The organism is Neptunomonas qingdaonensis (assembly GCF_900113275.1).
GTDB classification, from domain to species: domain Bacteria; phylum Pseudomonadota; class Gammaproteobacteria; order Pseudomonadales; family Balneatricaceae; genus Neptunomonas; species Neptunomonas qingdaonensis.
Genome location: NZ_FOOU01000001.1, coordinates 115,343 through 173,013, shown reverse-complemented (window position 1 = coordinate 173,013; position 57,671 = coordinate 115,343). Strand labels below are relative to the sequence as shown.

Sequence of the window (57,671 nt, the reverse complement as noted above, 5' to 3'; positions counted from 1 at the left end):
CAACAACATATAAGCAGTAATATTGAAGAGCTGCAGCGTACCAAAGATCAACTGCACTTTGTTGCTCACCATGACGCCCTGACAAAACTACCTAACCGCTTATTGCTCGAAGAACGTATTACACAAGCCATTGAGCTATCAAAAGGTAACAATAAAAAGTGTGCCTTGATGTTTGTTGACTTCGACGACTTTAAAAAAATAAATGACCTCTATGGTCATTCTGTCGGTGATGATTTATTGCAAGCCGTCAGCCATAAATTTGAAAGTGTTTTGCAAGCAGGCGACAGCATCACCCGATTTGGCGGAGATGAATTCATTTTTTGTTTCCCCGGGCTTAAAGACTTACGGGCAGCAGAGGAAAAAGTTAAGCGTATCCAAGACGTTTTCAAAGATCCATTTTCCATCGCCGGTAAAGCCATCCATTCCAGCTGCAGCATTGGCGTCACTATTTTTCCGAATGACGGTGATGACCCCGAAGAGCTGATCAGCAAAGCCGATATTGTACTGTACAAATCGAAAGCCCAGCAAAAAGGAAGCTTTCTGTTCTTCAACAAACTGATAAACCAACAAGTACACAAAGATTTACAGCTAGAATCAGCGCTGCGCCTGGCATTGAAAAATAATGAATTCAGTGTCGTCTATCAACCGCAGATTTGTATCCAAAGCGGCCATATTAACGGTGTTGAAGCACTGCTGCGTTGGCACAATGAACAACTCGGCCATGTGTCACCGGTAGATTTTATTCCCATTGCAGAAGATACCGGCCTGATTCATGAAATAGGCATGTTCGTACTTGAACAGTCACTAGCAGATATTAGCGACTTCAACCATCATCGGGAACACCCCATAACGCTCTCGGTAAATCTATCACCGAGACAGTTGAACGCGCCAAAATTTATCGACAAGTTAGTCGCGGCTGCGGGTAAGCATACTATCGATAGCCAACTGATTACTTTCGAGATTACTGAAAGCTTACTCATAGAAGATCTGGCCCATGTCTCCCCCATATTACAGACACTGCGGGATAATGGTTTCAATCTGTCACTGGATGATTTCGGCACGGGGTATTCATCATTAAGCTATTTGAGTATCTTACCGATCAATGAAATAAAAATAGACCGATCATTTGTTGATAAACTGTTAACCAGTAGTGAAACAGAAAACCTGATACGAGCTATCGTAGCTATTGGTGAGTCATACCAACTAACGATCGTTGCTGAAGGCGTTGAAACAGCCGAACAGCTGGCAAAACTCAACAGTTTCCAGTGCCACATAGCGCAAGGCTATTATTTTGACCGGCCGCTGTCGTTAACTGACCTGAACAACAAATACCTCACGACTGTTTGCTGTTAATATAGCACCCGCTTAATTCACACATTCTTTATCATCAACCTATACGATTGGAAACAGTCCCCATGACGCACCCTGTTAAATTACTGAGTGTCTTTGTTGCTTGTGCCTGCATTCTGCTGGCCATTAACTTCGGATTACGCTCCTCTATGGGATTTTTCATGGCCCCCATATCCACTGAGTTTGGTTATGGACGTGAGGTATTTGCGTTTTCACTTGCGCTGCAAAATCTATGCTGGGGTCTTTTTCAACCAATCGCCGGCGCGGTTGCTGATCGTTTTGGTACCGCTAAAGCCATTCTCGCAGGAGCACTGCTATATGCGCTGGGTTTGTATGTAACTTCAACAGCGGACAGTATTTTTGCATTACATAGCGGTGCCGGTATTTTAATCGGGATGGGTATCGCAGGTACCGGATTTGGTGTTGTATTACCCGCACTGGCCCGCATGGTAGCGCCGGAAAAGAGGGCATTTGCACTGGGATTAGGTACGGCGGCAGGCTCTGCAGGTCAGCTACTGCTGATACCGGTTGCCCAGGAATTTATCAGCAGCTATGGCTGGCAAACAGCGCTGTTATTACTGGCTGGCGGTGCTTTATGCATGATGTTTCTGGCAGTGCCGTTTAGAGGAGATGCCGCAGCCAACTCTTCGACCACTTCAGAGGAAAATATCCAGCAAACGCTTCCTGATGCGCTCAAAGAAGCCAGTGGACACATTCACTATTGGTTATTGATTGCTGGTTTTTTTGTATGTGGATTTCAGCTGGCTTTTATTACGGTGCATATGCCCGCATTTTTGTCCGATGAAGGTTTTGATGCAAAAGTCGCGGTTATCAGTCTTTCATTAATAGGACTGTTTAATATTTTTGGCTGTTTACTCTTCGGCTCCTGGTCTGGAAAATATTCGAAAAAGAATTTACTGGGGATCATTTACGCTTCACGCGCGGTCACTATTGCCCTATTTATGCTGATTCCTATTTCAACCACCACGGTATATGTATTCTCTATCCTGACAGGTTTTTTATGGCTGGCAACCGTGCCACCCACGTCTGGGCTGGTCGCTCAGATGTTTGGTCTGCGCCATATGGGCACCCTCTACGGCATTGTATTTTTAAACCATCAACTCGGCTCTTTTCTCGGTGTTTGGCTTGGGGGGTATTTGTATGATGAAACAGGAGCGTACGATGTTGTCTGGTGGTCAGCTGCCGCTATTGCACTCCTTACGGCATTAATTCACATCGTTATTGATGAGCGTCCGGTCGCGCGTTTGCGTACAGTAACGGCTTAGCGCTTCACAATCACCTTACTATTTTTTGCTGAGTTACCACGCAACAGTGAGTTCAATACTACACTACCTTTCAGGTATGAATTTTTTATCTGAATTCAGCATTTGAATAAGGACGAGATTGGATAATGGCTAGCATTGAACGCAAGTTCTCTAATGATATACGGTTAATTTCTACCACAGATTTACGTGGAAACATCATTTATGCCAACCCGGCATTCTGTGAAGTGGCCGGCTACTCTGCCGAAGAGCTGATTGGCCAACCGCATAATATGGTCAGACATCCTGATATGCCTCCCGCTGCTTTTACCGACCTGTGGACACATCTGAAAAATGATAAGCCCTGGATGGGTATGGTAAAAAATCTTTGTAAAAACAAAGAATATTATTGGGTGCAAGCTTATGTGATGCCGTTATTTGATCAGGCAGGTACTAAAATCGGATATCAATCTGTGCGCACATGCCCAACCGATCAACAGATTGCTCGTGCAGAACAGGTATACGCGAAGATCAAGAGCAAACCTGATCTTAAAATAACCACGTCAAGCATAGCGACAAAACTCACCTTAGTATCCGTGCTTTTTTCACTATCAATGCTCACAACACACTTTGCTCCGCTCCCGGTAATGCTACAAAATGCTCTGATGGTTGGATTCGCATGTGCCTTGGTAGCGAGTATTGCCTGGCTGGCTGCGCCGATTAAAAAGATCACCCAACTGACAAACAATGTCTACAACAACCCATTAGCGCAACGCGTCATGACCGACAGCATCAATGAAACCGGAGCCGTCGAGTTGTCGACGCGCATGATGAATGCTCGCATGCGCACAGTGGTCGGACGCGTAGAAGACAGTATCAATACCCTCATTGATGTAATGCGTCATACCAACGAGTCTATCGCGCAGACAACCGCAGGAATCGAACAACAGAATCAGGAAAGCGATATGCTCGCTACCGCCGCCCATCAAATGTCTTCTACCGCACATGATGTTGCCAGTAACACCGCCCAGACATCTGAGGCCACACTGAAAACAGCAGCACTCGCTAAAGCCGGTAAAGGTAAAGTCGATGAGATGATTGCAGGAATTCAAATGCTGGTAAACGATGTTGAGAATGCCAGTAGCGCCTCTTTGGAACTAAAGAAAGAAGCCATCTCAATCGAAAAGGTTGTCGATATTATTAATGGAATTGCCGGCCAAACGAACCTGCTGGCACTCAATGCCGCCATAGAAGCAGCCCGCGCAGGGGAGCAAGGAAGAGGTTTCTCTGTAGTCGCAGATGAAGTACGAGTCCTTGCACAACGCACAACGCAATCAACCAGCGAAATAAGGCGGACTGTTGAATCTATTCAAAACCAGGTCGATCTGACGGCACAAGCAATGGAGCGGTGTCATAACCACGCCGCATACAACATACAATGCGCACAAGAAGCCGGTGATGCTTTTCAGGAAGCAAACCTGGCTATGACCGAAATTTCAGACCGCAGCACACAAGTTGCAGCGGCTTCAGAAGAGCAAAGCGCGGTTTCCGAAGAAGTAAGCCGCAATATTCACAACATCAGAGATATTTCTGAAGCCAATAAATCCGCTGCAGAAAGAACGTCGGCGGCCTCTACTGATCTGAGTAAACTGATTCTGGATCTGAAAGCAACCGTTAAAGCCTTCTGACAGCACTGACAAGCGGGTTAGACCTGAGAGTCGCCTAAAGCATGGGTAATTTTGATTTAGATTGAAAGTTCGCATCTGCGCCTGCATAAACCGACTATCTTTGTTATATTCAATATTTTTCATATTCGATATAAGATTTTTTTTAATAGACACGGACGATCTGAAAATGAATAACACCTTATTAATTGTTGATGATAGCCGCGTATCCAGAATGATTCTCTCAAAGGTGTTTAGCAGCCTTGCGAGTGACTGGACGGTTATTGAAGCTGAAAATGGAGAAGGTGCCATTCAACAAGCAGAAAAGCATCAGCCGTCGTTGATAATCATGGATCTTAATATGCCGCTTCTTAATGGGTTAGATGCGGCACTCATTTTAAAACCCAAGATGCCAAATACCACCTTTGTGATTCTGACCGCGGACATTCAGGAGTCAAGTAAAGCCAAAGTGAACAGTCTCGGCATTCATTTTATTGAAAAACCCATTACCGAGTCCGTCGTGCAACAAGCGCTTGAGTTCTGGAGCACAGAACATGTCTGATATGAATGCTCTGGAACTGGACGCACTACAGGAGATATTCAACGTCGGTGTCGGCCGTGCAGCGTCTAGCCTCAGCCAATTAACGAATGAACCGATCAGCATGTCGGTACCTGTGATCCATATGTTATCGCCGCAAGGTGCCAGCGAATTTTTAGACCCACATCACGACCGTATCCTTACCTGCATATCACAAACGTTTAGCGGCAGTTTTTCCGGAAATGCTTTACTGATTTTCCCCAGCGTTAATTCTCTTGAGATTGTTCGCCTGATGCTCGGATCAGAGATGCCGTTGGAGCAGTTATCTGAAGTAGAACAGGATGCCATGTGTGAGATTGGTAACATTATCCTGAATGCTTGCTTTTCTACGATTGGCGGCATGTTGTCTGAACACTTCTGTTGCCAATTACCCGTACTGAAAGCCGGATATATAACCGATATCCTGAATCAAACCTCACCTAACAAACAAGTGCTGATCGTCCAGATCCAAATGGGCCTGGAGAAACATAACATTGAAGGTTTTCTGGCTTTTTTGCTCGAAAATCAATCAGAAGAGTGTTTACACCAAGCCATTAAACAGTTCTTAACTAAGGTTGAGGCCTGAGGATGCAGCTGTTTGAAAAAGTGTTACAGAACCTGCATTCCGGGATACTGATTCTAGACAGTAATCTGACTATTTCGTTTACCAATCATTGGCTGGAAGCCGCGCTACAAGACAAAAATCCGGCCATAAAGGGATACTCTTTTTTAGACTGTTTTCCTCACCTTAAAGACAGCCGTTTGCATGCAGCCATAAATGACTCTCTTAAAAACAACCTGCCATCATTTCTTTCTCCCGGACTTAACCGTTACCCTTTACCCCTGTATCAAGGCGGCAACAGCAGAAAACCGATGGATCAGTTGATACGTGTGTCACCGATCATTAATGCTGATCAGACCTACTGCATGATCGAAGTTTCTGACGTCAGCACCATGGTTCAGCGCGAGCTGGTGCTCAATGCCATGACAAAAAAATTCAGCGGTTTAGCCTTAACCGATGAGCTGACCAATGTGGCAAACCGCCGCCAGTTTAATATCATGCTGGACCAAGAGATTCATTATGCTTCACGGGATGGCAAACCACTTTCTCTGATCTTCCTCGACATCGATTCGTTTAAGCCCTATAACGACACCCTCGGCCACCAATCCGGAGATCTCTGCTTAATTCAGGTCATCAACGCCCTGCGCAAAAGACTCCGCCGTGGCGGAGATCAACTGGCTCGCTATGGAGGTGATGAATTTTGCATCATCCTGCCGAATACCTCGATTCAGAGTGCTGTCGATACCGCAGAAAGCTTGCGCATATTAATTCAAGAGCTTGCCATTCCTCATCCGGATAGTGATGCCGCAGAGTGTGTCACTATCAGCATTGGCGTTGCCTGCTGGAACAGGGCGAATGTTGAAAGCTCCTCAAGCCTTGTGTTACGCGCAGACAGTGCCTTGTATCGCGCAAAACAAGCAGGCCGAAACCGCGTAGTAGGCCATGATTCGGACAAGTGGATAAAACCATCGCCAGCGCAAGAATAATCTGTAAACTAACCGCATTTATCAGCAGACTTCGAATCTAGTATTGGTAGCTATAAACTACGAAATACGAGCACCCAGCGGAATAACGACCTTATGCAACTTCAGGATATTAATAAAACCCGTTACAACAAGCATATTAAAATCACCTTTATCGCTATCTGTATCTTTATGCTGGCGGTGTCTTTAACTGTCTCGACACTACTGATTCACTTCTGGGGTGGGCCTGAAGGCGAAAATCTCCTCTGGAATATCACCGGTGTCGTTGTTGCTGCAGTCTTACTAGCGAGAATACTGATCACTTATAAACATCACCCTTTTCTCTATGAAGTGGTATATATGCGCCAGGTGAAAGCCGAACTTAATCGCATCTATCGTAAACAACGTAAGATTAAAGCGGCGGCTGCAGAAGGCGACCCCCGAGCGATGGCCATTTTGGATTTTAGCTATCGAGCTTCCCGTCACATCTTCGAGTTGGACAATAATACGATCACGCTGGATGATTTAGCCAAGAGCCAGAAAGAGCTGAGCGACCTGCAACAACAATACAATATTACAGAGCTGGCACCCTATCAGTCAGAATGGGTTGCCGAATACTAACCATCAACGATAACGCTGCAATGAAGGCCGATCTGAAAGGAAGCGTAAATGGATACGAAAAGCGCACTGATACAAGAATGGACGATTTTACAAACGCAGGCCGATACCTATGAAAAACACGCTTTATATATAAAGTTAATGAGTATCGGCCTTGTCTCTGCTGCATTACTCCTCAACCAAACAGGGTTCGGCATCATAGCTCTGCTGTCTGTGCTCTGGTTGCTGGAAGCTATCTGGAAAACATTCCAGTCCCGCATCACTGAGCGTCTTCTGACAGTAGAGGGTGCGCTGAAGGTAAAACCAGACCCCAACGATACACAGCTTGTCTCTCCTTGCCAGCTCAATGCGGAGTGGTTAGCCCATCGCCAGGGTTTCGCCGGTTTAATCGGTGAATACCTATCTCAGGCGATCCGTCCTACGGTCGCATTTCCGCATGTGCTACTTATTGCCGGAGTATGCGTGGTTTACGTGAGTTAAACCGCTGGGATTGATACTATTCACTTAACAGAACGCACTGACGTTAATTTTCAGGATGAGAAACATGGGGCTGGGCTCAAGGTTAAAAAGTCTGATTGGTGAAGATCTGCTGGATGATATTCAACATCAGCTCAAAGAGGTGGCAACCCAAGGGCTGGACCGCCATTTAAAGATCGCAGTAACCGGCCTCAGCCGTAGTGGTAAGACCGTTTTTATCACGTCATTGGTGCATCACCTGCTGGAAGCGAATCAAAGCCGTTCACTGCCTTTTTTTGAAGTCGCCAGTGATCAACGTATTATCAGTGTAAAAGACCTCAGCTCGTCATCAGACAGCCCTTTTCCTTTGCGTCAATCCGTTCAGGCTTTAGGCCAGGAACCCCCTCTCTGGCCAGAATCCACAACGGGTTTATCCGAAGTCAAACTTGCGATTCGCTACAAGCCGTCCGGGCGCCTGCAACGTTTAATCAATGACAGTGCCACCCTCTATCTCGACATTATCGATTACCCGGGCGAGTGGTTACTGGATCTGCCGTTGCTCCATCTGGACTTTGCACAATGGTGCCGCAAACAGCAGCAGCTATTCAGCGTCGAGCCTCGCGCCTCCCTTGCGGCAAACTGGAGCAAAGCACAAAGCGACATCGACTGGCTCGCACCTGCCGATGACGACACGCTCGCCATACTCAGCAGCGAGTATACAAAACTACTGCACCTGCTGCGCAATCAGGAAAATGCCTTAAGCATGATTCAGCCAGGGCGTTGCGTGTTACCGGGTGAACTGGCGTCCAGTACCTTATTACAACTGTTCCCTATCCTCAATCCACCGCCAGACCTATCCCAGATAACGGCGGGTTCAATGTATCAGCGGTTACAGCAACGCTATGATGACTACCGGGAACAGATTGTTAAACGCTTTTATCGGGAACATTTTTCCCGCTTTGACCGCCAGGTAGTTCTGGTCGACTGCCTGAAAGCACTGAATCATGGCAAACCCTGCTTTGATGATATGAAATTGGCATTAACTGAAATATTACAAAGCTTCAATTACGGGTCGTCTGGGTTTTTGCGTCGGCTGTTTAGCCCACAAATAGACAAAGTCTTGTTTGCATCCTCCAAAGCCGATCACGTGACAGCAAACCAGCATCACAATCTTGATAAATTTCTTGAACTGATTATTCAGGATGCACAACGCGAAATGCGTTTTGAAGGCATTGATACCCGCTGTATGGCGCTGGCGTCGATCCGCTCAACCGAATCCGCCGAAGCCGTGCTCGATGGCCAGACTATCTCTTGTCTCAAGGGAATCAATAAAGAAACGGGAGAGACCATGGCACTCTTTCCCGGTGAAGTGCCTGTGGAACTGCCTACCGGGAAAGACTGGAACAGCAGCCGCTTTCGCTTTCTCGACTTTGCGCCGTGTAAACTGCCCCAAACAGACCTGAAACCGACGCATCATATCCGTCTGGATCAGGCACTCGAATACCTCACAGGAGATATGTTCTGATGAGCGACCAACCAAATTGGAAACAGCCGGTATTCATTAACCCTGACAACCTGAAGGAAAAAACAGCGGCAGAGGACGCAGCGCCACTTGCGCAAGAGTTCCCGCTGGCATCCGTTTCGGTCACCCAGGAGCAGGATGAGAGTACCCGGCTTGACAGACTGACACGCCCGAAGAAAAAAAACAGTCGTTGGACCACGCTGTTTAGTACCTCGATTGTGGCGCTGCTAAGTGTCGGCGTCATCAGTGAGATTTACCGACTGGTGCGCTGGGGGTTTGATACACATCCGGTACTAGGTGTGACTTTTGTAGCCGTTACCAGTATCGCAGCGATTAGCGGCCTCATCTGGACATGGCAGGGATTTAAAGGATTACGACAACTAAAACAAACCGAAGCACTGCATGCAGAGGCAGACGCTTTACGCCATCAAAAAACCCATGGACAAGCCGTCCCTCTGCTTAAAAAACTGGATAGCTATTATGAAAATACAGCGGTTAATAAATCCTTCAAAGAAGCCCTGCAACAGATAGACTCGGCCTACAATGACGGCGAGATTATCCGCTACATATCACAACATGCCTTAAAAGATCAGGATGAAGCCGCCCGTCGTTGTGTACACCGCTATAGCGTGCAATCCGGTATTATGGTGGCACTTAGCCCTTATGCCACCTTCGATATGTGGCTTGTCGGTTGGCGTAATCTTAAAATGTTGCGCGAAATCACCGATATTTACGGCATTTCACCCGGTGCAGCCACGCAATGGAATCTGCTCAAAAAAGTGTTACACAATATCGCCTTTGCAGGACTGAGCGAGATGACGATCCACGCAAGCTCCCATGTGCTCGGCAGCTCTCTCACCTCAACGGTTTCTGCCAGAGCAGGTCAGGGAATCGGCGCCGGTTTATTTACAGCGCGCTCAGGCTTACAAGCTATCCGGCTGTGTCGTCCTCTGCCCCAGGAACAAAGTGACCAGCTACAACTATCAACGGTCACCCAATCAATTCTCAGCGATTTGAAACCCTGATATACCGATCCGTTAATAACCATCTACTGATCTGCTAATAAGCATCTGACACAAAGTGGCGGACATCAAAAACAGGGTTAAAAACAACACGGGCGAAAAAACATAATCCACAAAAAAATGAAAAAAAAAGAGAGCCGAAGCTCTCTTTCATAATCCTGATGATGGCGACTTAGAAGAAGCCCATCGGATTGATATCGTAGCTCACCAGCATGTTTTTAGTCTGCTGATAATGTTCCAGCATCATCTTATGTGTTTCACGGCCAACACCCGATTTTTTATAGCCACCGAATGCCGCATGTGCTGGATAATGGTGATAGCAGTTAGTCCATACACGGCCCGACTGAATACCACGACCCATACGATAAGACAGGTTCATATCACGCGTCCAGACACCCGCACCTAAACCAAACTCGGAATCGTTGGCAATCGACAGCGCTTCTGCTTCATCTTTAAAGGTTGTCACTGAAACAACAGGACCAAAAATTTCTTCCTGGAAAACACGCATGTCGTTTGTACCTTTCAGCAAGGTAGGCTGAATGTAGTAACCCTTACCGAAACTACCTTCGAGGCTTTCTGCTTCGCCACCGATCAGTACTTCAGCGCCTTCATTACGACCAATTTCCATATAGCTCAGAATCTTATCAAACTGCTCCTGAGACGCCTGCGCACCCACCATTACATCTGTATCGAGAGGGTTACCACGTTTGATCAGTTTAATACGTTCAATTATCTTAGCTATGAAATCATCGTAAATTGATTCTTGAACCAGTAGACGTGATGGGCAAGTACATACCTCACCCTGGTTAAAGAACGCCAATACTGCGCCTTCAACACACTTGCTGAGAAACTCTTCTTCGTGATCCATAACATCAGCAAAATAGATGTTAGGGGATTTACCACCTAATTCTACTGTTGAAGGAATGATATTTTCTGCCGCACACTTCAGAATATGTGAGCCGACCGGAGTCGAGCCTGTAAAGGCAATTTTAGCAATGCGCTTGCTGGTTGCTAATGCCTGACCTGCTTCTGCACCGTAACCGTTTACAATGTTGATAACACCTGGTGGCAATAAATCACCAATCACTTCCATCATGACCAGAATAGAAGCCGGAGTCTGCTCGGCAGGCTTCATAACCACACAGTTACCTGCAACGATAGCAGGAGCAAGCTTCCATACCGCCATCAATAACGGGAAGTTCCACGGAATAATCTGACCAACAACACCCAGTGGCTCATGGAAATGATAAGCAACGGTATTGCCATCAATCTCACCAATAGTACCTTCCTGCGCACGGATACAACCTGCATAGTAACGGAAGTGGTCAACAGCCAAAGGAACATCAGCATTCAGAGTTTCACGAACCGCTTTACCATTATCCCAGGTTTCAGCTACAGCGAGCTTTTCAAGGTTAGCTTCAAGTCTGTCAGCAATTTTTAACAAGAGATTCGAACGAGCGGTAACCGATGTAGCGCCCCATGCATCTTTAGCTGCATGTGCAGCATCGAGTGCTAAATTAATATCTGCTTCTGTTGAACGAGGAATTTCACAAAAGATCTCGCCATCCACAGGTGAGGTGTTTTTAAAATACTCTCCGTTTACCGGCGCAACCCACTCACCACCAATATAGTTACCATAGCGCTTTTTAAATGTAACAACTGAGCCTTCAGTTCCTGGCTGTGCATAAATCATGTTCTTGGCCTCTTTCTTGTTATTCAAGCCCTGCCCAACCAGCAGGTACTATTCAATTAATCACAGTTCGATATTAGCGACTCATAAGCCAGCTCAGATATCGCCCATAGGATGCGAAAAACTACTACTTTAGTGCCTGCCACCTAATTCGCTCCTAAAGAGAGGCCGCACATATGACCGTCTGGTAGTAGATCTTTGCTCCGATTGATTTCCTGTTTTCTCTTCAATGAATAACGCAGGCTAATACGTAAAAAATAATTTAAACTAAAAAAAACAGAGTAATTTTTATTACTTTTTCAAAAAAATGTTGATTACAAAGTAACTGATTAATCTGATGAGCTATTTATGAAACTAGAAGATCTCGATCTTTTTGTTCGCACTGCCGATAGCGGTAACATTACAGCAGCGGCTCGTGAGCTGGATATTTCGCCAGCCGCGGCCAGCGCCGCCATTAAGCGTCTTGAGCAACAGATAGATAACAGCCTGTTTATTCGCTCTACCCGCAAATTACGTTTAACCGCTGCGGGTGAGCGATTTTTACCTCACTGCCGGCGTGTGCTGGCCGAGTTGATAGAAGCAACACAAGCGCTCGCTCAAGATAAGACCCAGTTAAGCGGTGCACTTAAGATTTCCGTATCCTCTGATTTTGGCCGCAATCTGTTACTCCCCTGGCTGGACGACTTTATGCAACAGCATCCGTTGATTTCCATCAGCCTGAATGCCAGTGACAGCCTCTCTGATTTCTACCGTGACCGTGTGGATATCGCCTTACGCTATGGCAAGCCCGAAGACTCATCTCTGGTCGCTTTTCCTATCTGCGAGACACAACGGGTGCTGTGTGCCGCTCCAGAGTACCTGGCGCGTTACGGGACGCCTGAACATCCCAAAGCACTGGCAGAACATAACTGCCTGCTCTACCTGGTGGGTGAGCGTACCTATGATGTGTGGAGTTTTTCACATCAACAGGAATCGATGAAAGTACGCGTACAGGGAAACAGAATCTGCAATGATGCGGACCTGGTACACCGCTGGGCCGTTTCAGGGCAAGGGATCGCGTTTAAGTCCCGGTTGGATATGGTGCTGGACCTGCAAGCAGGCAATGTTATCGAGTTATTAGCGGAGTATTCGACTGAGCCCGCCAATTTATGGCTTATCTGCCCTAACCGTAAACAGGTAACGCCCGCCGTTCTGATGTTCCGTGATATGTTACGCCAGCGCTGCAAAGCGCTGTTAGACAGTTAAAAAAAAGCCTGAATCCTTAAGGATTCAGGCTTTGAGAGGCTCCTGTTTCAATACACTTGTTTCAAAGGCTTTTTCTTGAAGATTCCTTTTTCAAGGGGTTGCCCTGAACCCTTTAATTAGTTGCCAGGTTGGCGTTCTGCTTTGGTAACTTAAACGTCCAAACCGTACCGCCCTGGTTTAAGTCTTTGATACGTTTAGCCACTTCACCGCCCCACAATGGAACCGCACCACCCCAGCCGGACACAACGGAAAGATACTGTTCGCCATCCATATCCCAGGTGATCGGCGTACCAACGATGCCGGAACCGGTATTAAACTTGTACATCTCTTCGCCGGTTGTAGCATTAAAGGCTTTCAGATAGCCTTCAGGCGTACCCATAAACACTAAGTTACCCTTGGTAACCATAGTGCCACCCCACAGTGGTGAGTAGTTCTTGTAATCCCAAACCACTTTTCCGGTCTTAGGATCAACCGCACGCAATACACCAATGTACTCTTCATTTATCGCTTTGATCGTAAAGCCTGCACCTAAGTATGCCGCGCCTTTTTTGTATGATACCGGCTCATTCCAGATATCCATTTCCCACTCATTAGAAGGCACGTAGAACAGACCCGTATCTTGACTGTACGACATCGGCATCCAGTTTTTACCGCCGAGGAATGCCGGTGCTGCTGCAACCGAACTACCCTGCTTACCATCAGCAGATGCTGTTGGGCTACCCGGACGGAAGTCGTCGTTATAAATTGGACGGCCATTCTCATCCAGACCTGTAGCCCACGTCATTTTATCAACAAACGGGAAACCACGGATAAAACCACCGTTTTCACGATTCAAAACATAGAAGAAACCATTACGGTCAGCGGTTCCAGCCGCTTTAACGGTTTTCCCATCCGCCTGGTAATCAAAAGGTATCAATTCGTTTACACCGTCGTAATCCCAACCATCATGTGGCGTAGTCTGGAAGTGCCAAACGATTTTTCCGTCATCAGGATCGATACCCAGACGTGAAGAGGAGAACAGGTTGTCGCCAGGGCGCAGGTGTGAGTTCCATGGTGCCGGGTTACCTGTACCGAAGAACAACAGATCAACATCCGCATCGTAGGTGCCGCCTAACCATGTGGCTGCGCCACCGGTTTTCCATAAGTCACCAGGCCAGGTTTTACCGGCTTCGCCACCTGAAATACCGTTTTCAACTTTTTTGCCATCTTTCCATACATAACCCATGTGTCCTTCAACCGTAGGACGGGTCCACACCAACTGACCTGTTAGCGCATCATAGGCTTCAACTTTACCGACAACACCAAACTCACCACCGGACACACCGGTGATCACTTTGCCTTTGACGACGATAGGTGCCGCCGTTAATGAGTAACCGGCTTTATAATCTTCAACTTTCTTTTTCCAAACCACTTTACCGGTGTCTTTGTTCAGCGCGACCAATTTAGCGTCCAGCGTCCCGAAGATAACCAGGTCACCATACAGAGCAACACCGCGATTGATTACATCACAGCAAGGCATAATGGCATCGGGTAAGCGGGCATCATACTGCCACAGCTCATCACCCGTTTTTACATCGATGGCAAAAACACGCGAGTAAGAACCCGTAACAAACATCACACCATCTTTAACGACAGGCTGAGATTCTTGTCCACGCTGTTTTTCACCACCAAACGAGAATGCCCACACCGGGCGAAGGTCTTTGACTGTATCTGGGTTAACTGCCGTCAATGAGCTATAGCGCTGTCCGCGTAAGCCCATACCATTGGAGACAACATCCTCAGTTGTTGCCTGATCATTCATAATATCTTTGTCAGTTACACCGGCCGAGACAACAGCAGAGAACGAGATGGCTGCGGCGAGCGTGCTGACCGCGAAGCCTTTGCCTAAAGTCGTTTTGTTCATCACTAGCTCCTTTACGGAATCGTTTTTTATTGTGAGGCATTCTGGGATGAGCTGAGAAAGCCTCCCCGAATCTTCTCTCTTATTCTGAAGTTTTGCAGGATTCCGACAATTACTCCCGAGAACAACTTTTCTCGTCACTTAGTACTACTCCCTGCTTCGAACAGGCAAAAAAAGACGCCACCAGGGCGCCAAAAACTTGCAGATGCTCTTTGCTAAACCGCTAAATATCAGCGCTTAAAAGGCAGCCTCTTCATAACGGCTATACAGATGAAATACCGTGCGGATAAATTCTGAGCGGCCCAATGCTATCTCTTCAAAGCGACTATCCAGAGGCAACCCCATGGCCTCATTCATACTCAAACCTTGCTCAGCAGCATGCGTTAATGTCTGATCCAGCCATTGCAGATAAGCCTGCATTTGTTGTAAAGACTTGCCAGTTTTATCCACCGGCCCGTGACCTGGAATGATCAGCTTGAAAGACAAGGTTTCCAGTTCTGCCAAATCATTCTGCCAGACGTCCAGGCCCGGTGTATGTGGCGTGGTCAACGCACGCTGAAAAAACACGATATCAGAAGCAAAGAGAACGCCCGTCGCTTCGTCCAGCATCGCCAGATCGGCACCGGCATGCCCACTCATCGCGATAAAACGCAAGCGATGTTTACCTACCTGCATCAGCGGCATTTGATCGATGTCGAGTGGCTGAGTCGGTAGCTGCACTTCAGTTGATCGCATCCAGTCACCTACCAATCGATACATATTCTCAGCAAAGGCATTACCATGCTGCGCAATCAGCTTGCCCGTTTCAGGAAGCGCCCAGATTTTTGCCTCGGTAAACGCCTGATTTCCCAGAAAGTGATCCGGGTGATGATGGCTGTTAAACACATGAATAACCGCTTTATCTGTCACTGAACGGATCGCTTCGCGCAATGCTTCGCCATAGCGTTTCGATGGCCCTGTATCAAAAACAACCACCCCCTCTTCTGTAACGATAAAGGCGGTATTGACGATGTTACCGCCATTTTCACGCGTAAAGTCTTGCAACTCTCCTTGTAGCAACCAGGTATCTTCTGCAATCTTTTCAGGGATAAGTTGATATTCCAGTTTTGCCGCTAAAGCACTATAGGATGTACTTATCAGGAGAGTGAAAAAAACGAATCGCATTATGTACATCATCTGCTCCTACAGCGCTTTTTCAAACTCGTTACCGTTGTTATCCCTTAGCCATAAATGATACAACTCATTGGAAGTAAGCTCAGAAGCCAGATCAAAAGAGAACACAGGGTTCTCGCTGACCGGTTGTGATAATTCCATCCTGAGTAATGCCTGACCCGTTTCATCACGCAACTCAAGCTGCTGTAGATAAAACTCCGGAATAGCATCGACTAAGCCGGTATCCATCGGATGAATCACCTTAAACTTGTAGCGGCCAAGATCCTCTCGGAGTATTTTTTTAGCACTGATTTCACCTAAGTGGCTTTCCCAATAAGGGCTGGCATTAGCCACACTTGGCGTTGTGCAGCCTCCACCAGCAGCATCCAGATAGCTGCCGCCCACCAGCCATGTCCCCTGTTGTGTTAACACTGCCGCACGTATCGGTGTGGCCTGTTGAACTTTGATTCGCAAGGAGATATTCGGCGCAACTTGTTTCAGCGGGTAATAGGTATAAATATGCTGAATCGGATTTAAATCAGCCCAGACTACAATTTTTTCGATTTTTTCAGATAACGCAGTGGTATCCACAGTGACCGGTACTTGTGTGGGATCTTCTGCAAAAGGAGGAACCGAAACGACAACGCGATCATCAAACTGATAAGGCGCATCACCTAAAAATACATTTCTCAGATAATCCCACATCGGAGATTTCAGAGGATCATCCGACGCCACAACTAACGGACTGAATAGCAGACCAAGCACTATCAACATACGCCACATAGCGGCTTTTATAGTCTGCATCCGAGTCTCCTTTAAATACTTTTTGCGCTTTTTGAAAGGGTTATTGTGGAACGTTATAAAGCTCCGGCAACTCATAGGTTAAACCGTAACGACTAAACAGCGACTCCATTTCACCGGAACGCACCATTTTTTCCACCACCTCTTCCACCGCGTAGCCTAGTTGTCGATAGCTGCTTTTCACTGCCATACCGACATCCCACTTCTGCTTACCTATCGACGGAAAACCATTTTCAGCCACCTGATAACGCGGTTCATTCGCTGTAAATAACAGATCATCTATCTCAGAGCGCATCGCCATTACCGCGTCTACCTCACCCGTTTGCATAGCAGCAAAGGCTTTACCGGGGTTTGTATAGTGATGCACATTTTTACGCATGCGCCCCTGAAAAGCAGAGGTCAGATAAAAATCCGGCAAACTATCGATCTCAACGCCAATCGGGTAGTACTGAAAAACCGCCATAGTTTTTACTGCATCGATTTTTTCTGCGTCAAAAGCTACCCGCCATGATTCACGCTGATAAGGGCCGAACATCACGACCTGTTCATTCACCATTTCGCCTGTTTGCATATCCTGCCGGTAAGCAAACTCACGGTCATAAGGAACGCGCATCATCACATCAGCGACTTTCTTCATCGCCAGTGGGTTTTCTGCATCCTTGTCCAGATAATGCCCTTTCCAGACATTATTGCGCAGATCATCTTCCAGATTTTCGTCCGGGGTAATCCAGTGCAACTTCAGCTCAAGATTGAACTCGGCAGCAATGGCTGCGCCAAGCTCTACATCAACGCCTTTGGGCTGCTCTTCGACAAGATACGAATAAGGAGGGAAGTCATGATAAACGCCAACAACGAGGTGCCCTGAGGCAATCACATCATCGTAAGCACGGGCATGTATCTGCCCGGAGAATCCCAGACAGATACTTATCAGGAAAGCGCAGAGCTTATTCCTCAACACTGACCGACTCCAACCAGGTACGGATCGCCCATAGCGCTTCCTGGCTCAGGTAGTCTGCCATTGCGGGCATATACACAGCACCATCACGTACGGCCCCATTAACGACACGATACTGGTACCACTCATCGCCTTCCAAGCCGGCTTCCAGCATACGTAAATCAGGCGCGATACCCCCTGAAATACCCTCCAACCCATGACAACGCGCACAGTTCTGGGTATAGGCAGAGAAGCCAATTTTGATAGCTTCAGCATTCTTTTCATAAGGTGGGCGGTAAGGGTTTTCATCAAGCCATTCTTCGCCCAATGGTTCCAATCCTTCTGTATCAACACCCTGAGGTGTCACATCTCCATGCGCCATCGCTTGCGTTGAAAGACCCGCACAAAATACCAGTGCAGCTGTCGATAGTAATAGTTTATTTTTCAGGAACATTAGATTCACCCACATTTTTGTTAGCACGACACACATATCGGATTGAAACTGGATAGTGTCTCACTCTTGCTTAAATAATGACCCAGACAAAACAATTCAAAAAGTGTACTTTGGCGCGCAAAAACTAGTTCCTTGGTACTGGGTTTTAACGGCGACACACAAAATCCGATAAGCTTTTTACGGGATACCCCAGATACAGGTGTTATAAAGGGTTAAGGAGAAGAGCGCTACGAGAGAGAGGCCAGATCATCACAAAAATCGTGTAGTACCACTCGTGCTGGTGTAAATGCAACTTGTTGCTGGGACGGCGTTTTAGCATCCCAGGCACATAAAGCTTCAATATCTCGCTTAGTATCAAAGCTATTGTTGCTCGTCTGTCTGAACTCCTTACTTATATACAATCCTCCACCAGACTCTTGATCTAGTGGAGGAAAACGGTCAATCAGGCTTATCAGTCACGGCTCCGGTAGAAGCAGAGCTTACTGTTCTCGCATATTTTGCCAGCAGTCCTCTGGTATATTTTGGTGCAGGCTGTTGCCAGTTCTGCTTTCTCCTGGCCATTTCTTCATCGTTGATATTGAGCGTGATCTCACGTTTTTGCGCGTCAATGGTAATGCTATCACCATTTTCTATCAGCGCGATGGCACCGCCCTCATATGCTTCAGGCGTGATATGGCCGACCACAAAGCCCCTGCTGCCGCCTGAAAAGCGACCATCGGTGATAAGCGCCACATCATTACCTAAGCCTTTGCCCATAATTGCCGAGGTGGGGCTCAACATTTCCCGCATGCCAGGGCCGCCTCTCGGACCTTCGTAGCGAATCACAACTACGTCACCGGCGACCACCTGGCCATCAATAATAGCGGCAAAACCTTGCTCTTCTGAGTCATACACTTTAGCCATGCCGGTAAAGTTTAAACCCTCTTTGCCGGTGATTTTTGAAACGGCGCCTTCAGGCGCTAAATTACCGCTGAGTATCACCAAATGACTGTCTTTTTTGATTGGCTTATCAAAAGGTAAAATAATAGTCTGCCCTTCAGGATAATCAGCTACCCCGGCCAAATTTTCGGCCATGGTTTTGCCGGTGACTGTCATGCAATCGCCGTGCAGCATGCCTGCATCTAACAAACGCTTCATCAGAGGCTGAATGCCACCGATTGCAATTAATTCAGACATCAAATATTGACCACTTGGACGCAAGTCGGCAATCACCGGTGTTTTTTCACCAATGCGCACAAAATCATCCAATGTCACTTCCACCCCTACGGCGTCGGCCATCGCAATTAAATGCAGCACGGCATTGGTAGATCCACCTAGCGTAATGGTCAGCGTAATAGCATTCTCAAATGCCTTTTTGGTCATAATATCAGAGGGCTTAATGTCATGTTCGAGCAAGTAAACAATGGCTTTCCCTGCATCGACACAGTCTTGTTTTTTGCTATCTGAAACCGCATTTTGCGCAGAGCTGTTCGGCATACTCATGCCCAACGCTTCAATCGCCGAGGCTAAGGTATTTGCCGTATACATGCCGCCGCAAGAGCCCGGCCCGGGGATCGCCGTTTTTTCAATATGCTCCAACTGAGTGATGGGAATATTGCCGCTGGCATAACCACCTACCGCTTCAAATACTGACACAATATCTGTGTGGTTTTCGCCCGGTAAAATCGTCCCGCCATAAATAAAGATAGAAGGCCGATTCAAGCGTGCCAGCCCCATCAAACATCCGGGCATATTTTTATCGCAGCCACCAATAGCAATAATGCCATCATGTCCCATGCCGGCCGATACCGCCTCTATAGAATCACAAATAACTTCACGTGAAACCAAAGAATACTTCATGCCTTCGGTGCCCATGGAGATACCGTCAGAGATGGTAATGGTGTTATAAATCACGCTTTTAGCACCGGCGCTATCGACGCCCTTGCCCACCTCTTCTGCAAGGGTGTTAATGTGCATGTTGCATGGCGTGACCATTGACCAGGTTGAGGCAATACCCACCTGCGGTTTTTTGAAATCTGCGTCGCCAAATCCTACCGCCCTTAACATAGCGCGACTAGGAGCCTGAGCTGCACCATCTACGATTTTTTTTGAATATTTGCGCAGTTTATCCGTACTCATATTTTTATCTTCTTTGTCAGCTTCAAAAAATGCACAATAAAATTGTACAAGCAAATAAACAATTTAGAGAAAGCCTTCTTGGCACAATCTTTCGTGCAACACTTTTATATGTGCCGGGCCAATCTCGCAGCAGCCTCCAATAATCGAGGCCCCCTCTCTTACCCAGCCCATAGCATATTCTGCGTATTGTGTTGGACTCAAGTCTTGACGTACCTCTAACTGCTCAACAGTGCCACCCGGCAGCAAAGGCCCTACCGAAACAAAACCATTGGCATAAGCCCCAACCTTGTTACCCATACTACGTATCTGCGGCCAGCAACCATTAATAGCCTCAGGGTGGCTGCAATTTAACAGGGTTGCTTCAGCCCCCAAAGAAGCGAGTACTTGCAAGGCTTCATGCAGCGATTCACCACTGCGTAACAGCCCCGGATGGAAGTCACTAATAGTCAGCGCCACCCATACGGGCTTGCCACTTTCCATTGCCGCTGTGCAGGCTGCACGTGCCTCATTTATGGAGGCCATCGTTTCGCACAAGAAAAAATCACTGGCGGGAGATTGCAACTCAACAAGCCGACGGTAAGCGTCCAGTGAAGCCTCGAACGATAGCGATACATCGGGCCGATAACTGGCAACCAGCGGCGGCAAACACCCCGCTATGGCAACATCATCGCGTTCGGCCAGCTCAATGGCACCTAAGGCAGCCTCCATAGCAGACTTGTGAAGCGTCTCCAATTGAGCCAGCTCATTTTCCCGTGCCAGACGCTGTGGCGTCGCGGTATAGGTATTGAGTGTGATAACACGAGCACCACTCTGAATAAAATCGAGATGTAAGTCTCGCACCAGCATTGGCTCATTCAACATAATATCGGCAGACCAAAGAGGGGTAGTTTTACGCGAGCTTCTGCGTAAAAGCTCCTGTCCCATGCCCCCATCAAGTAGTGTGATGTGATTCAATCTTTTTTTACCCCAGTCTTTGTCTGTTGCCAACGCAGCATGCCTTAATTTGCGCCAAGCAGAAATTGTTTATTCACCTATTCCTTTAAGAGTACGTTAAACCTCAGATGTTCAACATAAACGACACCGGCATTTAATAATCAATCCCGTAGCTTACCTACAGATTGCTTTTTCCAGATTCAGACTACGCTGGGCTAGCGCTTTAATCGGTTGTATAGCTTTGACACTATTGTTATAGATAGTTGTGCCTTCCTTATCAATCCAGTCAAGAATAAATACAGGAGCGAATCATGGCGGGTGGCTGGTCCCGGGACGGGGCGGTTCAAGATCAAATTGATGCCAGTGTAGAAGATGCGATAGCACTGGCTCGCAGTCGGTTACCTATCGGCGATAGTTTAACGCATTGCGAGGAATGTGAAGCCTTCATCCCAGAAGCCCGACGCAAGGCTGTGCCCGGCGTGCGATTATGTGTCCGCTGCCAGACAGCGCTCGACAAACAGCAAGCGAACCTCAGTAGCTATAACCGACGCGGCAGCAAAGACAGCCAATTGAGGTAACCTTCAAACGGAACGAAAAGGACATGGTTACTATAGATTTTGTAATTAAGCGGGGGCAGATGAAACATGCCGGGAATAATAAAAGTAAGTTTCATCTGACCCTACTAATTTATAATGAGCAACAATTTTATTTAAGCTAGATGAGCGAAGCAGAGGCTCGACACATACTCCTTAAAGTCGTGAAAACACTCTCCTGATCCACCAGCCAAACTGGGTGTGAACTAAAAAACTGTGGTGGTCGAACTCTACTGACGTAGAGGGGTTATCCTACCGCTAATTTTGCTGCTTGCTGCCACATAAATGAAGGCATGGAAGTATCAAGTTTCCATGTAATACTCATCGGTTGAGCGCCGGTATGGGATGCGTACTCCACTTCGCCAAAATTCACAAAACCCATGGTGCGTCCATACTCATCTTTACTTTGCTCGCGCACGAATAAAAACAATCGCTTTCCGATCTCACGATGTCGAATGTAATCCTGCCCCCTCCCACGGTCTGGCCGAGCACTATTTTGCGACTGCCAGTGAAATAAGTGATTGTTGATGGCAAAGTCGTGGTACATAGTTGTGGGTGAGAATTGTTTTTCATTTTTATTGAGGGTGACGAATAACAGTTCTACATTCTGGTCTTGGATCACAAAAACACCTTCACGCGCCGGCGGCTGATGATCAAATGTAGCAGCACCAAAACCAACCAATATTTGCTCACGTGCGTAACGTGCATGCAGAAGAAGTGGCACTTCCGGCAAATGGCTCATTTTAGATTGTTCGTGCTTAGTTTGGTCTAGGAGCCATTCAAGTACATCCAATAGTTCCGCTTTTATATTTTCTTTGTTCAAGGCCTTCAAACTCTGCACTAAGGAGACAAAGCCAACAGTAGCACCCGTCTTTTGCCAGAAGTCGTAATGGCACATTAAAGCCATTCTGTTATCCATAGCGCCGGCTAATTCAAAATTTTGAAGACATAACTGCTTTAGAAACAATAGGTAGTTGTGTGCATCACAACAGAGTAAACGTGTTTTTATTGCCCTCTCAACAGCTTTGAATAAAACATCATCCGGCGATGATTCTTTTATTTTGTAACCTTTGGCCTTATTTACAAGTGTCATCCAGCTACCACGTTTATAGAGCTCATTAATGTCTATATGTGGATGAAGTCTAAGAAAATTACCTAGCGTTAAAGGTAAAGTTGAGTCCTGTGGATACTGACGAATCAGACTGATCAGACGATTCAACGTGAGGCTAGCTTGTCGAATATGACTGAGCACCATTTCTTGCGTACGTTTTGTAAGTTCGATTCGGCAACCAAGCGGAGCATGAGGGAATCCTTGTTTTATTTCGTCGCTAATTGCTTTGTTTGTTTTCCCAACCAATGCACGAAATTTATTGGAAAAATCGTACTCTGGCCGTGAGTTACCGACAAAATCCAAGATCGTGCAACACTCTTTACCATCGGCTATACGTAAGCCACGTCCTAATTGTTGCAAAAAGATGGTCAGACTCTCCGTAGGTCTTAAGAACAATAAGGTATCCACTTCGGGAATATCTACACCCTCATTAAAGATATCCACGACAAACAACACATTGATCTCACCCGATCGAATCGCCTGTTGTTTTTGTTGACGATCTTGGCTGTTATCACTGGTCAGCACATCACTCTTAATGCCTTTTAATAACAGTTGTTGGCACATATATTTAGCATGTACACGACTGACACAAAAAGCCAGGGCCTTCGTACGGCTAACATCGGTGACAATCTCGCCCAAGCTTTGAATGATTTTATTCACTCGACTTTGATTGTGTGTATAAAGATTCGTTAACTGGGCGATATCGTAGCGCCCGCGATTCCAGCTGATCTTGCGTAAATCCGTATCATCATCAATGCCAAAGTACTGAAAAGGGCAAAGGTGACGTCGATTAATAGCTTCAGGCAAACGAAGCTCAGCAGCAATCACACCACCAAAATCACCAAGAATATCTGAGCCATCATGGCGCTCTGGCGTCGCTGTTAATCCCAATAAAATAGTCGGCGTAAAGTAATCAAGCACCGCACGGTAACTGCTTGCCGCAATGTGGTGCACTTCGTCAATTACGATGTAATCATAATAATTATCTGTTAAACGAAGGCTGCTTAATTGTTTGTTTATCGTCTGAATAGAAACGAATAGCTGACGATAATGCATCGGCGTATTTCCTCCAACCCAAAGTTCACCGAAGGCATTGTTCTTGAGAACGCCACGAAAGGCATCACGTGCTTGTTTCAGTATCTCTTCACGATGAGCAATGAAAAGAAAGGCTGCATCCGGTTTTGTTTTTAAAAAACGAGCAAAATCAAATGCGGATATCAGAGTCTTACCCGTTCCAGTTGCTGCCACAACAAGATTTCGATAACGCCGATGCAGCTGCCTTTCAACTAAGAGTTGCTCCAAAATATCGAGCTGATGCGGAAAAGGTGTGATATCGAAAAAGTGTTGTGAAGCCGTTTCGCCTATTCCTCTGGCTTGTTTCAGCGCTTGATTCAGTTTTTCAGTACTTTCTGCTTTGCCATCAAAGGGTTCAAATTCATCCGACGCCCAGTAAGTGTCAAAGGTACTTAGGGACTTATTAATAATATGAGGAATTTCTTGTGAGGTGATCTTTAAATTCCACTCCAGACCGCTCGTCAAAGCCGAATGAGATAGATTAGATGATCCTATGTAACCGGTGTGAAAACCGGTATCTCGCCAAAATAGATAGCTCTTAGCATGAAGACGCTCACGCTGGGTATTATAACTAAGCTTCACTTGGGTATTGGGCAGGCTGGCAAGAAACTCAACCGCTTTTGCATCTGTTGCGCCCATGTAAGAGGTAGTAATCACCTTCAACTCTCGACCGCTTTGAGTGAACGCTTCAAGTTCTTTACGAAAAATACGTATACCGGCCCACTTTATGAAAGAAACGAGCCAGCAAATCTTATCTGAGGACAGAATTTCCCTCTTTAGTTCAGACTCCAGCGATAGGCCTGCATTACTGCCACAAAATAATTCACTTTGTGTAAGGCCGGTTAATGGGAATATCTCTTCTACATGCTTTTTTAAATCAGCCGCTATCGGGTTTTCTAATTCGTACAGGGCGGTTAGGATTTTTCCTTGGCAGTCCAGGAGATTTTCTTCAATAAAGTCTGTGTCCTGAATTTTATCTTTAAGCCACATTAACAACTGGTTCGATAGCGTAATTTGCTCGTGGAGTTGATTCTCTCCAGAGGGTACAGATGAAATCACAAATTCAAGAATATTTGCCAAGAAGCGTGACAGCCAAATCGATGCTTCTGAGGAAACTAACGCACGCTCACCGACATAGAATTTATCTCGATCTAATCGCTTTTCGATAAGCTGAGTGATCAGCTGCTCATAGATACCAAGTTGCTGCATAATGTATTATTCCTTTAAACAAATGCATTAATAACTAGTACGAAGAAACTTTCAGCCGTACTTTGCTGCTCGAACTTAAGCTCTGTAAGAAGGAGGCACCGAGACAAAAAATCCCGAACTGCCAACAGTCCGGGATTTTAATAACGCTAAATAAATCTACCCAAGTGCACGATCGACTAACGCTTTCGCATCACTTTCTAACTGCGCTAAATGTTCGTCAGATACAAAACTTTCCAGATAGATTTTGTAGATATTTTCAGTGCCCGATGGGCGTGCGGCAAACCAACCATTCGCGGTTTGTACCTTTACGCCACCGATAGAGGCTCCGTTACCCGGCGCTTCGGTTAAAATACCGGTAATCGTATCACCTGCTAAGGTATCACCCTGGACGGAATCAGCACTCAACGAAGACAGCACGGCTTTCTGCTCAGCAGAACACGGTACATCAATACGCTTATAAATGGGACGACCATAACGCGCCACTTGTGCCTCATACAGCTCATGCGGATCCTTACCGGTAACGGCTAAGATCTCAGCCGCCAGCAGGCCTAAAATGATGCCGTCTTTATCTGTTGTCCAAACGCTACCGTCTTTACGCAGGAAAGAAGCGCCTGCGCTCTCTTCACCGCCAAACGCCATCTCGCCGCTAAACAAGCCTTCGACATACCATTTAAAACCAACGGGAACTTCGCACAGCGTTTTATCCAGACCATCAACAACACGGTCAATCATGGCACTGGACACCAGCGTTTTTCCAAATTGGATATCATCCGACCATTGCGGACGATGCGTCGCTAAATATTCAATCGCAACGGCTAAGTAAGCATTCGGGTTCATCAGACCTAATCCGGCACACACAATACCGTGACGGTCAAAATCAGGGTCATTAGCGATAGAGATATCAAACGTATCCTGAAGCGCGAGTAGGTTCTGCATCGCATAGCTGGATGAGCAATCCATACGAATACGGCCATCTTTATCCAGCGGCATAAAGCCAAAGGTAAAATCGACCTTATCGTTCACGACTTCGATATTCAGATGGTACTTTTCAGCGATGGGCTTCCAAAAGTGCAAGCCTGAACCACCCATGGGATCCACTCCGATTTTAATACCGGCTTTAGCAATCGCCTGCATATCAATCACGGATGCCAAATCACTCACGTAATGGTCGATGTAATCAAACGGTTCGATCAATGCGTTATCTTTAAGCGCTTCAGCCGGTAGCCATTTCCCACCCTCTAACTCCGCTTCCAGCAACTCGTTAGCACGTTTGGCAATCCAGTTAGTAATATCCTGATCGGCAGGGCCACCCTTAAGCGAGTTGTATTTAATGCCGCCATCTTCCGGCGGATTGTGCGAAGGGGTAATCACGATACCGTCAGCAACATCACCGCCCAGTGCGTTATGCGTCAGAATCGCATGCGATATCACAGGCGTCGGCGTGTAGCCATCACCTTCTTGGACACGAACACGCACGCCATTAGCGACTAACACTTCCAGTGCCGTGCTAAATGCAGCTTCAGACAAGGCATGTGTATCTTTACCCAAGTACAAAGGCCCGGTGACACCTTGCTCTTTTCGGTATTCAGCAATAGCCTGGCAGATCGCTATAATATGGTCTTCGTTAAAAGTCGTTTTTAACGCCGAACCTCGATGGCCCGACGTACCAAAACTAACCTGTTGCTCAGGGTTCGCTTTAATATCAGGCTGCTGCCGATAATAAGCAGCCACCAGCGCCGGGATATTAACCAAAGAATGGTGCGGGGCAATCTTTCCTGCATCGGGGTGAATAGCCATAAAACAAGCCTGTCCTTTTCCATGAAAAAACTAATGCTCGGCTATCCTGGAAAGAGATGCAACGATCCACTGAGCATCATAACGATTTTATTTTTATGACTGCCCATAAAACGCCATTCGATTGAAGTGTGCGGCCAACGCACAAAGCGCAATTAAAACCCGTACATTTAGCCGCCAAACAGCGGTAATTGATACCGCAAATAGCTAAAACAAGGCTATTTGACGCTAAAGACACCAATCATGCCTTTCTCTTCAAAGCCTTCAGCATAGAATTCGTATTCGCCAGGCTTCACAGGTACAAAGTAGATTTCCGCTTCGCCTTCCTGCTCAAACTCAAGCTCAGTTAAGGCCATCGCTTTAATCTCCATATCACCGGCTTCTATTTTTCGCAGATAAATAGTCGGGAAAAACTCAGGCGCAACGAAGGCATATTCTGTCTGACCACTGGAGATAATTTTTAATTTATAAGACTGCCCGGTAACCATTTCATAACGTTTCTCAGACAAGTGGTAACGGTTGTCTTCTGTGCCCAGGACCAAATCCGGTAGTTTTTTAGGGCGAATGGTCAAATCCCCTTCTGCAACGGCAGTCATGGCTGAGCTGCTGAGAATACCTACTAAGGCCGCCAGACCGAGACTACGTTTGAATGACATGTTAACTCCTTAATAATTGGATTTATTCTTAGTGCCCAATGCTATGCTCACTCTAATTTTTAAAAATACTACTTAGGGACTAATTCTTTTCTACTTTCTACATATTTAATTGATAAGCATTCCCACCTAAGCTGGCCACATCACATAACAATTAGAATAGACCTTTGCGAGTACAGCCAAGCATTATGACTTATAAAATAAGCCTTACCGCTCACTATACTAAACAGAAACGCCGCGCTTTATGTCGCGCCTGGTTAAGTATGCTATTGGCCGTGCCAGCCATGCTACTCAGCACAGTAATACTGGCTGATGTGACGACAAAGATTGGCTACTTAGCTCAGGAAATAGATACAGGGCCGGTGTTATCTAATATTTTGCCGGAACCTGAAGATGCGGGCCTGAGAGGGGTCGATCTTGCCATCAACGATAGCAATACAACCGGAAAATTTTTAAAACAGAGCTTTGTATTAGATGCTTTCAGTGATGAAAACTCAGAGCGTATCATCGAGCGCGCTCAGCACATGTACCAGGAAGGCATTCACAGCTTTGTCGTTAATCTACCAGCCAGCACCTTAAACACCTTAAGTAATAGCCTTCCCAATGATGTGCTGATTCTCAATGCAGGCGCTAAAGACGATCAATTACGCCAAACAAATTGTCCTAAAAATACACTACACACGATTCCAAGCCGCGCGATGTTAACCGATGCACTGGGACAATGGCTAAAAGCACGCCGCCTCACGGATCTGCTGCTCATCACAGGTCCAACCGATGATGATCAGGCGTATACGGCCGCGATTAAACGTGCAGCTAACCGCTATGGTCTCAAAATTGTCGCTGAAAAAGCGTGGGACTTCGATACTGATCTACGCCGCACAGCCCAAAGGGAAATGCCGTTATTCACGCAAACGAAAGAATACGATATCGTTGTGGTAGCGGATGAGCGAGGCGATTTTGGCGAGTATGTTTTATATAACACCTGGTACCCTCGTCCCGTAGTCGGGACACAAGGCCTGACACCCGTAACCTGGCACCGCGTTGTCGAGCAATGGGGAGCCGCTCAACTTCAGAAGCGCTTTGAAAAACTCACTGGCCGCTGGATGGGCGAGAAAGACTACGCCGCATGGGCCGCCGTACGCACCATTGCCGAAGCCGTCACCCGTACCAATAGCGAAGACGTTCAGGTGCTCAAAAGTTACATCGCCTCGGATGCCTTCGAGCTCGCCGGCTTTAAAGGCCGCAAACTTAATTTTCGTTCATGGAATGGGCAGTTACGCCAACCTATTGCACTGATACACCCGCGCTCGCTGGTATCACAATCTCCGCAGGAGGGCTTTCTGCATCCCGTATCTGAACTGGATACACTGGGGTTTGATAAACCAGAAAGCCAATGCCGCGTTTTGGAACGCTTTTAGAGACAGGATTCACTATGAAGACCAATATGATATCTGGTATGCAAAGCAGCCGCTTTTTCCCCCGCCGCCTGGCACTGAGCATGGCAAGCCTGCTGCTCGTTACACAACCTCTATTAGCAGATGTTGCCTATGTATCTAACGAGAAAGATGACACCCTGTCAGTGATTGACCTTGATACTTACGAGGTCACCGCCACTCTCGATGTAGGCCAGCGCCCACGCGGTATCATCCTGTCTAAGGATCAAAGCAAACTGTATATTTGTGCTTCAGATTCCGACACCGTACAGGTAATGGATTTAGCAACACACCGGATCATTAAAGAGCTGCCGTCCGGGGAAGATCCGGAGCAGTTTGCATTACACCCCAACAATCGCCACTTGTATATCTCGAATGAAGATGATGCGCTGGCGACTGTCGTTGATACCGAAACCAACGAAGTACTGGCTCAGATTGATGTGGGTGTAGAGCCCGAAGGGATGGCAGTAAGCCCCGATGGAAAGATCGCCGTTAATACCAGTGAAACGACTAATATGGTGCACTGGATTGATACCGAAAGCATGCAGCTTGTGGATAACACACTGGTAGATCAACGCCCCCGCCATGCTGAATTTTCAAAAGATAGTAAGGTTCTCTGGGTCAGCTCTGAAATTGGTGCAACTGTTTCAGTCATTGATGTAGCGACACGCCAGATTTCACATAAAATTGATTTTAAGATTCGTGGCGTTCATCCAGACAAAGTTCAACCCGTGGGCATCAAGCTCAGTGATGATGGCCAATACGCCTTTGTTGCTCTGGGCCCGGCCAACCATGTCGCCGTTATTGATACAGCGACCTACGAAGTTATTGATTATATTCTGGTAGGCCGGCGTGTATGGCATATGGCATTTAATGCGGATCAATCATTACTTTTAACCACCAATGGTATCAGCGGCGATGTTAGTATCATCGATATCGCAAAAATGAAAGCGATCAAGACCGTCAAGGTCGGTCGCTATCCATGGGGTGTCGTCGTGAAAACAACAGAAGCAAAAACAAAATGAGTATCGAGGTCAGGCAGCTCAGCTTCCGCTACGGAAAAAAAGCTGCATTAAAAGACGTTGATTTTTCTTTGGAGAGCGGTCAGTTCTGCGCGTTGCTCGGCCCTAACGGAGCAGGGAAAAGCACCTTATTCGCACTCCTGACACGCCTGTATGCCATGCAAAATGGTAGCATTGTGCTGAACGATCTAGATCTGCAAAAGCATCCGACCCAAGTCATGCAGCAGCTTGGCGTGGTGTTTCAACAAAGCACGCTGGATCTGGACTTAAGCGTGCAGCAAAACCTTGCATACCATGCGTCACTGCATGGGCTTTGCGGTACACAAGCACGTCTGCGCATCGCAGAAGAACTGCAACGCATGGACATGAGTAACCGGGCACATGATAAAGTTCGCGCGCTCAATGGCGGGCACCGCCGGCGCGTCGAAATAGCCAGAGCACTCTTACACCAGCCAAGCGTACTGCTGCTGGATGAACCCACGACAGGCCTTGATCCCAAAGCAAGGAAAGCACTTAATCACTACGTGCGACAACTCTGTGCAGACACACAACTCACTGTATTATGGGCAACACACCTGATCGACGAGATCCTGCCTGAAGATCGCGTCTTATTAATCCATCAAGGCCAACTACTCAGTTCCGGTACGGGCCATGACCTGTGTGAGCTGAGCAACAAACAGCATTTAGCCGATGCATTTGAGTATCTTACCCAACAAACGGATACGGCGGCATGAAGATCTCTCTAACCCACTACTGGTACTGTTTCCGGGGAATACTCACGCGTGAATACCTGCGATTTATTCAGCAGCGCACCCGCTTTTTCAGTGCGTTGGTACGGCCTCTTCTTTGGCTGGTCGTATTTGCAGCAGGATTTCGCGCAGCCCTCGGGATTGCTATCATCGAGCCCTACGAAACGTACATCACCTACGAAGTCTATATTGCCCCGGGCCTATGTTGCATGATCCTGCTGTTTAACGGCATGCAAAGCTCACTATCGATGGTGTATGACCGCGAGATGGGCAGTATGCGCGTACTGTTAATGAGCCCACTACCGCGCTGGTTTCTACTCGTCTGTAAACTCATCTCGATTGCGCTTGTGTCGTTGCTGCAGGTTTACGCGTTTCTGATTATCGCGTTACTGGTCGCCGTTGAACCGCCATTGTGGGGATACCTGAGTGTTTTACCGGCGCTGTTACTGGTTGCCGTGATGCTCGGCGCTATCGGACTATTTATTTCATCCTGGATAAAACAGCTGGAGAACTTTGCCGGTGTGATGAACTTCGTCATCTTTCCGATGTTTTTTCTCTCTTCGGCCCTTTATCCGTTATGGAAAATGCAGGAAGCCAGCGAATGGATCTATTGGATTTGTATAGCCAATCCCTTCACCTACGCGGTCGAATTGGTCAGGCATGCGCTCTATCTGAAATTTGATAGCGTCGCATTCAGCGTTACGCTGGCGACAACACTGGTCTTTTCAGTGCTGGCAATAACAGGGTTTAACCCACAACGAGCCGCCGCAGGCACAGGCAAAAAGCCGAATTAAACACGGCTTTCAGCCTGTTTTTCGTCAGCGTTTTCTGTTGTTTTTCCGTCAGCGCTTTCTACTTCCTGCGCGGCTTTTAGCTTCTCCTGAGCCGCCTTCCATTCGCGCATATCTTCGTAATAGATATCCCACACACACGGCTCACAACCGGCTTCACAGCACTCGCAGTCACCTGGAGGCGTTGGTTTTTCTAACATATTTCTACCCCCGTATTTATACAATAAAATATATTTTACCATACGGTGCGCGTTAGCCAAGAAAACTTACATCAGGAAGCATTAAACAGTATTTATGCCTTCATAAAATGGAAATAATACTGCTCAGTCAGAAATAGCGCAGTTCGCACTGAACAGCTTGCTGTCAGCCATCATGAATACATGATATAAACTCAGAATATCCATCATTGACCTGCCATATAAGCCCAGAGGTTAACAACCGTGTCTTTCGAGAGCGCCATCACCTTTTTTATCGCGATCTTTATTTTCGGCATCACGCCGGGCCCTGGCATTTTTGCGATTATCGCACGCGCCATGGTGGAGGGCAGCCGTTCATGTTTTTTGCTCGCGCTGGGGATGGTGAGCAGTGATATTGTCTACCTGGTGCTGGCATGTTTAGGTTTAGCCGCCATCGCTGAGCATTGGGGCGAGCTGTTTACCATCATCCGCTTCACCGGAGCGGCGTACCTCTGTTACCTTGGCTGGAAACTATGGACGACACCGATAGATCTTTGTGAGGACACGCCTGTCAGCAAACCCCGCCATGGAATAAAGAGCTTTCTTCAGGGATTTTTGATCTCGGCGTCCAACCCGAAAGTGATATTATTTTATATCGCTTTTTTGCCTACCTTCATGAACCTGTCGGTGTTAAGTATCGCCGATATTGCCTTGGCCTCCGTCTTGCAACTGTTCGCACTGATGCTCGGAGTAATGCTGATCGCCCATATGGCATCGAAGGCGCGTAGGATATTCAGATCCGCCAAAGCAATGCGCAATCTGAACCGCTCCGCGGGTTCTATCATGATCGGAGCAGGGGCATTCTTAGCAACACGCCACTAGCCAAACTGAGTGAATGTGTTAAAACTGATACTTACTAAAAACCAATACTTTAGTACTGGTTTTTTTACTCCATTGCAGAATGTATTCTTTTTGACTGTCGCGTTGTAATACCAGCAGTCAAAAAAGGTGATGTAGTATGCGTAGATGCACTATTTGGCTGTACTGGTTATGTTCAGGGTTATTGCTGACCCTTACCGCTTCGGTACAAGCAGAAACAACGCTGATAGAAAAAACAAACAAGCGCACCCAAAACGCCATAATACCTGCCGTCTCATGGCTTGGAGGCTTTGACGATGAAAGCGAACTGTTTACGTTAGAGGGTTATCGTTTACTGCGTTATCGCAGCCCAACGCCGGCACAACATGAACAGGCAAAAACGTTATCAACAGAACAGTTGCTTAACTTGCTACAGGATATACCGACTCCGGCACTACTGGATGTGCAGCCGTTGATCTGGAAAGATGGCTTTTTCATCCAGAAAGAGCCCCGCCTGCATATACCAGGCAGCCGCTGGACACCGAATGTAGGCCAGGGAGAACTCGAAGATACATGGGCTGACTATTTTCAGCAGAACTTGCAGGAGATAACACAGGGACGACAAGACTACCCGGTTGTGATTTACTGCACAGCGGATTGCTGGATGTCATGGAACGCTATAAAACGCGCAAAAGAATGGGGATACTCTCATCTTTACTGGTACCGGGATGGTTCAGACGGTTGGCAGGAAGCTGATCTGGATACAGCCGAAGGAATACCGGAAAAATTTTCACCCTGATCTTATCAGGCACCTATATCTGATATCGTGATCCATAATAAATATAAGAGTGGGAGAGTATTGTGTATAAAATCCTGATTGCGGATGATCACCCTCTATTCCGAGAGGCGATTAGCAATGTCATTCATACCAGTTTTCCTGATAGTGACCTGCTGGAAGCACAAACACTGGAAAGTGCTCTTGAGCTTTCGCTTGAGCAAGATGATTTAGACCTGATCCTGTTAGACTTGAACATGCCCGGCATGAATGGTTTAAACGGCTTAATTACCCTGCGTAACGAATCACCGACGATTCCGGTTGTGATTGTTTCGGCCGAAGAAGATAAACAGATCGTTTTACAAGCAATAACCTATGGTGCGATCGGCTTTATTACAAAATCCTCGTCTCGTGAGGAGATGACCAATGCGCTGAAGCAGATTTTGGCTGGGAATGTATATCTGCCATCCGATATCATCCGCAGTAATTCACCGGAAACACGCCGTCAGCCACGTAACGATGATAAACGCATCGCTCCTGAGATGCTTTCTTCGCTAACCCGCCGCCAGTTATTAGTACTGGAAAGGATGTCTACAGGCGAGTCAAACAAACAGATCGCCTATAACCTCAACATTGCCGAAACTACAGTAAAAGCGCATGTTTCCGCTATTTTACGCAAACTCAATGTGCATAATCGAATTCAGGCCGTTCTATCCGCTGGCAATATTGATTTCAGCGAATACCTCAAACGCTAAATCAAACGGGTCTGGTGTCGTTAGCCGTAGATGGATAGCCGTTAGCGCCCAGAATTAAAAGGTGAGAGTTAACAGGTAAGAGTTAAAGATTGAGGTTTACCGGACAGGGCGAAAAGCTGAAAGTCAGCGGTCTTTTAACAGATGCAATAACGTCGACTTCAGCTTTAAAGGCTTAACCGGCTTATTCATCAGAATGTAGCCCAGCTCACGTATCTCTTGTTTCAGATCTTTATTGTAGTTTGCTGTAATCATCAGCACAGAAAGTGGATGGGGAAGCCGCTTGGCCAACCCCCGCGCTGCATCGACGCCATTATTCCCATTGTCCAGATGATAATCCGCAATCAACAGATCAACCGGATCCTTTGTCGGGTCTACCCGCTGCAACAGATGTTCTAATGAAAGTGCGGTGGTAACACGACACCCCCACCCTTCAAGCAGCGTTTGCATCCCTTGGCAGATAGCAAGATCATTATCAATCACCCAGATATGTGCACCCTGCAAACAATCTGCTGCCGCAGCCCAATCCGTTCCCGGAACCTCAGAATACAGCGCAAGCTCACCATAAGGGACTTCAACCGCAAAGACAGAACCTTTTCCCTCAATCGAATGAACCGTAATCGGATGGCCGAGTACCCCGGATATTTTATCCACAATCGCTAAACCCAGCCCCAGCCCTTTATCGCCACTTTTATCGGAACTTGTATCAGAACCCAGCCCCTGCGGGTTAAGTCGCCGGAACTCCTGAAAAACCTCCTGTAATTGCGCTTCAGGAATACCTACACCGGTGTCCCATACCTCGATCGCGAGTGAATGTTTTTTACGGCGACAGCCAAACAATATCCGCCCTTTCGTCGTATAACGAATCGCATTCGATAAAAAATTTCTAAGGATACGTGCTAACAATTGAGAATCTGTCGAAATCGTAGCAGATGACGGAATATAAGACATTTTAAGCCCATCTTTCTGCGCAAATTGACAAAATTCATTGGCAATATTTTCCATCAAATCACGCACCCGAAAGGTGGTGATATCCGGCGTAACCACGCCGGCATCGAGTTTAGATATATCAACAAGCGTACCCAGCAATGATTCAACATCACTTAATGCATGTGACACAGAATTTACTAGAGGACGGGTAACATTAGTCAGCTCCTTTTCAGCTAATGCACCGGTAAACAGGCGCGCGGCATTTAAAGGCTGTAACAGGTCATGACTCACCGCTGCGAGAAATTTGGTTTTTGACAAATTAGCTTGCTCAGCATCTTTTTTCGCTTCACGTAAACGGGCTTCGACCTGGGTGCGCTCTTCAATCTCAGTGAGCAGATGTTCATTGACCGCTGTTAGTTCCGAAGTGCGCTCATCAACCCGATGCTCCAGAGTTTGATAGGCTTCTTCCAGTTCTAAAGCCACTTTACGCCGGTCGGTAATATCGCGGATCATGACAAAAAACCCAACGGTCTTCCCATCTTCACCGATATTCGGCACATAGGACTTGAGCATATAACGTTGCTCACCAGAAGCATTTCGCTCGGCAATATCAAAAGTGACATTCTCACCTGAAAGCGCCCGTTGGACATAGGGCTCCAACTCATTAAAACCTCGCTTTCCATGCACCTGCGTGATGCTCTCACCGGTTAACTTACCACGCTCCCAACCATACCATTCGTCATAAACTTTGTTGGTGAAGCGGTAACAGAGATCATCGCCCACATAAGCGATCAGGGCGGGTACATGGTCGGTAATCAAACGAATCCACTGCTCGCTCTCTTTAAGCGTTTCGGCATATTGATAACGCTCGGTAATATCGGTGTAAGTATTCACATACCCACCGTCCGGCATAGCATGTGTCCTTACTTCAATGATATGATCATTATGCCGCATGATATGCGAACTGCCGGGCTGTCTTCCTTTGGCATTATTGTCATGAAAATGTTTGAGATTGAGCGCCCGAAATGGCGGGAATGACTCTGCTTCTGAACGGGACACACCGGTTAATGTAAGAAACCGGTCATTCCATATCTCCAGTTGATCACTGGCATTGACCAGGGCGACGCCTTGAGAAAGGTTGTCTACTGTGCGTTGTAACAACAACGACTTTTGCGCCAACGCCGCTTCGCGACGTTCAGTTTCAGCCGCTTTTAGCTGGCTGATATCGGTATACAATATCACCATACCGCCATCAGAAGTCGGCCTCTCACTCATCTGTACCCATTGCCCGGAAGACATGCGGAACACTTTATTAGCGTCTCCGGTTCCATCATATTCTTCTGCAATCAGACCATGCTGATCAGCCAAACGACGGATATCCCGAATCGTAGTGCCTGTTGCTATCACCTGCCCGGTACCTTTCCAGACACCTTGAAATTTACTATTAAAAAGGACGATGCGCCGTTCACGATCAAACAAAACAAAGGCATCTGAAATGCTCTCAATAGCATCGACTAAACGCTGATTCGCCAGGTCTGCAATCTGATTGGCATTTTTCAGGGCCCGATGACTGACTTTTAACTCAGACAGGGCATCGTTCAAAGCTTCCGTGCGTTCGCGAACCTGATCCGCCAATACCACCGCATGCTCAAAAGCGGCATACGGATTAGCCCCTTGCACATTACTCGACTCAACCCGTTCAATCAGTGCATGGTTGATCCGCTTAAGCTTGTGGTTTTCCCGCTCCAGCTCAGCTAGTCTTAAAAGTAACTCAGCCTCACTCATTTGCAGGCTTCCCAATCACCACGCCTGTAAATGTCTGGTTGATATGCATGCCGTTAATATGCTCTCCGTATGTGTTAAAGCCCACCACTTTATGCTGGCGCAGCAAGGCAGAAGCCTCTTGTACGATATTTAAATGCTCTATTTCCAAGCGTCGAAGAAAACAATCACAGCCGATAATCAATTGCGGCGAACCTATTTTTTTCTCAATCCGTTCCAGCTGTCTGGTCAGATTTTGTAACATATCGCCTCGTTGCATGCGGGTCAGGACAATCCCATTCTCCACGGCACAATAAAACGTCAAACTAAGATCAGCATTAACCTTTTGAATAGATCGCACATAAAAGTCATCGCCAATTCTGACCGCCAAGGGATTCAAGGCAAATACTTGCGGCGTCAGCTCATCGACAGGGACGCCAATCAGGGCGGCGTACTCTTCAGCTGCCGGTTCCGCATTCAGCTCATAAACTCGCCGGGTTTCACGCTCGGCGGATGTCACTACCAATTTTTCACTCAAGGTTAAGAGGTGATGTGTAGTGAATACTTCAAATTCGCAGTCTGTATTAAATAACAGCACAACGGCGGCACCCGTGTAAAAAGCCCCATGCGCAAACACATGCGTATGTGACAAATGAATATCGTCACCGGCAGACCCGCCAAAATGCGGAATATTGCCCAAAGCCGAACTTAACGTTGCCAGTACCTGCTCTTCCTGCACTGACAAACCATCCAGCAGGGTCAGAACAAAACTATTGCCTTTAATCGGGGCCAGCTGTTTGACCCGACCTTTATTAATAAAAGACTCAACAACCGATTGCGCGTGCGTTAGTGAGAAATCATCCATCGCTCTGATAAGACAAGTTTCTACCGCAAAATGCCGACGATTAAAGCCAATCGCACTAATAGCACCCTGCGCATAACCTTCAGCGGTGATCTCTCCGGCTGTAGTACATCCGGCCAACTGAACCCCCTCAAACGCCTGATTCATTGCCTCAGCCAATAGCGACAAATCATACTCAGCTGTGCAGAAAAACAACACGCACCCTAAATCTTCAAAGCGTAACTGTTGTCGCAACTGTTGTTGCAACTCTGCAGCAGCGGCAAACGGATCACTGTGATTTGAGAAACAGGTAACAGCGGGTTCAGCCATAATAATAAAAATCCTTTTATGAAAAGGTCTTACTTCAGTCTAGGCAGACTATTGCTTATATCAAATAGTACTTGTGACCTAAATATTTTCGCACCTGCAACATCGTCCTCTACAGCCCGATACCCACCGATGTCATTTATTCCGATGCCGAAAGCATATGGGTCAATAGTGCGCGTAATTTTCCCGGTTTCACCGGTTTATTTAAGACTTGTAAACCTAATGTGCGAAAATGTCTGAGGCTAATATCAGAGCGTTCGGCCGTCAGCATCGCCGCGGGAATTCGCGTGTTGAAATGTTGTTCCAGACTATCCAGTACATCTAAACCGGTTTCGCCTTTTTCCAGATGGTAATCCAGCAGTAAAACATGAGGGGTTATCTGCTGCTGTTTACACAGTTCGATAGCGGATGCCGCATTGGTGGCAATGTACGGGGTCAATCCCCACTGCGTCAGCAATACATCCATACTGAGCAGAATATTCTGATCATTATCCACCACCAACACTACCTCAGAGGAAAAACCACTGACACTGGTAGTTCTTGCGACAGGGCGAGGCGCAACCATGTCGCTAGTGAGTAACGGCACCTGAACAGTAAATACTGAGCCTTTATCCACGCGTGAGCGCACTGTTATCGGGTGCCCCAGCACCCGTGCAACACGATCAACAATCGCCAGGCCAAGCCCGACACCGGTTCGCATTCCGTTTCGGTGCTGCTCTAACTGGTTAAACTCACTAAAAATATCCACTATGCTCTTTTGAGGAATCCCCTCACCGCTGTCCCACACCTGCAGGTACAAATATTCTCCCCGTACCCGACAACCGACTAACACTCCCCCTTGGTTGGTATAGCGCAACGCATTACTAACAAAATTTCGCAAAACGCGCATCAACAATCGGGCATCAGAGAAAACCATCTGATCTGTTTTTCTGATTTTCAAAATCAGTCCGGCACGCTCGGCAAGCGGCTGAAATTCAGTTTCTAAGGCGTTTAATAATTGTGAAAGGTGAAACGCGCATGGATCTGACTGTACGGCGTTCTGATCCAATTTAGATATATCCAACAGATCCGTTAACAGCTCCTCAGCACCTTCAAGCGCCACGTGAATTCGCTCGACCAGTTGAGCATCAGCAACCGCCAACTTCCGCTCCCGTAACGTAGAGACCAACAGACGTGCTGCATTCATCGGTTGCAACAAATCATGGCTGGCTGCCGCCAGATATTTATCTTTACTGGTATTAGCGTCTTCGGCCTGCTCTTTAGCAACCAATAACTCTTGTTGTGTGGTTTCCCGTACGCGAATTTCGTCCCACAGTTTATGATTAACCGTCGCTAGCGCATAGGTGCGCTCGGTTACCCGCTCTTCAAGTTCTTCATTCAATTTTTTCAGTCGTGCCTGGTCGCTTACACGCTCACTGATATCCTGAACAAATACCTCCAGAGTGACATCATCAGCATCTCGTTTTAGCAGTGCATTCATCGACACAAAAATAAAACAGCCATCGGCTTTTAACAGCCGGGTTTCATAGCGATGGACCTTGCCATCTTGGCTCAAGCGCATCAGCAGCGTTCGGTAGTCCTGCGCATCAACAAACAACTGTTGATCGATCGCTGTTATTTGCTCAACCAGATCACTCGCTGATGAGTAGCCACAAAGAGAAGCCATTGCAGGGTTTGCGGCTCTGAATCGCCCTGATAAATCCGCCTGAAAGATGCCATGCAAGGCGTTATCGAACAACCATTTATAACGGTTACGTTCAACATCCAGCTCATCCAGCTTTTGCGTAAGCTCCGGATAATAGTTTTTACGTGCGGAATGGTCTCCAAGGCCGATAAGGTCCTCAAAAGTCGCATTATTTCTCTCAGAGGGCTTCTTCATACACGACTTCAACATCTCGCTGGTTAGATTTACGTGGATTGGTGAGGAGACAGGGATCTCGTAATGCGTTGACTGACAATTCCGGTATATCCGATGCGCTGACACCGTGCTCCGACAGTTTTTGGGTCAATCCGATTTCAGTTTTTAGCGCGATAACATGCTGCATTAATCGTTGTTTAATCTGTGGCGTGGTTAACCCACGGGTATCAATACCCATCGTTTCGGCAACTACTTTAAAGCGATCCGTCGCTTCAGAGTAGTTAAAATCGATCACGTGCTCCAGCAACATCGCATTACAAAGGCCATGGGGAAGATCCAATAAACCACCCAAGCTATGCGACATCGCATGCACAGCGCCAAGAATCGCATTAGAGAATGCCAGACCCGCCTTCATCGACCCCAACATAACCTGCTCACGCAAGTGCATATCTTTTGGGTTAGCGACCAAAGGCGCAATATTAATATTGATAAGGCGGATAGCATCCAATGCATGCATATCCGTTAATGGACCTGCCCCGGTTGAAACAAAGGCTTCAATCGCATGTACTAATGCATCAATCCCTGTACAAGCACTCAAAAAACCATCCATGGTAGCGGTCGTTTCCGGGTCAATGAGAGAGACATCCGGCACGACCGCTTTACTGACAATCGAGAATTTCATCTTCTCATTCTGATCAGAAATAATCGCAAACTGAGAAACATCAGCCGACGTGCCGGCCGTTGTGGGTATAAATATCAACGGTGGAATGGCTACATCAATCCTATCCACACCTTCAAACTCAAGAATATGCCGTCCATGTGCACTGACAATACCGATTCCTTTTGCACAGTCCATCGGGCTTCCCCCGCCGACAGCCACAATCACATTACAGCTCTGCTCCTGATAAAAGCGCGCCCCGGCCATCACTTCTTCACAACGAGGATTGGGAGATACCCCCGTGAAAATAGCATAGGGAATATGCTGCTCATCAAGGCTTAGGCGCACATCCTGTACCCAGCCTGCTTTCTCAACACCCGGGTCTGAAACAATCAAGACCTTTCGAGCGCCGAATTTATGCGCATAATTTCCCACCGTGTGGCGAGCGCCGGCACCAAAAATAATTTCGGGGGATACAAATTTACGTAGATTCGACATATCAGAGCTCATCGATGGGCACTCAAGCTTCTTATTATATGAAACGTCTTGCTCACGCTGACGTATACAAAGGATAGGGAGTTTACCCTTTTATTTCAATGCGCACCTCACAAGGGGTATTCGGTATTACTACCAGACCCAATACCATTGAGCTAAGTAGCTAATATTAAAAAGAATTAGAGGCTTTAGCAGCGGGTACAACAAGGCCAATGTGGCAATCGCTCAGTGCCAAAGAGGCATTCTTCCAATCGCCACCAACCCCGAAAATATACAGGTCACGGCTAATCTGAAAAATACTCTTATGGGGACAATATGAAAAATAAGAAGACACATCTCAAGCTGCTCACCTGTGCCATTGCTGCAGGTATTTGTACGCAAGCATCTGCCGGCTTAAACCTCTACGATAAAGACGACACCACATTCAGTACTGACGGCCTTATCAACACCTTTTATGTGCATAGCCAGGTTGACGATCTTGATGACACGCTGGATCGCACCCAGTCGCGCGTCAAAATGGGCTTCTTACCCAACTATATAGGTTTTAATTTCGGCAAACAGGTCGACGATTTGAAACTCGGTGCGCGGTCATCTTTCTGGGTTTCTGTGAATGATGCTAATACCAACCTTACTTCTACCGGTATCGACGTTCGCCAATTCTATGGCACCGTCGATGGAGAGTGGGGACAAGTACTGATCGGTAAAGATTTTGCATTGTTTGGACGCAGCAACATTCTTGGTGATGAGCTGCTACTGGGATACGGACAAGTCGGTTCTGATGGTCTGATTGATGGCCAGGGCGTGTCATTCGGAAACATAGGTACAGGTTATCTGTATCCTTTCCCAAATGCGCAGATCACCTACCGCACGCCTAAAAATAACGGTTTCCAACTGGCCGTTGGTCTGATGGACCCAAGCAAGTCTGCCAGCGGTTCAGAAGAGAGCACACCACGTATCGAGGCCGAATTAACCTTCGAAACGCAACTCAGCGACAACGTACCCTTGAAAGCCTGGGTTAGCGGCATGGCGCAAAGCTCCACCAGCGGCGCTACCGATGTTGACTCTAACGGCGTAGCGTATGGCGTTAACGTTAAAGTTGCTGGCTTGTCCTTAAGCGCCTCTGGTTTCAGCGCTACGGGTGTAGGAACGGCGGGGTTAGCTAATCTGGTCACAGCAGATAATGCAGATGTTGATGGCTACCTGGTTCAGGCTTCTTATACGATGGGCAAAGAGCGCCTGGTTGCATCTTACGGCGAAAACTCAGGCGGAACGACAGCAGCAGCAAATAACCTGGATGCTCAGAATACTGCCGTTGCCTGGTTCCACACGGTCAACAGCAATCTAAAATTAGTCGCTGAATACGATCGCACTGAAAGTGATGCTCGTGAAACCGATACTGTTGCGCTGGGTGCTGTGCTGACCTGGTAAATCAACTGACCGATTAACAAAATGCGAGGTACAGCGCACAGCCCCCTTCACTGTTGCGCTGTATCGCCGCACTTTATATCCTAAAAATCTATAACCCCACATTTTGCTTTGAGTTTAGATTTGTGTTCTAAAGCGCCAAATCATGCGGCTGAATCTTTTTTACCCAGCAGTTTTTGCCCTAACGTCACCACAGCAACAGCCAAAGCACCTGCTAACAAGCCGATCACAAGATTCAACAAGGTCGGAGTTAACGCACCTAACACGTTACCGACAGCAGGCAGCAACGCTATTGTCGTTTCTGCACCTTCTATCCAATGGTGTAAAACAGGGATGCCGTGGGAAATAATACCGCCACCCACTAAAAACATAGCGATCGTCCCCACGATAGCCAGACCTTTCATTAAATATGGAGCAGCGATCACGATGCGAAGCCCTAACCAGCGCTGAAAGCTAACCCAGCCACCTTGACCCGGTTTACGCTCCAGATAAAGGCCCAGGTCATCCAGTTTAACAATACCTGCTACTATCCCGTAAACACCGACCGTCACCACCAAAGCGATACCCACCAGCACCGCAAGTTGCGTGACGAATGGCGCACCAGCCACCGTACCTAAGGTAATAACGATAATTTCTGCTGAGAGTATGAAATCCGTACGAATAGCGCCTTTGATTTTATTTTTTTCAAATGCCAGCATATCGACACTGCTATCCTTAACCGCCGCTTCCAGCTGGTCATGGTGCGCCTTATCTTCGTCAGAGCTATGCAGATATTTGTGAGCCAGTTTCTCAAAGCCCTCAAAACAGAGGAACAAGCCTCCAAGCATTAACATCGGGACAATTAACCACGGCAAAAAATAGCTAATCGCCAATGCGCCCGGTACCAAAATCACCTTATTCAGCAATGAACCTTTCGCCACAGCCCAAACCACGGGTAATTCACGATCAGCTTTCACACCTGAAACCTGTTCAGCGTTCAACGCAAGATCATCTCCGAGCACGCCTGCGGTTTTTTTAACAGCCACTTTTGACATCACTGCAACATCATCGAGTAGCGTTGCGATATCATCAATTAAGACTAACAGGCTTGAACCGGCCATTTTATTTCTCACATCTGATTTGAAGACAAGAAATAAATCATAACGGATTTATATGAATAATGTCTGACTCTGGCAAATCGCGGCCAAAAAAAACCCGCATCAGATGCGGGCAAAAAAGGAGGGTCAGAAACAACAAAATACTGACAAAAAATACAAGGATAAGTAAAAGAAACAACACAGATATTATGCGGCTCACCAACCCAATGCACACTACGGCATTAGCCTCAGTAAACTACTACTCTGGATTCGAAACTTTAGTATTAGTGCAGCATCCATGCCAAGCGGTGCCGGCCCTCAGCACTGCTGATAGATGCGGCTTCAGCATTACTAGTCCGCAGGGCCTTCATCATAAGATGCTGATAACTGATCATCTGACAACCTAATGACATCCGCGACTAACCGATTCAGTAGCGGCGTATGCAGCTGTCGCTGTACACGCGGATAACGAGGCGTATCGCGATCATTCAGGGCCGGATACTCCCAACCTTTCGTCAGGGCGATAAACTCTAATGCAAAGTCATGCCCGTGCTCGATACAACCGGCCAAAATAACATCGGCATAACTCAGCGCAATCGGGCAGGTATGTGTGGGCGCTACAATTTCACAGGCGTGGTAGATCCATAACGTCCCTTCGGGCAACTCAACTTCCTGATAAGTCTGTATCTGATGCGCTTCAATCCGTGATCGCTGATAACCACGCTCGCGTAGATCAAAGTGTTGGATCTCGCTTTCCGGCACCTCAACTAAAACGCCATTACAGATAGCGCCTTCACGCTGCACGACTGCGACGGAACTCATGCCAAAATCCGGAGACATCACTGACCATGACCTTTCATACCCAGAGACTTTAACCGGCAATACGCAGCCCGATTCCCCGGTAACTGCACGGCTCAGGCTGTTAATCAAACTGCCATAACCAAAGATGTAGTGCCTGTTTAATTTACTCATTTTTACGAAGCACCCCTCAGCGTGTTTTACTTGGAAATATTATCTTGTCGTATGCACATCCGGATAAGAACCTTGGCATTATATCATTAGCCGCGGTAAAACAGCCTTCGGACTTGGCTTATAGTGTTGAATCCGCTACTTTAGCAGGCTATAACTCATTTTTCGTACGGTCTTATGGTCATATGCGCCAAGTAATTATGTATGCGGATCTTTTCTGGTCCAGACTCCCCTCTATCCATAAAATTTTATCGCTTTTTTTGACCCTTCTGGTCTTGGCTTTCATGTTTCTTGGTAACAGTGATAAATCTCAAACACTAGCGCTGCCACAACTTATCTCTTCAGAAGCGGGCTTCACCGAATACGAATTCAAACTCACCACTATGACCCCTGAAAATTACGCTTACAGCATCACAAAAGGAGATTCTCTGAGCCAAATTTTCGATATGTTGCGGATTCCACAAGCAACGATGTACGAAATTCTGGAAACCGACCTTGCACTGCTGGCGCTAGATACCCTCAAGCCCGGCAACTCACTGCGCTTCTGGTTAGATTCCCGGACACAACAGCTGGATAAGCTTGAAATAGTCTTCAGTCTGGCACACACGGTGACATATCAACGGGTTGATGGAGGAGGCTTTGAATACAAAGAGTTAATTATACCGGGTGACTGGACACAGGAAGTACTCTCGGGAGAAGTCAAAGGCAGCTTTTACAATTCAGCATCCAAGGTAGGCCTGGACGCAGGCGACATCATGGAGATTTCATCGCTCCTTAAAGAAAAAATCAATTTTAATCGAGGTTTTCGCCTTGGCGATACATTCCAAATCGTACGCTCCAAGCAGATGGTAAAAGGGCAGGAAACCGGTGAAACACGCATCGAAGCGATTAAGATAATCAATAAGAAACGTGAAGTGACAGCCTTTCTTTATAACAATAGTTATTATGATGAAAGAGGTACTGGCCTGGAACGTGCGTTTTCCCGTTACCCTCTGGAAAGAAAGCTACGTATCTCCTCTAACTTCAACCCCAATCGCCGTCATCCTATTACCCGCCTGGTCAGGCCGCATAACGGCACTGATTTCGCTGCACCGATTGGTACTCCGGTGCTGTCAACCGGTGATGGTGTCGTCATTGAAGTGAAAAAACACGCCTATGCCGGGCTTTATATCAAAATCAAACATGGCCAGAAATATAAAACCCGTTACCTGCATTTGAAAAAAGCCTATGTGCGCAAAGGGCAAAGTGTATCGCGGGGACAGAAAATTGCACTATCTGGTAACTCAGGCCGCTCTACGGGCGCGCACTTACATTATGAACTACACATCAATAACCGTGCCGTCAACGCAATGAGTTCTGACATCCCGATCATGACAGAAATAGAGGGCAAAGACCGTATAGCCTTCAAGAAAATGGTAGCCAGGTACCAGAAGAATATGGGCTAAGGCCGTATGAAACTGCCTATACTAAGGATATCTACACCTGCTGATTTGTAGCATCTTAGACTTAATCTGGCACTGATAAATCCACGTGCCAGATTAAACCTGACAGCTATGACCCACAGCGGTCATTAACGTCTAAAGCAGCCTGTCGCTTTAGCTGTCCGCTGCTTATTGAAGCCCCTTATAAGGGTTTCCTGACATGGCACTATAATAGCTTGTCGATTGCCAGCACCCTGAATCTCTAGTAGATTATAGTAAATCGGGTGTGTAAATCCTTCCTATACTGCTTGTTAATCTGCTACTTGACCTGGATCATACCCTACTAGTAACTTCGGGTTTATTGTAAAAATAACCCCATATGGAGTCTAAAACATGACCACCAAAGAACAGTTAGTGGAGCAACACATCCGCGAGTACGAGTCTCGCAGTAAACATATTGATGAACTCTTCGCTCGTGCCTACGATGCGACAAAAGATCTGGGTGACGATCATCATATCAAAACCGAGCTCAATGAATATTTAGGGCAAAAAGCGAAGCTGGTTGAAGAAACCGAGAAATTCAAGAGAATGTCGGTAGATCACTGGCGCGAAGATACCATCCGGAATTCAGGACCTATGGCTATCTGGGATGTGCTTGCGCAAAAAATTGAAGATTTGATAGAACGTACAGAGAAATAACTAAAGACGTTATAGGCTGGCTAATGTCTGGCTATTTCGTCTTCAGCTTCAATAAACACCCGTTTTATTCCGGGGTGTTGTTCTATGGATTTATTAATTAAAGCACTAACCTGTTCAATACTATCTGCCGTTTCGCTACCGACAAAATCGACGCGAGTAATATTCGCGCTTATCTGTAGCCTGGATCTTGTAGTAGTTTAATAGAATTGTGTGGGTATAATTACTTCCTATACTCTCCCAATATTTTAAATATGATTTCACTCACCCTTTTTGAACAAGTATGACATTCTGCATCGGAATCAAGGTTGCCGAAGCAATCATGGCGCTTGCGGACACAAGAATTTTACAAAGAAGCGAGTAGGTCAATAAGAAGGCACTAACAAGTGATTCTTGCTACTTGAGCATTAATCCAACTATTAAACCAACCCCCTACATAAAATGATAGCGACAAACCATAGGCGCAGGTACCGCTCCAAACAGTTTTAACTTATCGCCATTCTACTCTGCCCCAATTATACTGGCGGCGGTTGCAAGTTGGGTAATATGGTCAGGGTATTTTGGAATAACCGCTCGAGCCATCCTGGCCATTGTTTTGCTCCTTGTACCTGATACATCTTTGTCGAAAATAGTTTATCGCACCAGCGCTGAGGAATTAAGTAAACTGTCCCCGGAATCTGATCAGCCTTGTTAATATCATGCAACCCTTGGCTTTATTTCTCTTTTCGCTACTTTTTGCAACGCAATTTCTGTAATTGAAGCGACTAGGATAAATCCAATAAGAATATAAGCAACATGACCAGATTTTTGGCTCACATAAACAAAAGCAAGAGTCATGGCAATAAAACTAAGCATAGCGGCAATAAGCACTAAAATGAATGAGCCCCCTGTTTGAGTAATGATTTTTATATGGCCAATATGGGTAACAGTATGCACAAACAAAATCGATATTGAGCCAATTGCAGCTATTTCTGACAAATCAAATAACAACGATAAAATAATGATCAATACACCACTAATAACTAACCCTTCCCGGCTGTGGCCAATGGGTTTGCCAAATGCCGCAGGCAGCTCACCGTCTTTTGCTAACTGATAAGTGACGTTTGTCACAGAATACAGGTTAGCATTGATAGATGATGCCGTTGCAACTAACGCTGTTAAGGCCACAACCGTAAAACCTATTTCACCAAATATGGGTAATGCCGCCTCTGCTAAGGCAAAATCTTTTGCTTCAATAACTTTTGCAACGGGTAAATTGCCAAAAACAGCAAAGGCGATAGCAACGTAAAGCACCATAACCAATAAAATAGCGGTCAACATTGCCTTGGGCAGCGTTGTAGCAGGGTCAGGCATATCTTCCGCTGTATTAGTAATAACCCGGAACCCCTCAAAAGCAAAAAAGGTGATCGCTATGCTAAAAAATATATCGTTGGGTGGTGGGTAATAACTGGGGGACAACAAAACGGGGTTTAAATATATAATTCCTGTTACAGATAAACCTGCCAATACCAAAAATTTTATGACTACGGTGATCCTTTCCCAAACAGCAACATCCTTTACCCCTTTGAGGTTAATCAATACAAATAGAATAATGATGCCAATGGAAAATATATTCCTCCACATTTGTGATTCAGCAATTGAGGGAAAAAAGGTAACTGCATAGTTGCCAAAGGCTTTGGCAACTAAACTTAAGGAAACTATGGCTGAGAAATAAAGCATAATCCCCATTGTTCCGGTAAAAAAGCCAACACCGTAAGACTGTGATAAATATTCTATTATCCCCCCAGAAGAAGGATAACGGGCACCTAGCTTGCCCATTGAGTAACCACTAAATAACGCAATAATTCCACCCATGATAAATGAAATATATACTGCACTTCCAGAGATGGCACTCGCCTCACCAAGCAAGGCAAAAATGCCTGCTCCAACCATCGAACCTACTCCCATAGATACGGCTGACCAAAACCCAATTGGCTTTTTTGATATATGCATAGGACTCCTTAGTTATTTATAAGGCTAATAGTTTATTCCATACCCTATGGCTTCCTTTCACTTTGGTGCCCATTTGAGTTTCAAGTAAAGAAACTCCAGGGACAGTTTACTTAACTCAGCCCACTTTAAGGAATTAAGTAAACTGTCCCCGTAACTTGGACGTAACTTCTAAGGCTGCTATGAGCAGGCCGATTCCGCCAATAATAAATATCCCCAGGCCAACATAAAAAATTATCTCGGTCACACGCTTTTCCTTTGTATGCGCTAACAGATTATTAATTGCCTATGGCTTACTATCACTTTGGCGCCCTATTTGGGTTCCAAGTAAACTTTACATAAGCATTAATTTATTATTAATCAAAGAGATAAGTGAATTTATTCGGAAGTGATTTTACAGAAAAGAGCCAATCCGTTGCCCGACACATTCAATCCCTATTCTAGAAACATATATCGTTAGTTATAAAGATCAATAACTTAGCACTTTATTTCCAAACTCAGAGCAAAGTGGCTCGTTATTTTGTTAACACCAGGCGATTATTCTTCGCCAATAATACGCTGGTAAAAGTGATACTCTTTTTCCAGCGCATCGGCGAGGTTCTCTGCAGATCTGAAGCCATGCCCTTCTTGCGCGTAGTAATGCGCCTCAACAGGAATTTGCTGCTGTTGCAGCGCCGACACCATCGCCCGAGTTTGCTCTGGTACAACAACGGCGTCTAATTCTCCCTGAAAAAAGATCACCGGTACTTTAATCTTGCTGGCATGCGCTAACGGTGAGCGTGCCTGATAAACATCTTTCTCGGTGACAGGCGAGCCAATTAGCCAGTCCAGATAATGCGATTCAAACTTATGCGTGGCTGTTGCTAACGCCAACGGATCTGTCACACCATAAAGGCTGGCACCAGCGGAGAATTGATCGGAAAAGGCCAGTGCTGCCAATGCCGTAAAACCGCCGGCACTGCTACCACGAGCAAATACCTGTTGTGGATTAATTAAGCCTTTATCCGATAAGTACTGCACCGCAGCTTCCGCATCCTCCACATCCGATATCCCCCAGCGCTTATGCAGCAACAAGCGATAAGCCCGGCCATAGCCACTGCTGCCTCTGTAGTTAAGATCCATCACAGCAAAACCGCGCTGCGTCCAATACTGTATACGTGGATTCAGCACCGGATAAGTGCAGGCGGTAGGGCCACCGTGAAAGAAGAACACCACCGGCGGTAACGAGCGGCTATCGGTTGATTGCGAATCCTCTTTGTTAGCATCGCTTTTTACAGGCGGGTAAAAAAAACCAAAGGCTTGCTGATCGCCTACCGGAAAACTGATGTGCTGCGGCAGAGATAAGTTATCCACAGCCAAACCGTCCACAACCGGGCTATCAGCAGGGGTTGACAACTGCCGGGTGTGGCCACTAAGCGGATCAATTTCAATTACTTGCGGCAAACTAGACAGAGCATTGGCAACCGCATAGATTTTATTCTGTGATTGGGTGATCGCCCTAAATTGGCTGTATTCGCTAACCAGTTGCTGAGCCACCTCGGCGTTTTTCAATTGTAAAAGATCTGCCGCGGCCTGCTGCAGGCGAATCACAATGACCTGCTGTTGCGACACATGATAATGATACCCGCCAAACTGCCAGGGAGCCGTTGTACAATCGGCGTCTACCTGCCAATAAGGCTGTAAGCGTTGCTCAGCAAGAAAATAACGGCATAAGTTCCACCACCCGGACTGGTCACTCATCGCCCAGATACCACCGTCATGATCGAACGAAGGCTGCAGGATTGAGGTATTCATCCCCTGTCCGGCCAGTATCTGCTGTCGCTCAATCAGGCCATCCGGCCCAAAAAAACCATGATGTAACTGGGTGGCGATCCATGGTTGATGGGGGTGATCCCAGCTAATAAACAGGCATTGCTGGCCATTCCCGGAAAGTACCAGCGAACTATAAAAGTCATGCCCTTCATGGAGCACCTCTATTTCGCCGCTCGTCAGAGACAAGGACACCAGGCGATTTATTACATTCTCGTAAGAATGTATTTCGCTACTATGCTGCTCCTCAATCATCAGAACCCTATGATGAATCGCATCATAAACAGGTTCACCAAAACGAGATTCCATAAGGAATGTTAACTGCTCAGGCTTTTCAGCGCTGATCTGTTGCCGATAGAGTTGCTGATCCCGCTTGTTGACAAAAACCCAGCTTTGCGAATCCAGCAGGCACCAGCTTAAACCACCGTATTCATGCACCCGGCTGCGCACATCAAAGTCTGGCGGTGTGAGGTTTTGTGCAACACCATTGGCATAGCGAATCAGACAGTTACGGCCGGCGTCTTCAGGACGATACTCCACCCAGAATAAAACACCGTCGGTATCGCAGGCGAGCTGGCCATAATCTTTAAGCCCGGCGACCGCCTGCTCAGCACTGACTTGGTTTGTGCCAGGATTTATGGATTGAGGGGTGAGTAGTTTAACCTTTGCAGAAGACACGGGAATTGCGTTCGTTACGATACAGTAAAGGCTCGGTAGCAGGCGCTTCAGCCTCAGCACGCGCTTGTAGAATCATATCGTGGTTTGGCGATTTACTGCAGACGGGGTCGGTATTGTGCGCATCGCCAGTCATCATATACGCCTGACAACGGCAACCGCCAAAGTCCTTCTCTTTCTCATCACAGGAAAGACACGGCTCCTTCATCCACTCATAACCACGAAAGTGATTAAAGCCAAATGATTCATTCCAAATATGATCAAGCGTATGCTCACGTACGTTTGGAAACTCAATAGGAAGCATTCTGGCGCTGTGACAAGGTAACGCCTGACCATCTGGCGTTACTGTGAGAAATACCTGCCCCCAGCCGTTCATACAGCCTTTAGGACGCTCTTCGTAATAGTCAGGTGTGACGAATATCAGCTTAATCGGATTGCCCGCTGCAGCCAGCTTAGCGCGGTATTCATTGGTGATACGCTCGGCACGCTCTAATTGAGCACGTGTAGGCATTAATTGCTGACGGTTCTCGAAAGCCCAACCGTAATACTGACACGTCGCCAGTTCTACATAGTCGGCCTCAAGTTCAACACAGAGCTCAATGATACGGTCGATCTGATCTATATTGTGGCGATGCGTAACAAAATTGAGCACCATAGGATAACCCTGTGCTTTAACTTCGCGCGCCATTTTCAATTTTTGCTGAAAGGCTTTTTGCGAACCTGCCAGCATGTTATTAACGGTTTCATCACTGGCTTGAAAGCTGACCTGAATATGATCCAGGCCGGCATCACGAAACTCTGCAACCTTGCGTTCACTCAGGCCAACACCCGAGGTGATCAAATTCGTGTAATAACCCAGATCGCGCGCCGCCTTAATCAGTACGCTTAAATCCTGCCTGACCAGTGGCTCGCCACCGGAGAACCCCAACTGGACGGCGCCCAGCTTACGCCCTTCTTCAAAGACCTTAATCCACTCCTGAGTAGTCAGCTCTTCGCTAAAGTCAGCAAAGTCTTTCGGATTGGAACAGTAAGGGCACTGTAATGGGCACTTGTAAGTTAGTTCTGCTAACAGCCACAATGGCTGCCCATGAGAGGGAGGTTCCGGTAATGAAGAGGGTTTCCCCTGACAACTGCCACTCATACTTACCCCCGTATCCAATGCTGCTTTATGGCATCATCAATAAACGCCAGCACATCGTCATTCAAGCCTTCCGCTTGCGGATACTTTTCCATCAGCAGATCAATGATCTGAGTCAGATTCCGCTTCCCATCCACCAGCGACAATATCTCTCCCGCCGGCCCATTCAGCTTGACCATCCCTTCCGGATAGAGCAATACATAAGACTGCTGCGCTTCTTCCCACTGGAACCGGAACATTTTTTCCAACACAGGGATCATCTCTAAGCTGGTCATACAGATAGCCCCCGATGATATACGCGCTCATCCGTTACCGTATGGTAAGGAGGTCTGTTCAGCTCGTAAGCCATGGTCATGGAATCCAGCATGCTCCAGAGGACATCCAGCTTAAATTGCAATATCTCCAGCATACGTTCTTGCTGTTCACGTGTCGTGTAATGATCCAGCGTAATGGTTAAGCCATGCTCCACATCACGACGCGCTTCGGTTAAGCGGTTACGAAAATACTGATACCCATCCGCATTGATCCACGGATAGTGAGTGGGCCAGGTATCCAAACGATTCTGATGAATCGTCGGCGCAAACAGCTCAGTTAAGGAGGAGCTGGCCGCTTCTTTCCAGTTAGCTCGCCGGGCAAAATTAATATAAGCATCCACGGCAAAGCGCACACCGGGCAACACATGCTCTTCGGATATGATCTCTTCGCGGGTTAAACCTACCGATTCGCCTAAACGTAACCAGGCTTCAATACCGCCTTCGGCTCCCTCATAACCATCGTGATCCAGTATCCGCTGCACCCACTGACGACGTGCATCACGATCCGGACAATTAGCCATAATCGCCGCATCTTTTATCGGAATACTGATCTGATAATAAAAGCGATTCGCTACCCAGCCACGAATCTGCTCAGGTGTGCAGCGGCCTTCGTACATAGCGACATGGTACGGGTGCTGAGTATGATAAAAGTTCCCCTTGGCTCGTAAAGCAGCTTCAAACTCTTTACGTGTCAATGGCAATGTATCTGTAAAACTAGTCGGGTTACTCATCAGCGCACCTACAACTCGATACTCATTCCGTCATAAGAGATCTCAATACCGTGCGCTTCTACTTCTTTGCGCTCGGCAGAGTCCTCATCCAGAATCGGATTGGTATTATTGATGTGGATAAGTATCTTGCGCGGTTTTTCCAGCGTATCCAGATACTCAATCATGCCACCTTCGCCGGATTGTGGCAGATGCCCCATGGTGACACCCAGCTTATCGCCAACACCGGCGGTAATCATCTCATCTTCCTGCCATAAGGTGCCATCGACCAGCAAGCAGTCGGCATTTGACATCAACGGGTTCAAATGGGGTTCGATCTTGCCAAGCCCCGGGGCATAGAACAGTGTTTTTCCACTGCGCGTGTCTTCTATGAGAATACCAATGTTATCCCCGGGATGAGGATCATTACGGTGTGGCGAATAAGGCGGCGCACTGCTACGCAAAGGGATAGCGGTGAGTTTTAGCTCCGGTACCTGAGGTACCACAAAACTGCTGCCTTCGGCATGGCTATCACTACTAACAGGGATTGTATGGCGCTCAATACCGCCATTCCAGTGCTTCAACATAGAGAACACCGGAAAACCTGTCGTCAGATCCTGATAAACCATATCGGTGCACCACACCTGATGCGGACAACCTTCACGCAGCATGAGCAAACCAGTGGTGTGATCAATCTGGCTATCCATATAAACAATAGCCGCAATGCCTGTATCGCGAATAGTACGGGCAGGCTGCATCGGAGCAAAAGACGCTAACTGTTCGCGGATATCCGGTGAGGTGTTAAACAGAATCCACTCGACGCCATCCACACTGACGGCAATCGAAGACTGCGTACGCGATTTAGCATTGAGCGTACCCTGCCGAAAACCCTTACAGTTGCGACAATTGCAATTCCATTGTGGAAAACCGCCACCCGCGGCAGAACCTAATACCTGTATTTTCATAAAAGACTCAGTGCTCGGAAGAGAGTAGTTATTATTCTAAGAGGGCACAGTACCGGGGAGCATGAACCCGGCACTGGCTTTGGCACTCCTTATTAAGAGTGCTAGAACGCTTAACGGTTTGCGAAGTACATTGTTACTTCGAAGCCGATACGCAGATCTTGATAAGCTGGCTTAGTCCACATAGAAGGTACCTCTCTTGTTGTTATTGAGTGCTCTTCAGAAATGTCTGAAGACTCATTTTATCATAGGAGAGGTCAATCTATACCTATATGGTACTTTGGAACGAAAAATTACCTGTTTTGGTCGTAGGAGATGACTCTTGCAACCAGCCCCAGGCACAAGCGCACTCTGATATGCCGCTTATAAATCAAGAGGTTATTGATACGGCAGGAAAGCAAAGCAAATGGAATAAACGAACAAGCTGAAGCGTGAGTTACCTGAGTTGACTATCTTTGCTGCCACGACGGTTTATTCCGCCGGCACTAACTTCCTCAGCTTCTAAGCTCGATTGGCAGGATACGCAATACTGTACACCCGGAACCGCTGCGCGTCTTGCTTCTGGAATGGCAGAATCACAGGCTTCGCAGAACTCGGCACTTTCTCCGGATTGAATATGGCTCCTTGCCAGCGTCACCGCATCTTCTACGCTAGCGTCAATCTGATCCTGTACGGCTCCGTCACGAGCCCAGCCTCCCGCCATGTCTAATACCTACTTCTTGTTATCAATGTGATAAATGGTCAATGAAGATTTTCACTTCAGCCCGTGATGACAGACCTTAAAGTCCCCTTCACTACCAAACAGATCTGACGATTATTTCCATGCTAAATAATATGCAGCGACTACTTTAACCTATATCACTTATTAAAGGTCTCTATTGTGCTGCAGGAAAGCTTTGCTGTAGATGGTTCAGTTCAGGCCGATGTTGCCAGGCGATGGCTTCAACGAGCGTTTCACCTTTGGCCAGGAGATGTATTTCAATGCAGCGCTTATCCTTTGCAGACACGCGGCGTTCAACTAAACCCAGCTCGCTGCAACGGTCAATCAGCATAACCGTAGCGTGGTGTTTGGACTGTAGCTTTGTTGATAACTCACTAATGGTTGCCCACTCTCTATCAGTAAAGCCTTTAAGGTGCAGTAAGAGCAAATATTGCAGTGAGGTTAAGCCGTGGCTTTTGCAGATATCTTCACTGTGACGCTGAAAGGCTCTTAACCGAAAACGAAAATCTGACAGATTTTGAAAATCCTGCTTGCTGAGTTGATTCACTTTAATTGTCCTTTCATTGATAAAACTCTCATTAATATAACTCTCGTCAATATAACTCTCATTGATAAAAATCTGCTTGTCAGTGATCAAAAAATGAACTATAAGATATATATCACAACATGATGTATATGGAGGCAACCATGAATATTTCATTAATCATTGGGCTACCTTTCTCTGCAAAAGGTTGGTCTGAACTACAGCAAAAAAATCTATCCATTCCCGCACTTGCCTGGCTTTTAGTGGTTCCTTTGTCTTTTGTGCCTCCGGTAATTATGTATTATGCCGGTACCCATTATGGCGACAGCTTTCTGCCTGGGTTTGGCGATAAAGATTGGCACTTTATAACCACCACCCTCTACTTAGCAGAGCTACTCACCTTTTTTGTTATGGGTTGGCTGATTCAATCGGTGCTGGAAGGGCACAAGTTACAAGTCAGTTACCATGATGCTTATCTTGTAGCAGCTATTGCACCCTTGCCTTTATGGCTTTCCTCATTAGCCCTGTTGGTGCCGGTGTTGCTGTTTAATATATTGATTGTAAGCTTAGCTCTAATCTTGTCCATTATCCTGATGTATCAGGGTTGTAAGGCATTGAGCCAAGGCTCAGGAAGTGATGTGGTTAGTATGTCAGCGACCTACACTATTATTGCAGCTTCTTTTCTGGCTTGGGTTTTATTGCTGGTCATTGTTTGGGCATACTGATGAGCTTGGGCCTACTGATGAGCTAGCCAACGAAAAAGGCGCTAACTATTATAGGGAAGCGCCTTTCTTTTAGTTAACGAGTAGCTAGACATAAGCACGGATCGACACCTTATGGTTCCCAATCTACTCTTTCAGCCGGTGAATACAGGCCTTAAAGTTCTCTTCGCTAGCAAATCATATCTGGCGATTATTTTCACGCTTAATAATATGCTGCAGTATATCTACCGTTAAAAACAGTGCTTCCCTTACCGTAAAAACCTACACCCTTGTGATAGTTCTATTTTAAAAAGACTGGGCTAAATAATAAGTATTCTGATTCCGTTTATCCATACGCGCCCGAAGCAATGTCCGTGGTATGTCTACTGTTACTAAACTAACAGCCGACAAAGACAAATGGAGTAAACGGCCCTGATAATGATTTTATAATTGACTGCTGACGCCGCCGAAAAAAGTTACTTTGACATATTCACTTGATAAGGCTCATATGTGTTATGTAAGTTGCGGGCAACCATCTAAAGTGAATACATTATCGCGCAATTCGCTTAATTCAGAATACTACTTTACAACAATTGCTTCCCTTGCCGAAAAGTAGAAGCTCCTCTCGTCTTTACTACCAATTGGAATTGCTTTAAATAGTATTGAGTACAAACCAGGAGCATCAACTAGTACTGCGTACTTGTAAATGATCTTTCCATCTGGAGCTAGCCGACCAAAATTTGGAGGAGTTTCTTCCCCTACGAATTTCCCCACATATAGCTTCTGTCCAGTTTTGTACGTATTTTGATCATCTACAGGTATCTGTTTTGAAACAGAAAGAGTTGTCTGGGCAAAGTTATATTCCACTACTTGTCCACCGGTACTTTGAGTAACCACTTCAACAAGTATAGTTTTTTTTGACGTGGATTCTTCAGGTAGTAAAACCTGCTCTGCTGTCATGGACACATTTATCGATGAACTCAGTTCTTGGGTTTGTGTGATAATAGCCCAAAGCCCACCCGATATTATGGCCAACGAAACCAACACACTCTGGATGGTAGGCGCAACTTCCTTAATTATGTTAAATTTCATAACTTAAAAGCTCATAACGACCGGTATCACTGAAAACAAGCGGAATAATAGACACATGACATTTGCAAAACCGTACTGCTTGTATTCCAGTAAATACCATTGCCGGGTAAGCTAACTGACAATAAATGCCAAATCCAGACTTAGCTCAGGATTTGCTGTGGCACCTTCAACAAGGAGTCCTTTGGCTAACAAGTCCCCTCTATGTTTGCTCTTACCCTTAAACACCTTAGGATAATTACACTCGTATACATTTTTTCTCTTCACGACTTCATTGTCTTTTTTCCATAGCTTCCTTACAAGCCTTAGAATCTCTCCCTTTTGATACACAATGACTCGTTCTGCTGGCTTATGCACATTTCCTAGTCCATCAA

Annotated in this window: 52 protein-coding genes (2 of these 52 running past the window's edge); 23 read left to right on the top strand and 29 right to left on the bottom strand. The window is 46.7% G+C overall.

Annotated elements, in window-relative coordinates:
• The 10 genes from BM099_RS00755 to BM099_RS00710 form a co-directional block, all read left to right on the top strand.
• Positions 1-1,353: the 3' portion of a bifunctional diguanylate cyclase/phosphodiesterase gene (locus tag BM099_RS00755; RefSeq protein ID WP_090723133.1), read on the top strand. The gene continues 1,143 nt to the left of window position 1, outside the view; the window shows 1,353 of its 2,496 coding nt (coding positions 1,144-2,496); its start codon lies beyond the left edge, outside the window; the stop codon is at positions 1,351-1,353.
• A gap of 62 nt (positions 1,354-1,415) precedes the next feature.
• On the top strand, positions 1,416-2,636 hold the full coding sequence (locus tag BM099_RS00750) for an MFS transporter (RefSeq protein ID WP_090723129.1): 1,221 nt from the start codon (positions 1,416-1,418) through the stop codon (positions 2,634-2,636).
• Between the two features lie 125 nt (positions 2,637-2,761).
• On the top strand, positions 2,762-4,300 hold the full coding sequence (locus BM099_RS00745; RefSeq protein ID WP_090723126.1) for a methyl-accepting chemotaxis protein: 1,539 nt from the start codon (positions 2,762-2,764) through the stop codon (positions 4,298-4,300).
• Positions 4,301-4,466: 166 nt separating this feature from the next.
• On the top strand, positions 4,467-4,838 hold the full coding sequence (locus BM099_RS00740; RefSeq protein WP_090723123.1) for a response regulator: 372 nt from the start codon (positions 4,467-4,469) through the stop codon (positions 4,836-4,838).
• Positions 4,831-5,439 (top strand): chemotaxis protein CheC, encoded by a 609-nt coding sequence (locus tag BM099_RS00735; RefSeq protein WP_090723122.1) that lies wholly within the window; start codon positions 4,831-4,833, stop codon positions 5,437-5,439. Before BM099_RS00740 ends, BM099_RS00735 begins: the two co-directional genes overlap by 8 nt.
• Positions 5,440-5,441: 2 nt before the next feature.
• A complete protein-coding gene (locus tag BM099_RS00730) occupies positions 5,442-6,401 on the top strand; it encodes a sensor domain-containing diguanylate cyclase (RefSeq protein WP_090723119.1) in 960 nt (319 codons plus the stop codon).
• Positions 6,402-6,494: 93 nt separating this feature from the next.
• Positions 6,495-6,998: a DUF3087 family protein gene (locus tag BM099_RS00725; RefSeq protein ID WP_090723116.1), complete on the top strand. Its 504-nt coding sequence runs from the start codon at positions 6,495-6,497 to the stop codon at positions 6,996-6,998.
• Between the two features lie 48 nt (positions 6,999-7,046).
• A complete protein-coding gene (locus BM099_RS00720) occupies positions 7,047-7,475 on the top strand; it encodes a hypothetical protein (protein WP_090723113.1) in 429 nt (142 codons plus the stop codon).
• A 64-nt stretch (positions 7,476-7,539) separates the two neighbouring features.
• A complete protein-coding gene (locus BM099_RS00715; protein ID WP_177201055.1) occupies positions 7,540-8,976 on the top strand; it encodes a YcjX family GTP-binding protein in 1,437 nt (478 codons plus the stop codon).
• Positions 8,976-9,998, top strand: a complete 1,023-nt coding sequence (locus tag BM099_RS00710; RefSeq protein WP_090723108.1) for a TIGR01620 family protein — start codon at positions 8,976-8,978, stop codon at positions 9,996-9,998. Before BM099_RS00715 ends, BM099_RS00710 begins: the two co-directional genes overlap by 1 nt.
• A 169-nt stretch (positions 9,999-10,167) precedes the next feature.
• Here the strand turns inward: BM099_RS00710 and exaC are convergent, their stop codons facing one another.
• Positions 10,168-11,688, bottom strand: a complete 1,521-nt coding sequence (exaC, locus tag BM099_RS00705) for an acetaldehyde dehydrogenase ExaC (protein WP_090723106.1) — start codon at positions 11,686-11,688, stop codon at positions 10,168-10,170.
• A gap of 345 nt (positions 11,689-12,033) precedes the next feature.
• Here exaC and BM099_RS00700 point away from each other — a divergent pair, with 345 nt between their 5' ends.
• Positions 12,034-12,930 carry a LysR family transcriptional regulator gene (locus tag BM099_RS00700; RefSeq protein ID WP_090723103.1) on the top strand — a complete coding sequence of 299 codons (897 nt, stop codon included), beginning with the start codon at positions 12,034-12,036 and terminating at the stop codon, positions 12,928-12,930.
• A 112-nt stretch (positions 12,931-13,042) separates the two neighbouring features.
• Here the strand turns inward: BM099_RS00700 and BM099_RS00695 are convergent, their stop codons facing one another.
• The 7 genes from BM099_RS00695 to BM099_RS00665 form a co-directional block, all read right to left on the bottom strand.
• Positions 13,043-14,833, bottom strand: coding sequence for a PQQ-dependent methanol/ethanol family dehydrogenase (locus BM099_RS00695; protein WP_090723100.1), 1,791 nt, complete (start codon positions 14,831-14,833; stop codon positions 13,043-13,045).
• A 234-nt stretch (positions 14,834-15,067) separates the two neighbouring features.
• A complete protein-coding gene (locus BM099_RS00690; protein ID WP_090724147.1) occupies positions 15,068-15,994 on the bottom strand; it encodes a quinoprotein relay system zinc metallohydrolase 1 in 927 nt (308 codons plus the stop codon).
• Between the two features lie 18 nt (positions 15,995-16,012).
• Positions 16,013-16,786 (bottom strand): quinoprotein dehydrogenase-associated SoxYZ-like carrier, encoded by a 774-nt coding sequence (locus tag BM099_RS00685; protein WP_232348877.1) that lies wholly within the window; start codon positions 16,784-16,786, stop codon positions 16,013-16,015.
• A 40-nt stretch (positions 16,787-16,826) separates the two neighbouring features.
• Positions 16,827-17,741, bottom strand: coding sequence for a substrate-binding periplasmic protein (locus BM099_RS00680; RefSeq protein WP_090723098.1), 915 nt, complete (start codon positions 17,739-17,741; stop codon positions 16,827-16,829).
• A complete protein-coding gene (gene pedF / locus BM099_RS00675) occupies positions 17,728-18,171 on the bottom strand; it encodes a cytochrome c-550 PedF (protein ID WP_090723096.1) in 444 nt (147 codons plus the stop codon). Before pedF ends, BM099_RS00680 begins: the two co-directional genes overlap by 14 nt.
• Before the next feature lie 438 nt (positions 18,172-18,609).
• The gene (ilvD, locus tag BM099_RS00670) at positions 18,610-20,289 is read right to left on the bottom strand and encodes a dihydroxy-acid dehydratase (RefSeq protein ID WP_090724143.1); all 1,680 of its coding nucleotides are present in this window, start codon (positions 20,287-20,289) and stop codon (positions 18,610-18,612) included.
• Between the two features lie 63 nt (positions 20,290-20,352).
• A complete protein-coding gene (locus BM099_RS00665) occupies positions 20,353-21,276 on the bottom strand; it encodes a homocysteine S-methyltransferase family protein (protein ID WP_232348878.1) in 924 nt (307 codons plus the stop codon).
• A 257-nt stretch (positions 21,277-21,533) separates the two neighbouring features.
• Here BM099_RS00665 and BM099_RS00660 point away from each other — a divergent pair, with 257 nt between their 5' ends.
• Complete coding sequence (locus tag BM099_RS00660) at positions 21,534-21,800, top strand: DksA/TraR family C4-type zinc finger protein (protein WP_090723093.1); 267 nt, start codon at positions 21,534-21,536, stop codon at positions 21,798-21,800.
• Between the two features lie 262 nt (positions 21,801-22,062).
• Here BM099_RS00660 and BM099_RS00655 read toward each other — a convergent pair whose 3' ends face one another.
• The 3 genes from BM099_RS00655 to BM099_RS00645 all read right to left on the bottom strand — a co-directional run bounded on the left by BM099_RS00655 (position 22,063) and on the right by BM099_RS00645 (position 27,659).
• Positions 22,063-25,209: a DEAD/DEAH box helicase gene (locus tag BM099_RS00655; RefSeq protein ID WP_090723090.1), complete on the bottom strand. Its 3,147-nt coding sequence runs from the start codon at positions 25,207-25,209 to the stop codon at positions 22,063-22,065.
• Between the two features lie 156 nt (positions 25,210-25,365).
• Positions 25,366-27,006 carry a phosphoglucomutase (alpha-D-glucose-1,6-bisphosphate-dependent) gene (pgm, locus tag BM099_RS00650; RefSeq protein ID WP_090723087.1) on the bottom strand — a complete coding sequence of 547 codons (1,641 nt, stop codon included), beginning with the start codon at positions 27,004-27,006 and terminating at the stop codon, positions 25,366-25,368.
• A gap of 215 nt (positions 27,007-27,221) precedes the next feature.
• The gene (locus BM099_RS00645) at positions 27,222-27,659 is read right to left on the bottom strand and encodes a cupredoxin domain-containing protein (RefSeq protein WP_090723084.1); all 438 of its coding nucleotides are present in this window, start codon (positions 27,657-27,659) and stop codon (positions 27,222-27,224) included.
• Positions 27,660-27,844: 185 nt separating this feature from the next.
• Between BM099_RS00645 and BM099_RS00640 the strand changes: the two genes are divergently transcribed.
• From BM099_RS00640 to BM099_RS00625, 4 genes are read left to right on the top strand one after another with little or no spacing between them, the layout of a single operon-like run.
• On the top strand, positions 27,845-29,074 hold the full coding sequence (locus BM099_RS00640; protein WP_232348879.1) for an ABC transporter substrate-binding protein: 1,230 nt from the start codon (positions 27,845-27,847) through the stop codon (positions 29,072-29,074).
• 14 nt (positions 29,075-29,088) lie between these two features.
• Positions 29,089-30,114: a YVTN family beta-propeller repeat protein gene (locus BM099_RS00635; protein WP_232348880.1), complete on the top strand. Its 1,026-nt coding sequence runs from the start codon at positions 29,089-29,091 to the stop codon at positions 30,112-30,114.
• Positions 30,111-30,845 carry an ABC transporter ATP-binding protein gene (locus tag BM099_RS00630; RefSeq protein WP_090723082.1) on the top strand — a complete coding sequence of 245 codons (735 nt, stop codon included), beginning with the start codon at positions 30,111-30,113 and terminating at the stop codon, positions 30,843-30,845. Before BM099_RS00635 ends, BM099_RS00630 begins: the two co-directional genes overlap by 4 nt.
• On the top strand, positions 30,842-31,654 hold the full coding sequence (locus tag BM099_RS00625) for an ABC transporter permease (RefSeq protein WP_090723079.1): 813 nt from the start codon (positions 30,842-30,844) through the stop codon (positions 31,652-31,654). Before BM099_RS00630 ends, BM099_RS00625 begins: the two co-directional genes overlap by 4 nt.
• Here the strand turns inward: BM099_RS00625 and BM099_RS00620 are convergent.
• Complete coding sequence (locus BM099_RS00620; RefSeq protein WP_090723077.1) at positions 31,651-31,851, bottom strand: oxidoreductase-like domain-containing protein; 201 nt, start codon at positions 31,849-31,851, stop codon at positions 31,651-31,653. The two genes, BM099_RS00625 and BM099_RS00620, sit on opposite strands and share 4 nt — an antisense overlap.
• 240 nt (positions 31,852-32,091) lie before the next feature.
• Here BM099_RS00620 and BM099_RS00615 point away from each other — a divergent pair, with 240 nt between their 5' ends.
• The 3 genes from BM099_RS00615 (at position 32,092) to BM099_RS00605 (ending at position 34,215) form a co-directional block, all read left to right on the top strand.
• Positions 32,092-32,709, top strand: a complete 618-nt coding sequence (locus BM099_RS00615) for a LysE family translocator (RefSeq protein WP_090723074.1) — start codon at positions 32,092-32,094, stop codon at positions 32,707-32,709.
• Between the two features lie 136 nt (positions 32,710-32,845).
• Entirely contained in the window at positions 32,846-33,484 is a 639-nt protein-coding gene (locus BM099_RS00610) for a rhodanese-like domain-containing protein (RefSeq protein ID WP_090723071.1), read from the top strand.
• A 62-nt stretch (positions 33,485-33,546) separates the two neighbouring features.
• A complete protein-coding gene (locus tag BM099_RS00605) occupies positions 33,547-34,215 on the top strand; it encodes a response regulator (RefSeq protein WP_090723068.1) in 669 nt (222 codons plus the stop codon).
• Positions 34,216-34,338: 123 nt separating this feature from the next.
• Here the strand turns inward: BM099_RS00605 and BM099_RS00600 are convergent, their stop codons facing one another.
• The 4 genes from BM099_RS00600 to ercA all read right to left on the bottom strand — a co-directional run bounded on the left by BM099_RS00600 (position 34,339) and on the right by ercA (position 41,085).
• Positions 34,339-36,927 carry a hybrid sensor histidine kinase/response regulator gene (locus BM099_RS00600; RefSeq protein ID WP_090723066.1) on the bottom strand — a complete coding sequence of 863 codons (2,589 nt, stop codon included), beginning with the start codon at positions 36,925-36,927 and terminating at the stop codon, positions 34,339-34,341.
• Positions 36,920-38,074 (bottom strand): nitric oxide-sensing protein NosP, encoded by a 1,155-nt coding sequence (gene nosP, locus BM099_RS00595; RefSeq protein ID WP_090723064.1) that lies wholly within the window; start codon positions 38,072-38,074, stop codon positions 36,920-36,922. Before nosP ends, BM099_RS00600 begins: the two co-directional genes overlap by 8 nt.
• Before the next feature lie 136 nt (positions 38,075-38,210).
• Positions 38,211-39,950 (bottom strand): PAS domain-containing hybrid sensor histidine kinase/response regulator, encoded by a 1,740-nt coding sequence (locus tag BM099_RS00590; RefSeq protein ID WP_090723063.1) that lies wholly within the window; start codon positions 39,948-39,950, stop codon positions 38,211-38,213.
• Positions 39,934-41,085 carry an alcohol dehydrogenase-like regulatory protein ErcA gene (gene ercA, locus BM099_RS00585; protein ID WP_232348881.1) on the bottom strand — a complete coding sequence of 384 codons (1,152 nt, stop codon included), beginning with the start codon at positions 41,083-41,085 and terminating at the stop codon, positions 39,934-39,936. Before ercA ends, BM099_RS00590 begins: the two co-directional genes overlap by 17 nt.
• A gap of 312 nt (positions 41,086-41,397) precedes the next feature.
• Here ercA and BM099_RS00580 point away from each other — a divergent pair, with 312 nt between their 5' ends.
• Positions 41,398-42,510, top strand: a complete 1,113-nt coding sequence (locus BM099_RS00580) for a porin (RefSeq protein ID WP_090723059.1) — start codon at positions 41,398-41,400, stop codon at positions 42,508-42,510.
• Positions 42,511-42,650: 140 nt separating this feature from the next.
• Here the strand turns inward: BM099_RS00580 and BM099_RS00575 are convergent, their stop codons facing one another.
• Both BM099_RS00575 and BM099_RS00570 read right to left on the bottom strand, forming a co-directional pair.
• Positions 42,651-43,607 carry a DUF808 domain-containing protein gene (locus BM099_RS00575; protein WP_090723058.1) on the bottom strand — a complete coding sequence of 319 codons (957 nt, stop codon included), beginning with the start codon at positions 43,605-43,607 and terminating at the stop codon, positions 42,651-42,653.
• Between the two features lie 327 nt (positions 43,608-43,934).
• Positions 43,935-44,555 (bottom strand): gamma-glutamylcyclotransferase family protein, encoded by a 621-nt coding sequence (locus tag BM099_RS00570; RefSeq protein ID WP_090723057.1) that lies wholly within the window; start codon positions 44,553-44,555, stop codon positions 43,935-43,937.
• 182 nt (positions 44,556-44,737) lie between these two features.
• Here BM099_RS00570 and BM099_RS00565 point away from each other — a divergent pair, with 182 nt between their 5' ends.
• Positions 44,738-45,997 carry a peptidoglycan DD-metalloendopeptidase family protein gene (locus BM099_RS00565; protein WP_218150131.1) on the top strand — a complete coding sequence of 420 codons (1,260 nt, stop codon included), beginning with the start codon at positions 44,738-44,740 and terminating at the stop codon, positions 45,995-45,997.
• Positions 45,998-46,366: 369 nt separating this feature from the next.
• Entirely contained in the window at positions 46,367-46,672 is a 306-nt protein-coding gene (locus tag BM099_RS00560) for a hypothetical protein (RefSeq protein ID WP_090723056.1), read from the top strand.
• Between the two features lie 693 nt (positions 46,673-47,365).
• Here BM099_RS00560 and BM099_RS00555 read toward each other — a convergent pair.
• The 9 genes from BM099_RS00555 to BM099_RS00515 form a co-directional block, all read right to left on the bottom strand.
• Positions 47,366-48,661, bottom strand: a complete 1,296-nt coding sequence (locus BM099_RS00555; protein WP_090723055.1) for an APC family permease — start codon at positions 48,659-48,661, stop codon at positions 47,366-47,368.
• Positions 48,662-49,195: 534 nt separating this feature from the next.
• A complete protein-coding gene (locus tag BM099_RS00550; protein WP_198064081.1) occupies positions 49,196-51,145 on the bottom strand; it encodes an alpha/beta hydrolase family protein in 1,950 nt (649 codons plus the stop codon).
• The gene (gene pqqE / locus BM099_RS00545; protein ID WP_090723054.1) at positions 51,126-52,283 is read right to left on the bottom strand and encodes a pyrroloquinoline quinone biosynthesis protein PqqE; all 1,158 of its coding nucleotides are present in this window, start codon (positions 52,281-52,283) and stop codon (positions 51,126-51,128) included. Before pqqE ends, BM099_RS00550 begins: the two co-directional genes overlap by 20 nt.
• Positions 52,284-52,285: 2 nt before the next feature.
• On the bottom strand, positions 52,286-52,555 hold the full coding sequence (pqqD, locus tag BM099_RS00540) for a pyrroloquinoline quinone biosynthesis peptide chaperone PqqD (protein ID WP_090723053.1): 270 nt from the start codon (positions 52,553-52,555) through the stop codon (positions 52,286-52,288).
• On the bottom strand, positions 52,552-53,325 hold the full coding sequence (pqqC, locus tag BM099_RS00535) for a pyrroloquinoline-quinone synthase PqqC (protein ID WP_090723052.1): 774 nt from the start codon (positions 53,323-53,325) through the stop codon (positions 52,552-52,554). The genes pqqD and pqqC overlap by 4 nt, the downstream gene beginning before the upstream one ends.
• Before the next feature lie 8 nt (positions 53,326-53,333).
• Positions 53,334-54,266: a pyrroloquinoline quinone biosynthesis protein PqqB gene (gene pqqB / locus BM099_RS00530; RefSeq protein ID WP_090723050.1), complete on the bottom strand. Its 933-nt coding sequence runs from the start codon at positions 54,264-54,266 to the stop codon at positions 53,334-53,336.
• Between the two features lie 110 nt (positions 54,267-54,376).
• Entirely contained in the window at positions 54,377-54,448 is a 72-nt protein-coding gene (gene pqqA, locus BM099_RS00525; protein WP_084332595.1) for a pyrroloquinoline quinone precursor peptide PqqA, read from the bottom strand.
• Positions 54,449-54,699: 251 nt separating this feature from the next.
• Positions 54,700-54,966 (bottom strand): DksA/TraR family C4-type zinc finger protein, encoded by a 267-nt coding sequence (locus BM099_RS00520; RefSeq protein ID WP_090723048.1) that lies wholly within the window; start codon positions 54,964-54,966, stop codon positions 54,700-54,702.
• A 172-nt stretch (positions 54,967-55,138) separates the two neighbouring features.
• Positions 55,139-55,531, bottom strand: coding sequence for a MarR family winged helix-turn-helix transcriptional regulator (locus BM099_RS00515; protein ID WP_198064082.1), 393 nt, complete (start codon positions 55,529-55,531; stop codon positions 55,139-55,141).
• Between the two features lie 140 nt (positions 55,532-55,671).
• Here BM099_RS00515 and BM099_RS00510 point away from each other — a divergent pair, with 140 nt between their 5' ends.
• Positions 55,672-56,232 carry a YIP1 family protein gene (locus tag BM099_RS00510; RefSeq protein ID WP_090723045.1) on the top strand — a complete coding sequence of 187 codons (561 nt, stop codon included), beginning with the start codon at positions 55,672-55,674 and terminating at the stop codon, positions 56,230-56,232.
• 555 nt (positions 56,233-56,787) lie between these two features.
• Here BM099_RS00510 and BM099_RS00505 read toward each other — a convergent pair.
• Both BM099_RS00505 and BM099_RS00500 read right to left on the bottom strand, forming a co-directional pair.
• Positions 56,788-57,300, bottom strand: a complete 513-nt coding sequence (locus BM099_RS00505; protein ID WP_090723043.1) for a hypothetical protein — start codon at positions 57,298-57,300, stop codon at positions 56,788-56,790.
• A gap of 111 nt (positions 57,301-57,411) precedes the next feature.
• Positions 57,412-57,671 carry the 3' portion of a Tle-like phospholipase domain-containing protein gene (locus BM099_RS00500; RefSeq protein WP_090723041.1) on the bottom strand. Its footprint extends 469 nt past the window's final position, so the window shows 260 of its 729 coding nt (coding positions 470-729); its start codon lies off the right edge, out of view — the gene reads right to left on this strand; its stop codon occupies positions 57,412-57,414.

Coding starts and splice junctions, on each gene's coding strand:
- BM099_RS00580 (WP_090723059.1), top strand. CDS start 41,398: ATGAAAAATAAGAAGACACATCTCAAGCTGCTCACCTGTGCCATTGCT.
- BM099_RS00610 (WP_090723071.1), top strand. CDS start 32,846: ATGCGTAGATGCACTATTTGGCTGTACTGGTTATGTTCAGGGTTATTG.
- BM099_RS00655 (WP_090723090.1), bottom strand. CDS start 25,209: ATGCAGCAACTTGGTATCTATGAGCAGCTGATCACTCAGCTTATCGAA.
- pgm (WP_090723087.1), bottom strand. CDS start 27,006: ATGGCTATTCACCCCGATGCAGGAAAGATTGCCCCGCACCATTCTTTG.
- BM099_RS00730 (WP_090723119.1), top strand. CDS start 5,442: ATGCAGCTGTTTGAAAAAGTGTTACAGAACCTGCATTCCGGGATACTG.
- BM099_RS00740 (WP_090723123.1), top strand. CDS start 4,467: ATGAATAACACCTTATTAATTGTTGATGATAGCCGCGTATCCAGAATG.
- BM099_RS00570 (WP_090723057.1), bottom strand. CDS start 44,555: ATGAGTAAATTAAACAGGCACTACATCTTTGGTTATGGCAGTTTGATT.
- BM099_RS00725 (WP_090723116.1), top strand. CDS start 6,495: ATGCAACTTCAGGATATTAATAAAACCCGTTACAACAAGCATATTAAA.
- ilvD (WP_090724143.1), bottom strand. CDS start 20,289: ATGAGTACGGATAAACTGCGCAAATATTCAAAAAAAATCGTAGATGGT.
- BM099_RS00735 (WP_090723122.1), top strand. CDS start 4,831: ATGTCTGATATGAATGCTCTGGAACTGGACGCACTACAGGAGATATTC.
- pqqE (WP_090723054.1), bottom strand. CDS start 52,283: ATGAGTGGCAGTTGTCAGGGGAAACCCTCTTCATTACCGGAACCTCCC.
- BM099_RS00660 (WP_090723093.1), top strand. CDS start 21,534: ATGGCGGGTGGCTGGTCCCGGGACGGGGCGGTTCAAGATCAAATTGAT.
- BM099_RS00505 (WP_090723043.1), bottom strand. CDS start 57,300: ATGAAATTTAACATAATTAAGGAAGTTGCGCCTACCATCCAGAGTGTG.
- BM099_RS00560 (WP_090723056.1), top strand. CDS start 46,367: ATGACCACCAAAGAACAGTTAGTGGAGCAACACATCCGCGAGTACGAG.
- pqqC (WP_090723052.1), bottom strand. CDS start 53,325: ATGAGTAACCCGACTAGTTTTACAGATACATTGCCATTGACACGTAAA.
- BM099_RS00700 (WP_090723103.1), top strand. CDS start 12,034: ATGAAACTAGAAGATCTCGATCTTTTTGTTCGCACTGCCGATAGCGGT.
- BM099_RS00620 (WP_090723077.1), bottom strand. CDS start 31,851: ATGTTAGAAAAACCAACGCCTCCAGGTGACTGCGAGTGCTGTGAAGCC.
- BM099_RS00710 (WP_090723108.1), top strand. CDS start 8,976: ATGAGCGACCAACCAAATTGGAAACAGCCGGTATTCATTAACCCTGAC.
- BM099_RS00745 (WP_090723126.1), top strand. CDS start 2,762: ATGGCTAGCATTGAACGCAAGTTCTCTAATGATATACGGTTAATTTCT.
- BM099_RS00715 (WP_177201055.1), top strand. CDS start 7,540: ATGGGGCTGGGCTCAAGGTTAAAAAGTCTGATTGGTGAAGATCTGCTG.
- BM099_RS00510 (WP_090723045.1), top strand. CDS start 55,672: ATGAATATTTCATTAATCATTGGGCTACCTTTCTCTGCAAAAGGTTGG.
- BM099_RS00520 (WP_090723048.1), bottom strand. CDS start 54,966: ATGGCGGGAGGCTGGGCTCGTGACGGAGCCGTACAGGATCAGATTGAC.
- BM099_RS00625 (WP_090723079.1), top strand. CDS start 30,842: ATGAAGATCTCTCTAACCCACTACTGGTACTGTTTCCGGGGAATACTC.
- BM099_RS00575 (WP_090723058.1), bottom strand. CDS start 43,607: ATGGCCGGTTCAAGCCTGTTAGTCTTAATTGATGATATCGCAACGCTA.
- pqqD (WP_090723053.1), bottom strand. CDS start 52,555: ATGACCAGCTTAGAGATGATCCCTGTGTTGGAAAAAATGTTCCGGTTC.
- BM099_RS00555 (WP_090723055.1), bottom strand. CDS start 48,661: ATGCATATATCAAAAAAGCCAATTGGGTTTTGGTCAGCCGTATCTATG.
- BM099_RS00750 (WP_090723129.1), top strand. CDS start 1,416: ATGACGCACCCTGTTAAATTACTGAGTGTCTTTGTTGCTTGTGCCTGC.
- BM099_RS00690 (WP_090724147.1), bottom strand. CDS start 15,994: ATGCGATTCGTTTTTTTCACTCTCCTGATAAGTACATCCTATAGTGCT.
- BM099_RS00645 (WP_090723084.1), bottom strand. CDS start 27,659: ATGTCATTCAAACGTAGTCTCGGTCTGGCGGCCTTAGTAGGTATTCTC.
- BM099_RS00685 (WP_232348877.1), bottom strand. CDS start 16,786: ATGCAGACTATAAAAGCCGCTATGTGGCGTATGTTGATAGTGCTTGGT.
- BM099_RS00630 (WP_090723082.1), top strand. CDS start 30,111: ATGAGTATCGAGGTCAGGCAGCTCAGCTTCCGCTACGGAAAAAAAGCT.
- exaC (WP_090723106.1), bottom strand. CDS start 11,688: ATGATTTATGCACAGCCAGGAACTGAAGGCTCAGTTGTTACATTTAAA.
- BM099_RS00640 (WP_232348879.1), top strand. CDS start 27,845: ATGACTTATAAAATAAGCCTTACCGCTCACTATACTAAACAGAAACGC.
- BM099_RS00720 (WP_090723113.1), top strand. CDS start 7,047: ATGGATACGAAAAGCGCACTGATACAAGAATGGACGATTTTACAAACG.
- nosP (WP_090723064.1), bottom strand. CDS start 38,074: ATGGCTGAACCCGCTGTTACCTGTTTCTCAAATCACAGTGATCCGTTT.
- pqqB (WP_090723050.1), bottom strand. CDS start 54,266: ATGAAAATACAGGTATTAGGTTCTGCCGCGGGTGGCGGTTTTCCACAA.
- BM099_RS00635 (WP_232348880.1), top strand. CDS start 29,089: ATGAAGACCAATATGATATCTGGTATGCAAAGCAGCCGCTTTTTCCCC.
- ercA (WP_232348881.1), bottom strand. CDS start 41,085: ATGTCGAATCTACGTAAATTTGTATCCCCCGAAATTATTTTTGGTGCC.
- BM099_RS00695 (WP_090723100.1), bottom strand. CDS start 14,833: ATGAACAAAACGACTTTAGGCAAAGGCTTCGCGGTCAGCACGCTCGCC.
- BM099_RS00590 (WP_090723063.1), bottom strand. CDS start 39,950: ATGAAGAAGCCCTCTGAGAGAAATAATGCGACTTTTGAGGACCTTATC.
- pedF (WP_090723096.1), bottom strand. CDS start 18,171: ATGTTCCTGAAAAATAAACTATTACTATCGACAGCTGCACTGGTATTT.
- BM099_RS00565 (WP_218150131.1), top strand. CDS start 44,738: ATGCGCCAAGTAATTATGTATGCGGATCTTTTCTGGTCCAGACTCCCC.
- BM099_RS00600 (WP_090723066.1), bottom strand. CDS start 36,927: ATGAGTGAGGCTGAGTTACTTTTAAGACTAGCTGAGCTGGAGCGGGAA.